Origin of the sequence: Robiginitalea aurantiaca (assembly GCF_030380815.1) — a bacterium.
Taxonomy (GTDB): Bacteria; Bacteroidota; Bacteroidia; order Flavobacteriales; family Flavobacteriaceae; genus Robiginitalea; species Robiginitalea aurantiaca.
In genome coordinates this window covers 1-57,671 of sequence record NZ_JAUDUY010000007.1, presented here as the reverse complement: position 1 = coordinate 57,671, position 57,671 = coordinate 1, and the positions used below count along the sequence as shown (strand labels likewise).

Here is a 57,671-nt window from a genome sequence, read left to right as displayed (position 1 = left end):
CTTTTGCCCCACTGGCTCCCTGTGTCCCCATTACGATAAGGTCGATATCCTTTTTAGCAACCAGTTCCTGTATTTCATCGGTCAGGGTATTAAATGAAGACACCACCTCATACCGATGGTCCGGGTTGGCAAATGTGTTTTTGATATCAGCCACGGTTTTTTCCAGACCCATGAGGGAAATATCCACACCCACATCCGGTATTGCACTAAAACTGGGGCCGCCAATCGCATAATCCATACGGTAAAAAGCGGGCGAATAGGTATGCAGAATGTAAAAAGTACAGGTTTCGTCTTTAAAGAAATTCATGGCATAGGAAATGGCATGCCAGGCATTATCGGAAAAATCAGTAGGTATCAGGATCGTTTTCATCGTACAGCCGGGTATTGATTCGACTTAAAGGTACCCCTGAAGTAAAAGACCTGCTATGACTTCTGTCAGTTGGAGCGGACCCGATATAGCGGGACGGATTGAATGTTTCTTCATACTTTTAATCAGAACGCAACAGAAGCCATTATGATAGCGGGGTATTTAGACCATACACTTCTGGCGCCCGGTGCTACGGAATCCGATATCCGAAAACTTTGCCGGGAAGGCCTGGAATACCATTTCAAATCCATCTGTGTAAGCGGGGCCTGGGTGGAACTTTGTGCGTCACTGCTTGCCGGTAGCGATGTCCTTGTGGCCGCAGTGGTTGGGTTTCCCCACGGCAATTCAGAAACCGCATCCAAATGTTTTGAAGCGGAAACCTATTTTACAAACGGAGCCAGGGAGCTGGATGTGGTAATGAATGTCGGTTGGATGCTGTCCGGTAAAACGACGGAGGTCCGAAGGGAACTCGATCGCATTCGGGAAGCCGCCCCCCGGGCGATTCTTAAGCTGATCCTGGAAACCTGTTACCTTAGTGAGGCCCAAAAACGCCTGGGCTGTCGACTGGCCCTGGAGGCCGGTTGGGATTATGTGAAGACGTCCACGGGTTTTGGGACCGCCGGAGCCACCCTTCAGGATGTACGTCTGATGAAATCCGAAGTGGGAAACGCAATGGGCATCAAGGCCTCCGGGGGAATCAGGGAATACGAAACCGCTGTAAAATATCTTCAATCCGGGGCCACTCGCATTGGCACATCTTCAGGTCCCGAAATTGTAAAGGGAGAAGTCTCCGCCGGTTCCTGAATGTAAAAATTAGTTTTTCTGCAGATTGACACAGGTCATTTCCACTGCCATTTTAAAATAGCACTTTTAGGGGTGAATCCTAAAATGATATTGTTATGGCACTCAATTTCAATCAATACGCAAATGAAGGACGCGCTTTTTTGAAAGCGTACACGAAACACATGGGATTTGGACCCGACCAGGATAAGGCGGGTCGAATTCTTACGGCAACACTTCACTCCCTTAGGGATATTATTCCCTTTGAGGAATCCCTGCAACTGATAGCACAACTACCCATGTTCCTAAAGGCTGTTTACGTCAATGGCTGGACCATGAGACGAAGACCGGACCGAATCAAACATATGGAGGAATTCATACAGATGGTCAGGGAACACGACGGGGTTGCTGCTGTAAATGATTTTGGGTATGAAGACGACCTCGCCGAAAAATACATACAGCTCACCTTTATGTTTTTAAGAAAGAATATCTCCCTGGGGGAACTGGAAGATGTTCGGGATGCCCTCCCCAAGGATTTGAAGCATATGATTTACTCTAACCTGATGTTCTAGATTGGATCACAATTCCGGGATGCGGCAGAAAAGGCTCAAGAGGGATCATAATTGAATAAACCTATCGCCCTGGGCATGACACAGATCATTTTCAAATTGGGCAAAGGACCTTGTTATTAAATTTCTGTATGCATCGGTAACCGCTTGTGGGAACTTGTTCTCAAGCCATTGCGAATTCCGCCGGACCCATACATGGCCTGGCGGATTTCTGATTTTGTAACTGCCTCGGCCTCATCCCTAAAAAGACGGCACGCCTCCAGGTATTGTCGGGAGCCCTTGCTCAATATACAGATGGGATTTTGAGATCCATTCCCGTAGCCTGTCCGATGAGCTCGCGCAGCAAAGTGCCATTTTCAGGGTTCAAGAAATTAATGGCCTGTATGCCACACAATTGCTTAACCAGGGCTATACCCGCCAGCGTATTGGAGGCCACCCCTGTTACCAGGTCCGGGGTCATCCCATAAGCCTTTATCAAACCATAAACAGCATAGGGATCGGAGGCACTCATAACAGCATACTTAAGGTTGGGTTGGAGGGCTTCAATAGCCATTGATCCGTTATAGGGTTCCATGGGGGAAGCCCCGATCTCGACTACAGCAATATCAGCCCTTATGGCAGCCATCCGGTTGAGCAACTGACGTAACTTTTTCCTGTAAAGCGCCTCCCCGCAGATCGAAGAAGGCAGGCCTACGTCCACAAAGTCAAAAACGGCATCAGCCCCCACGTCTTTTACGGCAAGAATATCCCTGTACCTTCCGGCCCCAGCCAGTTTGGCCCCAACAACCGAATACCCTGCCGATTTAAAAAGGTGGGTGACAATCCGGGCGGATGTCGTTTTCCCGGCAGACATGGAAGTACCGTAGAAAAGGATTACCGGGGTCTGAAAAGGCCGCTCCTCCACGGGTGCCACAAAATCCTCCATCCGCAATTTATGACCGTTCCTAAAAACATGCCCCACATAGTTGAGTTCCATCATCTGCGGGAGGTATACGGATTTAGAAGTAAGCTTGCCAAAAAGGCCTGCCCCTGTAAGCACGTGCATCTTTCCATTTTGACCTACGGCTTGCCAACTGCCTGTTGCCTCCAGGGTGGCAAATCGTTCTCCCAGGGCCCCTATGATCGTTTCACCCCCAATGACCCCCCGCATACGGCCGCTCTGCAGCTCAATGAGCAGGGAATGTCCTCCCGGATCTGTGATTTTACATACCACATAATCCCCCATTTCCCAAAACTCCCGCTCAAGGCTACGGACGTCAAAAGGGGTTTCAGCCAGATCGGAAATCCGGGTGAGCGAGGTAAATATTTCAACTTGTTTTTTCATCTATGTATGCCTTACCGGGTCCATCATAAGCAAGAGTGTCAGAAGGGTGGTGCGTTCTACGAGACGGTCCGTCTCTATGAATTCGTGAAGGGCATGGGCCCCGTCCCCCGGAGTCCCCAGACCGTCCAGGGTTGCCGTATACTGACTCGCTGTATTTCCGTCAGATCCTCCCCCTGCACTGGCCTGTTCCAATTCAAGCCCCAGAACCCGTCCTGTTTTTGCCGCCATGGTCCATAGACGCCGATTCCTGGACGTGCTTTCCATAGGAGGCCTTCCAAACCCGCCATCAATTTCCAGCCGGACACCTTTTGCCTTAACCCGAAGGGCCCTGATTGCGGTTTCCACCCGCTTACCTTCGACCGCTGTAAGTACCCGAACATCCAGGACAACACGGCTTTCAGGAGCTATGGTGTTTGGGGAGATACCTCCTTCGATCAGTCCGACGTTTACCGTAGTACCCCTGTCAAAATCGTTCAAAGCATACAACTGCTGCACGAGCAATGCCATTTCTACAATGGCATTGGCACCCTTTTCAGGATCAAGCCCCGCATGGGCGGCCTTGCCATAAACGGTCAGGGTAAACCGACCGAGTCCCTTACGCGTTGTTTTCAACTTTCCCTCCAGCCCCAAAGGGGGCTCCATTACATATGCCCGGTCGGCGATCCGGGCCAGACGACGAATGGCTGGGGTGGATTCCTTGCTGCCGACTTCCTCATCTGAATTGATAAGTACCACCGGAAGCACTTTGGGCGTCAAATCGAGGGCAGCAAGGCAGTGCAGGGCAAAAAAGATCTGTGCAATGCCCGCCTTCATATCATAGACCCCGGGTCCCGCCAATCGGGCGTCCTTCTCCCTGAGCGGCATCATTTCAAGGGTCCTTAAGGGCCATACCGTATCACAATGCCCGAGAAGTAATTGAATGGGCTGGTTTGGGGTCTTTTCCATTGGGCGTGCGTATAAGTATCCGCCTGATTTAGTGCCCGGAACCCTTAAGGTATACATTCCCAGTGCCCGCATTCTGTCTTCCAGCCATTGGAGCAGATCGGAAAGGGCCTCCGGGTCCGATGAGGGAGATTCCATCAGAGCGAGCTCCTTAATGAAATCCCGGATGGTGTCCTGCCTGGTACCCAGCCAGTCCTGCATATCTTTTGCTATGTCGGTGGAGTGTATCATCTATTAAATCCTTTAGGAAAGGGGAAATGATAGGTCTCTGCAACCCGAGAGAACCTTCCTTCGGCCACATAGGCCAGAAGCGGGTGCTCGTGAAGCAACTGCTGTTCGTCCTGTTCGGAAACCCTCAGGTAGTCCGGATGCACATAGGCGTGGAGAATAGTCCCTGTAATCAGGCTGTTTCCGCCAAACCCATCGATTGTACGGAAGTGTTTACACTCCAGCATCAGGTAGGATTGTTCCAGGAAAAGGGCATCTACTTCAGCGGCCCGGCACGTGGGTAGCGCATCGATGATCTGCTCCATTTTGGATATCCCGGACTGTCTTGGAGAAGCTGTAAGGGAAGAGATCAAAACCTGGTCCGCCATCGGAAAACTCATCGTGAACTCACCCCTCACTTCAATATTCTGATAAGTCCCATGCGCAGGGGTACAAACAAACCCGATATAGTTCTCAAATCCCATGGGGGTAATCATGTGCTTTGGAGCCAGGTCATAGCCATCCGCCTCCCGGGTCCCAACCACGGCAAGGGGGGCAATCATAAAGAAGCGACTCCAGATGGGCCGGTCCGTGTCCAGGGGTACCCATTTCTGGGATATCGGAGGGATCATAACGACAGGCTTTGGTTTGAAATCAAAAGCTACAAAACTGCCCCGGCCCGTCCAATGATTTGGATCAGGAGCCCAATCCCCTTGTATGAATCCTACCGCCACGACTGATGCAGGTCATTGTTAGAAAAGGACCTGTTAGATACTTTTATGTCACAGACTGCAGATATACCCTATGAGTATTAACCTAAAATTCTAATCATGAAAAAGTTACTGTTATGTCTGCTGTGTGTCGGGTTGACCAGCCCGATGCTGGCTCAGGTCATCAAGACCGAAGAATTATCCGAAGTGGTCGTCTATGCCACAAACTACAAGTACCTGAATAGTCTGGCATCTGAAGAACCTGCATCTATCCCCGTTAAAATGTTGCAACGGAAGGTAGCCGCCTTTAACCTGGAAAACTCCGATTACTATCAGGATGACTACGATTACTATCAAATAAGTTTTTACATCCCCGACGGAAAGATCCTTGCAGCCTACAATGCCGATGGGAAAATTACACGCACCATCGAAAAATTCAAGAATGTTAAACTCCCTGAAAGTGTCAGCAACGCCTTACTGGATCGTTTCCCAGGATGGATAGTGAGTGAAGATATCTACCTGGTGCGGTACCATGAGACCAAAGGAGTTGACCAAACCTATAAGGTTACCCTGAAAAACGGGGATCAAACCCTTAAAGTAAAACTGGATGACAAGGGCAATTTCCTGTAAGGAGCAGATGCGTTAACGGGTATTTGCATGTCGGTGTCTTTTGCATCTGACTGCCCCTGTCTTCCCAGACCACCCTGAAATGTTTCAGGGTGGTCTTTTCTGTTATTGTTTTTTAGCTGCCTTTCGCTGCTCTTTTTCGAGTTTTTTGAAGTACCCCCGGGTTAACCAATTGTGTTTGAGGGCTTCCATGTTCTGATCGAATTTAACCAGGCCAGAATCCAAATATTTCAAGCCATGCTGGATCTCAGCTGCCATCGCAGTATCTTTTAAGAGCATCCCAAGCGTCCCTTCACCTGCCTCCAAACCACCTGCCAAATCGTTCAAACGCCCTGTCAGTTGGCGTATCTCCTGCCCGGAACTATCCAAATTAGCCGCCACCCGCCGGATTTGATCACGGAATTCAGGATCATCCATCACCAGGGTAAGCGCGCTCTGCTCAAGTCGCCATTGTTCTATCATCTGGTTTAACCTGTCGATAGCCCGTTCGGACTTGGCCGTACTTACCTGAAGATTGTGGAAGCTCTGATGGAGATCCCTGGCCATTGTGCTGTCGTAAAGCAGGCGGGAAAGCACCCCGGAACCATTCCGCATCGCCCGGGTCACTTCCAGCAAGTCTGCCGTGAGCAATGCTGCATTTTCATTGGTGACATTCAGGGTGGAGAGCATGTCCTGGGTAATGATCCGGCTGATTGTGGCAATCTCATCCCCGTCCTGAACCGGAAGCCCCTGGCCGGGCCTGGGAAGGATGTTGATCAGCATACTGCCTACCAGACCATCCGAACCCACTATAGCCACTGCATTGTCTTTAATATGCGCCAGCATATCCTCCTGAATTTGCATGTATACCCGTATACTGGTGTCCTGTTCCATCACGATATCTTTCACAGTACCTACGTTGATCCCCGAATACCGAACATTGTTTCCTTTTTGCAGGCCGTTGACATTGTTGAAGACCGCCGTAATCTGGAAAGTAGGCCTGAAAATGTTCTGGTCGTTTCCGATCATGTACGCCATAACGAGGATCAACAAACTCCCCAGGACTACAAATACACCGAGTTTTACGAATTGTGAAGTTGATTTTGCCATGACTTATTTTTTAAAGAATGCTTCGATTTTCGGGTCCGAACTACCCGACAATTCAAGGTAGGTCCCCTCCGCATAATTTATACCCTCTACCAGCAGGAGGATTCGTTCGGATATGACACGGGCGCAATCCACATCGTGGGTGATGATCAGCGATGAGGTTCCGTATTTCCGCTGTATGCTGCGCATGAGTTCGATGATCTCCTTGGAGGTAATCGGGTCCAGACCACTTGTAGGCTCATCGTAAAAGATCAGTTTCGGTTTTAAGATAAGAGCCCGTGCCAGGGCCACCCGCCTCTTCATGCCCCCGGATAGTTCCACAGGCATCAGGTCAATGGCATGCGCGAGTCCGACGTTTTCGAGCGCCTCGAGTACAAAAGGCAAGGTGTCTTTTCCCAACCCGAGCTTCTGGGCATGCCTTCGCATGGGAAATTCCAAATTCTCGCGTACCGTCATGGAATCGTACAGGGCGCTGCCCTGAAATAAGAATCCGATGTCCGACCTGAGCTCGTCCAGCTCGGATTGGCCCAGGGTCGATATCTCTTTCCCCAATACCTCTACGGATCCTTCGTCCGGTTCCATAAGCCCCACAAGGCATTTGATCATTACAGACTTTCCGGAACCGGATTTGCCCATAACCACCAGGCTTTCCCCTTCGTGAAGCGTAAGACTGAATCCCTTCAGCACATGGTTATCCCCAAAGCGCTTGTGAAGATCCCGGATACGGATCATCTCCTTACGCCCACCTGGGGGTACGACAGGACTGCTATGTTTTATTTTGGGTTCCATGTGCTAGAGTTCATAAAAAATATCCGAGATAAATACGGCCATAAAATCCACAAAAAAAACGAGGAGGGAAGCCATAACCACAGCCGTATTCGCTGCCTTTCCCACCCCGGCGGTGCCCTTTTTACAATAATACCCCTTGTAACATCCCACAAGTCCGATAACAAACCCGAAGAAAAACGATTTTGTGGTCGCAGGGATAAAATCACCGAAAGAGAGGGCATCAAAGACCTTGTTGAAATACAACTGGAAACTCATCCCCCCTTTGAGGAATTCAATAAGGGCGGACCCGTAGAGCGCAATAATATCGCCAAAGATTACCAACAGGGGTAACATTAGGGTTGTAGCCAGAACCCGCGTAACGACCAGGTACTTAAAGGGATTGGTACCTGAAACTTCCATAGCATCGATTTGTTCTGTAACCCGCATCGATCCGAGCTCTGCCCCGATTCCCGAGGCGATGCGACCGGCACAGATAAGGGCCGTTATTACCGGACCGATCTCACGTACTATGGAAATTCCCACCATATTGGGCATCCAGGATTCCGCGCCAAATTCGATTAAGGTCGGCCTGGATTGCAGGGTTAACACCAATCCGATGATAAACCCGGTAACCAGCACTAACATAAGGGACCGGTTACCCATTTGGTAACACTGTCGCAGGAGCTCGCGAAACTCATAGGGAGGTTTGAGCACCTCCTTGAAAAACCGGCCTGCAAAAAATGCAAGTTGCCCGGTTTCGGCCAGGAAGTCCCTGATTCCCTTTACTATGGATTGGATGTAGACCATGCCAATAGTAAAGTTAGGCCATCACCATTTCCTAAAGTATGACTAAGGTCATCTCAACCCGAGGACGGACTACACCCCGGGCGCTATCTACCAGGTGCCATCTAAACTGTAGACCGAGCCGGACTGGAGAACCCACTCCCCTTCGTCCGACCACAGGGTGAGTGTGTCATAGGGCTCTGAGGGAAAGAATATTTCGGTAAAATTCATACGTCCCCCTTCGGCAAACACCTCCACAGAGGCAACATCCAGAAATATCCTGAGATCCCCTCCGGCATCCGCATCCATAGGTAGCGGTGCAGCATGCGGGCCTTTAAAAAACTCCTCCGAAAACCCGGAAGGACCTGAACCGCGCCGGTCTGCCCATACCTGCTGATTATCCCGGTCAAAACCGAGAATCAGCCTGTCACCGGCTCCATTGGAAAGTGTGATCCCGAAAAGGCCGGCCGTGGTTTTCTCCAGGTCTGTTTTTAACAGGATTTCGCATTGAGACGGGCTGAAGGAACCCCTCACCACCTGCTCTCCCAGGATTGTCAGCGATGGGAGTTTTGTTTCCACGGAGCGAAGGCCCTTCACCGCATCAACAGGATTGGAAACAAGGGTATAACCCGACCCATCCGGAGTTAAACTAAGGATGCGTGGGAGGGTCATGGCCGATCGCCAGGTTACCGTGGGCACTTCCTGGGCATACTGCCAATTGGACATCCAGCCAATACCCAGCCGTTGGGTTGGTTCCACCGGCGCATTATCCCAGGTTACAAAAGCGTAGTTATCCGTTCCCCAGTCCAGCCATTTCTGATCGCCGGGATCCCCCATGAATTTACTGCCGTCAAAATCGCCTATAAAATAACTCGTTGCTGTACCACCATTTGGTGCATCTTTTTGAATACTGACAAGCAGCACCCATTTGGTTTGATCTGTTTCAGGAATGTAAAGAGGAAACAGATCCGGGCACTCCCACAGGCGGTCATCCCCGACGATTCCAAATTCAGAGAGATACTGCCAGGATTTAAGGTCCTCAGAGCCGAAAAACTGCACGCGGTCGTAAACCGCCAGGGCCATGATCCATTTCTGAGACGCCTCGTGCCAAATCACCTTAGGATCCCTGAAATCCCGGATACCTGCACTATTGGCCAGCACCGGATTATCTGAATATTTCTTCCACGTCCGGCCCTTATCCAGGCTGTAGGCAATGCTCTGGGTCTGGAAATCATCCCGGCCTTCCTTTTCTCCAACCGGATCGTGATGTGTAAATGCGGCTACTACCGGGGGATTATCAGCTGTCCCGAAGCCAGAGGTATTTTTGAGATCCACTACCGAACCCCCTGAAAAGATGTACCCGAGACTATCCGGATACAGGGCAATGGGCAGATGCTCCCAGCGCACCAGGTCTTTGGATACGGCATGCCCCCAGTGCATGGGTCCCCAAACCGTACTGTCCGGATAATACTGGTAACTCAGGTGATATTCCCCATCCAGATAGAACATCCCGTTCGGATCGTTCATCCAATGGGAAGGGGGCGTAAAATGGAATTGGGGCCTGTGGGGTTCCCGGTTGTCCGTTACCTCTTCTGTATCCGTTGCTTGCTCACGGGTCGGCTGCTCTTGTTTGCAGGATAACATTCCAAAAAGCAACAGGGCACAAATCCAAAGGGGTCGGTTCTTCATGGTCTTAAAGCTATAGGTTTCAAGATAGCAAATTCCGACAGATCCATAAGGTGCCAAACCGGCATAAAAAAAGGGCCGGAATTGCTTCCGGCCCTTGATATAACTAGTTAGTTAACCTACTGTTTAATGATCCGGAATGCAGAGCGCGCGCCCTGGTTCTCGGTCACAATGGTCAGGATCCCTTCTTTCAGGGCACTGATGTCGAGGTAAACCTCATCCTGCCCTTCGGCTGAATATTCCTTTACCATCAATTGCCTGCCCACCTCATCAAAGACTGAAACGCGTACAGCCCCTTCCATGTTCCCCACAAATAGGGTCAGGTAATCTGTGGCCGGGTTCGGGTAAGCCCTTGGAACTCCAGCTTCAAATTCCCGTGTAAAGGAATCGACCTCTACCGTATTACTACTCAGGTTTGTACTGCAAGGATTCGCGTTGGACCCATTAGCGGATTTGGAAGCGCTATTACAACCGGGACTGATAAGTTCCAGTTGAAGATTTCCTCCATCCGTGTAGACCTCGATAATGGTTTCTCCGGGTTCAAAAATCTCTATCATCGTTCCGGCTGCAAGCACAAAGTGCGTATTTCCACTCTTGAACTTGTTCTTAGGACCTTCAGGGATATAAACCGGTACGTCATTTGGATTTGTTATTGTAAACTTCACTAGGGTATTGATAAGTGGATCTCCGGGGAGCTCAACATTATCCACCTTACAAACATCAGATGCAGTGACCCTGTCGTTACAGCCTAATTCAGGATTTACGGTAAGCTTACCAGGAAGAACAGTTCCCAATACATAATTCTCGTATCCACTGGGCAGTGCAGTATCAGCAGCAAGTCGAACTTCGTAAACACCCGCAACTAATGGATTCGTGGTAACGGGTTGCCCATTCTGATAAATGGCGAACGTAAAGCCGGTTGAACCATCCGGAGCGGAATCACCACATGGCAGTGGGCTATTTGTAGCTATAACACCAAAAGTTGAAGGAGTAGGATCTCCATTATTAATGAATGTATCCCCTATTTGTAAATCAAGCGTAGCCGGATCTACGACAAGCGTACCTGCCAGATAAGTCACATCATAATTTGGAGTCCCCACAGGAATCGCTGAAGCCTCTGGCGGATCTGGAAGCAAGCACCCGGTTAAAGGGTCAAATACCAAGTCGCCAAAAATTTCAAAAGGAGTTTCCCCATATGGCAGGTCTGATTCTGTCCAGGACGCATCACTTGTACTCAGGGTGTAGGCGAAATCAAAGGGTCCTGCATCTCCATAGGTGATTCTTGCTCCATCATCTACTTTAAGTGTCAGGGCAAATGGATCTACCCTGAACTTGCCGATCTCATTTGGATTATCGGTAAAAGTGATGTTGTAATTATCGGCTGCCTCTGATGTAAGTGCATCGAAATTCGCCAGGATATCATAACCGGTTGCATTTACCGGGTATTTACCTGTAGGACAGTCCGTACACTCAGCATACAGTGCAATTCCGGCCAACACCTCTTCTTTGGTATCCCCGTTTTGCAATCCGACGGCCTCATACTGGAATTCAGGCTGTACATCCCCTCCATAATCCCCATAGACTGCAGGAGCATCACCTGTTGCCAGGAAGTCTGAAGTCGTAACCGTAACAGACTTGGGGGTTATCGTATATGAGAACAATTCAAGATAAACCCTATAATTCGTATTCATCAGGGCAGGGGCAATGGTAACATGATTGCCCACGTTAAGCCCGGAAAGTACAGTAGCCGCTTTAAACAACAGGGGCTGGGTGTTGTCGGCCTGGATGATCTGAGCATCCGCATTGTTAAGCAGGAACAACGGTTCTTCCACTGCAGTAGGCGGATTTTCAATCGTCTCTCCTTCTGCTGATGGCGGACTGCTATTTGTTAAGCTGAACGCGTTGGTCAGGTTGAAGGCATTTCTCAGGGAGAAGCCATTGGAAAGGCTGAAGCCATTAGTCAATGAAAATGCATTGGTCAGGCTGAAACCATTGGTCAGGCTGAAGCCGTTCAGGAGGTTAAAACCATTGGTCAGGGAGAATGCATTCACCTGCAAACTGTTATTAGACAAACTGAAGCCATTGGAAAGACTGAAGCCATTGGAAAGACTAAAGCCATTTGAATCCACAGGAACCGGTTCATACAAATAAGATGTTCCGATCTCCCTGCCGTTAGAAGACTCATCCTCTACCACCATGGAAAATAAATTTGCATCGATCGGAATCAGTTTGGGCAACCATTCCCCCGTATCAGGATCAGGGCCAACCGTTTCACTGTTCCTGAGGCTAAATCCGTTTCTCAGGGAAAATCCATTGCGCAGTGAGAATCCATTGGCTTCCGCATCCAGGGCGCCAACTTCAGACACCTCAGATACCCAGAAAGATCGATTGGTCAGGGAAAATCCATTGACAAAAGGATCTCCGATACCATCATATGGCGTACCATCTGCGTTCCTGAGGCTAAAGCCATTTCGCAAGCTGAAACCGTTCAGAAGGCTAAACCCGTTCATGAGGTTAAAGGCACTGGTGTGCTGCAAGGCAAAATCCTGCTGTACGGGCAACACCGGATCATCAGTTTCCGCTGCTTCCCCAAAAGTATATCGAAACTCTATAGTCGGTACACCCGATCCATATTCGAGCACATCTATTATTTCGCCAGTGGCATCATCCACAAAGACCGCCTCTATAGTAACAGGCATCGGATCGATAAATAAGGTCCCGCTTTGCAACTCAATATTGAATAATTCGGTAAGTCCGGGATCAATGGCGTCTATCGAAAGGTCCACATTGTAATTCCCTATGTCCGAAGAAGGTGTAGCAGAAGTTGTATAGCTAAAGTCAAAAAGGGTATCATCTGCAAATAAATCCAGGATGGCCGTATCCGTAATTGGGTCTCCAACTTCTTCTCCAATCCCCGGCGCATAGATAGTAAACGTAAAATCCGGGTTTTCCTGGCCGTAGAGGCGGGAATCGGTGTCCGGCTTAATAATCAGGTCCTGGACTTCAACCTCCAGAATACCCTGGGTCTCTGACTCGCCTCCGTCAGTTCCATTGGTTAGTGCCCCAGGGGGATTGACTACATAAAAGGTAGGTGCTCCCACAAAAGGCCCCAGATAAATTTCGATAGTTGTGCTACTGGTTACCTGGTAACTATCCAGGATATCAAGATCACCTTCCGTATCCCGAGTCATAAGTTCTCCCCTGTAATATACCTCGGACTCATCTGTAAAGAATTCGCCCTCCAATGTGACAAACGTCGGTTCTGCGCCCGGAACAAAATCAGGGTCAGCTGCAATAACTTCTGCAAATGTTGGATCGAAGGTGTTGAATTCAGGAATCGGGTTCGCAAAAGTACCAATAGCAGCATCCACCGAAATATAACCCCTTCCATTTTTTAAGTCGTATCCCGAAAAAGTATTCGTCATGGATACCGTGTTGTTGAGCAGTAAGTCCTTGCCATTATAGATAGCTGGATCAATACCCGGTAAAAAATCTCCCGTAGCAGGATCTTTCAAATATTTATCGATTGCCTCATCCACAAGGGCTGCCGCTGCGGCTACATGAGGCGCGGAGGCTGAGGTTCCAAAAAAGTTGGGAAATCCAGATCCGTCCGTATCCCCTAACCCTCCGAGAAGTACTGAGGTATCCACTCCGGTTGGAGCCATAATATCGGGTTTATTGCGGACTGATCCCTCGGTTTCAGTCCCTCCCTGGGAGGATGAATTCTGCGGGATGGGAATTCCTCCTGCAACACCATAATTCGGGGTATTTCCATAAAATACTGCCCCGACAGTGACTGCACTTTCCGCGTTGGCATGGCCTATTACAGTGGATCCATTCAAGGCAGGTGAAGAGGGAAACTCCCCACTATTTCCTGCCCGGAAAACCACAAACTTGAGCTTGGTTCCCGCAGGAACGGGGGTGCTGCCCTCCGCATATTCAATCACGAGGAAAGTATCCGCTCCAGCCGTGTTTACGTTGAAATAAAATATCTCTATAGGGTCTACGCCCGTATTCACAATATTGTCTCCTTTTTGTGGATTGCCCGCAGCATCTGTCAGGTAAATATCCAGGTCGTACAGGGCCCCCCCTCCTTCCCCGAGAGAGTAATAATTGTCATCCCATTGGAGGCCAATGGCATAAAAACCAGTATCCAGGTCTGTCAATGCCATAAGAAAATCATCATCAAAGAGGTGCTTGTTCTCATTGGGGCCCGGTGAGGGTGTAAAAGTTGCTTCGTAAGAAAGGTTCCCGAAATTCCCCGCGGAAACATAGTATTGTTTTCCTGCTGCAACCGCAGCGTCCACAGCCTGGGCGATATACCCATCGCTATAATAGGGTTCTTTGAGGTACGTCAGGTCATCCACGATGATATCAACATCGGGGTCAGCGGCAAAAAGATCAATCTGGGCGGCAAAATTATACTCGCCAAAAAATCCTGATCGGAAGAAAATTTCAGCGTCCGGTGCCACGTCGTGGACGATCTGTGCCATGGCCCTACCTTCATCACTTCCGCCACCAGGGAATTTAAAGTCGTTATTAACCGGAGTTGTAAAACCCAATGAGTTGGCCGCTCCTGGCAAGTCATTATTTACAACATCTGCGCCGGCAGCTCCTCTGTTATCATAACTGTCCGAAATCACCCCAATTCCAATATCCGCTCCGGTAACTTCCCAGCCCAGACGGCCTGCAAGGGACCCCTGGGCGAAATCTCCCTGGTTGATAATCTTGCCAGGGATCGCCACGATCTCACTGACCCTGTTGATGGAGGGTTCCACATCGAAAGCCAGAAGGTCCGAAATTCTTATGATCGCTGTCGCAGTTAGTTGATTCGTATTAGGATCATACACCGTAAACAAGTCCCCTGGAGCAATCGGGTTAGGGAGTCCGTCCAAAAAAGTAAGGAAAGCCCCATTATCCACAATTGTAATATCCACACGGATCTCATCATCCTCAATATTTTCAGTGTCTTTGGTATTTATTCCCAGGAATGGTGGTGCCTCATAGCCCGGCTTATCATAGGAAAGCGCTACTTCCTTTAAGGGCGTGGTTAGATTCTCAAAGGATTTAAGTAAATCACTGGTGTCCGTGATATCGCAATTGTCCACCCTTACCGTATCACCGGCCTGGACGCTAGGAATGATACCTGAAGTGGGGGTAAAGTCATCGGTAACCGTTACGGTATACTCCTCAGTTATATCCGGGCTTACTGAAATGGTTGATGAGGTTTCACCATTGCTCCACTTATACCTGTAAATTCCAGTCCCTCCAGCGGCCACTGCGGTAAGAGTTGCAAGCTGTTCCCTGCCCTGGCAAATCGCGTCCGTTTCGTTTTCCGTGGGATACGTAACGGACACGCTCACCGTAATCTGAGGGTTGATAGTAATGACCACATCATCTGAGGCTGCAACGCATGGGCCTTCAGGGTCATCTGTTGTAAAGGTTAGGGTAACGGTACCCGCTGTAACGTCTCCTTCACTCGGGGTGTAGACCGGTGATACTGCTGAGGCATCGTCAAAAGAGCCCGTACCTGAGGTTGTCCAGCTCCCACCGGAAGCTCCTCCACCGAAAGTACCCGTTACACTGACGGTTTCTCCCTCATTAATAAACTGATCCTCCCCGGCTCCAGCTGTGGCAAGGGGGTTTATTGAGATGATCATGTCATCTGAAGCGGCAATACAAGGACCTTCAGGATCGTTCGTGGTAAAGGTTAGCGTAACGGTACCTGTTGTAACGTCTTCTTCACTCGGGGTGTAGACAGGTGATACTGCTGAGGCGTCGTCAAAAGAGCCCGTACCCGTGGTTGTCCAGCTCCCACTTGAAGCTCCCCCACCGAAGGTACCGGTTACACTAATTGTTTCTCCCGCGCAAATCGTTTGGTCCTCACCAGCAAATGCCGTGGCATCCGGGTTGATAGTCACTATCACGTCGTCTGAAGCCGCAATACAAGGACCGTCAGGATCATTTGTTGTAAAGGTTAGGGTAACCGTCCCGGCTGCAATATCTTCTGGACTCGGAGTATACACCGATGTAACTGACAACGCATTGTCAAAAGAACCTGTACCCGTTGTTGTCCAGCTCCCACTGGAAGCTCCCCCACCGAAAGCACCCGATAAACTGACAGAATCTCCCTCGCAAATCGTTTGGTCCTCCCCTGCAGTTGCCGTAGCATCAGGGTTAACCTGAATATTCAGGCTTACCACCGGACTCGCGCAATTGTTCAATGCATCATAATAGAAGGCGAAGTAGTTCGTGCCTGCCACTGGAATTTGATCTCCGGCAACGTGGTCTCCCAACACTAATGGGTCCGAATTGGTACTCCATGTAAGGGGGGCTCCTGAAGGGGCTGTACTACTTACAAAAGAATCCAGGGAGGGAACGGTGTCGTCCGCGCAAAAAGCGGTGGGCGCATTGGCATCAAGAATTGGCGCCGTTTCCCCGGCTTCACAGGGTGCACAAATTGCCGCAACTTCTTCCGGGGTGCTCTGGGTTCCCGGAAGACCATCTGTACCGGAAGCTGTGAAATACAGGATGCCTGAACTAAATGTCCCGCTATTCTTGGCGTTTCCTCCTAAAACCGTTAGGCCACCTATCCCGCTGGTAGTCCCGTTATTATTGTAATTCCCGGACTCCAGGGTAAAACATCCGTTAGACAACTCGATAACTCCATTATTCACTACATTACCATCCTTGAGGATTTGACTCCTTTCGACAACTATTGTACCATCATTATTAAGGATTCCCGGGCCTATGATCACTACTGCATTGGTAGCCTCAAGACGCCCCCCGTTACGCACATTCAGGTTGCTTTGGTTGTCCAGGGTCACTCCGTTGACGCGGAGTTCACCCCTGTTTCTGAGGACAATGTTTGTCCCAGAGTTATTCACTACATCGTGATTGATCGCAACCGTAGCATTCCTAATTTCATAGCTCGGCACCCGACCCCCCTGCCATGTGGATGGAGCATTCCAGTCACCTGGGGCTACCGTAATGAAATCCTGGGCCGAAAGCGACATGGAAAACAGTAAAAAGAACGAAAATAAAAGGCCAGAAAAAGTATTCCGCCCTGAAACGTGGGGTAAAAGTGTTCTCATAAATTGATTGTTTAGGCCATAGCAAAAGCCCAAACGCTAGAAATCCAATGTAATAAGACTTGGGGAAGTCCTAAAAGGCCAAAGTTATTTTTGTTACTATGCTTTTAGCCTTAAGAAGCACGTGAAAATACAAAATTTTAAAACACCAATGGCGAAAAACGTTGATTTTCAGCATAAAAACGTTTAAAGGAAGCTTTGTGGGAAGTACAACAACAATTCTGCGAATTTCCGATTTTTGAGCCGCACCCCTTTTCGCGATCCGATCAATTCCCCCGGAAGCCTTCGCCACCATTTCGAATATTTATTACCTTTATGCAGAATCAACCCTGTAAAATGAGAAGAATAAAGGACCTTGAGAATTTGACGCCGGAGGAAAAGCTCATTGTATACTGGGAAACCATCGGTTATATCTATGACCTTAACAGGACCTCTGAGGTCAAGGCGGGACTGATCATTTCTTTCTACGGCCTGTTTCTGGGAGCTATATTCCAGATTGCCACAACAGTGGAAACCAGTTTTAAGTTCAGCACTTTTCTTATCGTGGTAATGGTGATTTTCATCATTTTCGTAGCTAGGTCCATCTATTACAGTTTTCAGTGTTTCCTACCCCAGATTGAGACAAAATTTGACAAGAACATGTTCTTCTTCTACGATGTCATCACCCATTACGGGGATATTCGATCTTTTTCAAAAAAATTCAATGAATTATTGGATAATGAGGATGATCTCTATGGACAGTTAGGACAACAGATTTATGTAAACTCACTGATCGCATCCAAGAAATTCGCAGACGTGAACAACTCGGTCAGAAACCTGGTTTACAGCTTTATTCCCATGTCGATAGGCGCCCTGACCATCCTGGCAACCATCTATATCCTCTAGGAAGCTTTTTTTGACTGCTGTAAAGTATTCACCTTGGCCTTAAGGCGATTCAGTGTTTGTCCTTTTCTCTCAGAGCGATTGAGCTTGGCCCAATCTGTATTAAAACGATGGTTTTCAAGAAACCCGACCTGAACATTGAGCCAGTCCGATTCGTTCTGTACGACCCCAAAATAAAGGAATTCCCGATATAGGCCTTCACTTAATTCCGGGTAGTCCTCCCGGCCGAGGTAGTCCAGATCCGCATCCGCCAGGATCTGCTCATAGAGATTCTGAGGTTTTTGAGGCACCTTAGTCGCCCGGATCATTCCATCAATTAGTGAAAGTTCATTCTCGGAATATTCCGTCAGCATTGGGCGTACCTCCAGGATACTGCGTTCCTCATGATCTTTGGGGCCAATTATATACCCGTAATCATGGGCAACCGCCGCAATGCGAATCAAATTGGCAATAGGTTCGGAGATCATATAATGATCGATGTAAAAATTACATCCATTGGCCACATCAATGGTGTGCTCAAGGCAGTGATAAGTCAGGTGCTCGGGAAGTTTTTTGGAAAGATCCTCAAGGATTCTATGGCAAACTTCCGGATACGCTTTGCGGTTATTTAAGTCCATAGGCGTTTTCGGCCTTTGTTATGATTACTCCCATAACTAAAACCGGTTCAGTTGGCTATTATTGTATTTCCCAAGCAGAAAAACCCTCTTTATATATCTTTCGTTTCGGGGGATTTTTGAAATCTTAGGGAAATATATGATTTTTTTTGGGCTGGAACCCTTAAATACCTCTGAAATTCTTAAGCGGTTACCAGTTCATCGAGGACCGCAAAATACATTTTCAGCATCTTACCGTTTTTGGCCTCAATCTCACCCCGATATGAAAACTGGTGTTTGTCTTTCAGCAATTCATATGTTGATTCAGAAACGTTGATGCGGCCGGGAACAGAACTGGACTCCATACGCGCCGCAATATTCACTGTATTTCCCCAGACATCATACGCAAATTTACGGACACCCACCACCCCGGCAACCACGGGACCCGAATTTAGTCCTATCCGGATTTTGAAAGGATAAACGCCCGAAGGTGGATTGAGTTCTGTTTCCTTAACAAAGTCCAGAATTTCTTTTGCAGCCCTGAAGGCATCTTCTGCATGGCTTGAATTGGGTGTTGGAATTCCCCCGGCACACATATAGGCATCTCCGATGGTCTTGATTTTCTCTACGTTATTACGCTCGGTGATCGCATCAAAGTTTTTGAAATAGTAGTCCACGCTTTTTACGAGCATTTCACCTGAAATACGTTCTGCAACCACACTAAAGGCCTTGAAATCGGTAAACAATACTGTAATCTGTTCAAATTCCTTCGCTTTAATAAAGCCATTCTCCTTGAGTTCATCCGCTGTTTCCTTCGGAAGGATATTGAGCAGGATCTGCTCTGATCGGTTTCGCTCAAAAGCGAGTCGCTTGTTGGTGCGCCGGATGTAGAAAAACTGAAACACAAAACCTGCGATAATGGCCAGGAACAGGCCCAAAATGATCTTAAGGAGCATTTTATCACGGGCATCTTTCTCAATTTGAATTTCATTGAGGGCATTTTCCGCTTTCAACAGATCATTTTCCTTTTCCCTCCGTTCCAAATCAAATACCGTGCGAAGTTCAGACATCTCGTTGGCATAATTTTCTCTGCGCAGGGAATCCTGGACAGCAGCGAACTCCTGCTGTGCGCGATAGGCGGACGGATAATCCCTTCTCAGGGCATAGGCTTTGGAAAGACCTTCCAGTGATTCGCTCATTTCACGCAGTAAGCCGGTTTCCCTTGCCACGTCCAGTCCTTTGCTGAAATTTTGAATTGCCAGGGACGAATTCTGCTCCTCCAGATAGGAGTTACCTAAACCGATATAAGCCTTGGCTTCCTCAGATTTTGTCCCTTTTTCGAGTGCAGAAGATAATCCCTGCTGATAATAATCCTGGGAGGATTCAAGTTGACCCATTCTAAGGTATGCCAGTCCTAAAAGATTTAAAGGTGTAGCAGGATCAATACCAACTTCACGGAAACCATCAAGGGCATCCTCCAGATAGGGAATAGAAAGTCTTGCTTTTTCCTGCTCCAGAAGGGTTTCTGATTTCTTATTGTGAATTTCAGCTTGTTTCAGAAAAACTTCTCCGATATTAACATTGGCTACAGCCAGCCCTAGGACGTAGTCTATTTCCTCAAAAAATGGGATAGATTTCCGAAAATTTTCGTTCGCCTGGTCCAAGGTCAGATCATCATTGGAATATACTGTGCCGAGATTTACAAAGGCTGTCCCAATTCGCAGAGGGTCTTGAACGACTTCCGCATTCCTTAGCGACTGCATGAAAAACTGGAGTGCTTTGGGATTATCCCCCATGGTTTGGTGAACAGAACCTATATTGTTTTGAATAGCACTTATGCCAGCGGTATCCAATTCTTTCTTATATACGGCTAGAGAACGATTGAAATAATCAAGGGCATCACCGAAATCATTTTTATCGCCATAAACCAGACCTATATTTTTGAATCCTCTTGCCTTCCCAACTTCAAAGTTGATATCCTCTGAAAGCTCAATGGCTTGTCGTGCAAGTATTATGGAAGAATCCGGATTCGAAAACCGCTGGCCTTCCGACTGGTTTAATAGGGCATTTACCTCCGTTGAGTCCGTTCGGATTTTGTTCTGCATGGGATCTGATCCCCTTTTCTCAATCTGTTCCTGGGCGGAAACAAAAATGGAAAAAAAGACCATTGAGAAAAGGATAGGAACAGTTCTGAAAACCACCCTCCGTGCTATAACCGCTTTAATCATGGTTCTAAAAATAGGAATAATTATGCAGTATGTATTCAGTTTTGATATCAATTATACCCACAAGATGGGCTTAAATCGATCCTAACCGGGTAACGCATTGTTTTAGCGTAAAAAACCAGATAATAAATACTCGAATAAATTGACTTATCTGTCGGGATTAAAAAAACCAAAACCAAGGAACATGCAATACTTACTTGCAAGTCTTAAAAACCCCGTAGCAGCAATAGATGCGATCCCCCATCCAGGCTTAAATATTTTTACTACCTTGAGAAGATCAACCCTTACCATTAATATTCCGAAATCATGAAAAAACTGAGAAAAGAAGATATTAAACAGGAAGTATTCGACCTCTACGATGCCTATGCGCACAACCAACTCAACCGCAGGCAGTTTATCGACAAGCTCTCCACCTATGCCGTGGGCGGGATTACGGTCATGTCCCTGATGAGTTTTATGATGCCGGATTACAAGAACAAGATACAGGTGCGTCAGGACGACCCCCGGGTACAGTCCGCCTATATCAATTATAATTCCGAGAATGGAGGTGGGGAGATGAAAGCGCTCTTTGCCCGACCAACAGGGGTGGAAGGCGACTTGCCAGGTATTGTTGTGGTCCACGAGAACCGGGGCCTGAACCCCTATATCGAAGACGTTTGCCGGCGGGCGGCCCTGGCCGGTTTTGTGGCCCTGGCCCCCGATGCGCTGACCCCCCTTGGGGGCTATCCCGGCAATGACGACGAGGGGCGGACCATGCAGCGTGAACGGGACCGCAATGAAATGCTCGAAGACTTTATCGCTGCCTTCGTCCACCTGAAAAACCAGGGGGGTTGTTCCGGAAAAGTAGGGGTTGTCGGATTTTGTTTTGGGGGGTGGATCTCCAACATGATGGCGGTACGGATCCCTGGACTCGGAGCTGCCGTTCCGTTTTACGGGAGCCAGCCTCCTACAGAACTGGTTCCGCAAATTCAGGCGCCCCTGATGCTGCATTACGCCGGATTGGATGAGCGCGTCAATGCCGGGTGGCCGGAGTACGAGGCTGCCCTGAAGGCCAATGGAAAGGAGTATCAGGCGTTCTTTTATCCCGATAAAAACCATGGTTTTCACAACGATACTACCCCGCGGTACGATAAAGAGGCTGCAGAACTCGCATGGAGCAGGACCACTGATTTCTTTAAGGATAAACTCGCTTAGTCCGTTTCTTTTTCAAGATTTTGGATTTCCGAAATCACTTCTGAATGAAGTGACGTCCATGCAGGCTTTAATTGCGCATAGGATTCATTGAGTAACTCAGCCGTGATGGCCCTGTCAAAAAGGTGGTTTAGAAATACCCTTTTACTGAGTAATTGTTCTTTTTCAAAGGCTGTTCGGGGATCGTCGAGCATCAGGATGTGCTGGTTCAGGTAATCGATCGTTTTCGAAAAGGAATCCTTGACATCAACCTCAACTTCCCGGACCAATTTCAGGTCGGCATCCCAGGTGGCCATGGCCCTGCGGATGGTGTCGTTTCGGATCACTTCCAGATCGCCACTTCCCAACAGATCTTCAATAGTTCCTTGTCGGGTCATGTGCTTGGTGTATCCCAAAAGACCGTCCATCAGGGAATTCAGACTTCCCGAAGGCAACGCTGAGAGCCCCTCGGAACCCAGGGCGAGCAGGGAATCGCTGGACTGGATGATATTGTTCGACTTCTCCAGTACCCGATCCAGTTCCGTCAGGTTCCGCTCCAGATCCTGCTGAAAACTCTGAAGATAGGTAAGCTCCTTAGCCCGGTCTTCCCGATATTCCTTTTGCTCATTCAGGTAGAGGGCAATCAGTATGCCAAGGACGACCAGTACAATTTCTCCGAAAGCATAGAGGAGGTATCTGATGAAGCGTTGGCCTTTCATCTGTTCCATTCGAATTTTCCGAAAGATGCGAAACAATGGATCGAGGTTTGAGCTCTTAAAATACGAAATTTTCCCCTCGTTCCGTAAACTCTTCCTCTGCCCTACTCGGTTTTGCCTTTGGTGTTCCTGGGGAGCACTTCCTCGGGAAAGGGAAATAAAATGGTGGAATTTTTCTCCGCAGCAATATTCGATAGCGTTTGATACAGCCTCAGTTTAATGGCGGAGGGCGACTGGTCGATCATTTTACCCGCGGAGAGCAATGCGGTGGCGGCTTGTTCCTCTGCCTGGGCCAGGATGATCCGAGCCCTCCTGGAGCGCTCTGCCTCTGCCTGGTTGGCCATCATCCGACGCATATTCTCAGGCAACTGAATGTCCTTAATCTTTACATCGATGATATCAATGCCCCAGTCGCTGGTTTCATGCTCCACGATCGATTTGATATTCTTCCCCATTTCTTCCCGCTTGGAAAGGATCGTATCCAACTCCACCTTACCACATACGTCCCTCAGGGCAGCCTGCGAGAGTTGTGTGATCGCAAAATTGTATTCCTCTACTTCAAGGACTGCCTTCTCTGCATTGCTGATCTTAAAGAATACCACGCCATCGATGCTACAGGGCACATTGTCCTCGGTCATCACTTCCTGAGAGATAATGTTGATGGTAATCACCCGGATGTCCACTTTTTGGATCGTTTCCACCACAGGGATGATCCAGCGGAACCCGGGATTGAGGGTCTTCACGTATTTCCCGAAACGAAATTTCAGGGCGCGTTTGTATTCATAGACAATTCGGATACCCGAAAAAAATAGAAGGAGCAGAAGCATTCCGAAAATAAATAGTGGGTTCATAGGATTGAGTTTTAGGATTTAGTTGAAATTCTTAACAATGAGATTCGGGAGTATCCCGGTTATCATGGCCTGCGCGGGCCAAAAAGCCTTTTATTCGCATATGAGACCAAACCGTATGGTCTCATCCATCCATTGAAAAGATACGCTTCCTGATCATAGAAGCACATGACAAAGGTCACTTCTCAGGTGTATTGATGCATGAAGGGTATGGAAGGGACCTGAAATCAGGCTGCAATTGATACAGGTCATTTCAAGATTTGCCGGAACACCCTTCCTTTGAACATCGCTAAGGACATTAGTATGGTTTGGGCTGTCATTATAGTCTCTGTGCTCGGCTTTCTCGCCTACCTGCTCTTTATGCCGCTGGAGTTGTGCCTGGACACATACCGGGACAGATATCATCTCCGCATTGGAGTTTTGGGAAGGGCAGCCGTGGAAAAGGATGCTGTCGAAATCTTTCGCATTCATCTGAAGGTACTGTTTATGGACTTTTACTGGCGACCCTCAGACCTCAGCGCGCTGAAAAGCCGGACAAAAAAAAGAACGTCAAGACCAAAAAAGGGAAAGGGACCGGACCTTCGCAGTGCGAAATGGATTCGATTGGTTCGGACATTCGAAATAAAACAATTTCAGATGGAACTCGATACCGGAGATCCGATTACCAATGCCCGACTCTATCCGGTTTGTAGTATACTGAAGCCCTGGGGTGGAGACATTCAGGTTAATTTCCGCAACCGGAACCATCTATTGCTGAAAATCGTAAACCGACCTATTTATTTTCTTAACGCAATTATTAATCATTAAATCAAACATCATGGACTTACATTTTGAAGAAGTTTTGGAAAAAATCACAGAATTTATGAAGTCAGAGGCCAATACGGAGACCGTAGTGGGCAAACCCTTTGAATTGGGAGAATTTACCTGTGTCCCCGTTATCAAATTGGGCATGGGATTTGGATCAGGAGGTGGAGAAGGTACGGAAGTTAAAAAAGGAAAAGGTCAGGGTGCCGGAGCAGGTGCTGGTATGGGTATTGAGCCCATCGGTTTTCTGGTTACCAAAGGAGACCACATATCATTCCTGCAGGCGGGCAAAACCAGTGGTCTGGCAGCCGCTTTTGAAAAGGTGCCCGATCTGATTGAAAAACTGGCGAAAACTAAAATGACCGAGAGCGTCCCTGTTTAAAAACACTTTGTGGAAGGTCAGAAAGCGCATCCTGTAGATGCGCTTTTGTTTTTTAGTACCTTCCCTGTAGCTCAAACAGACCTGCGCAAACCAAATTTGGAGCTGGGGGGCAATCGGAAATTTGCAGGCCACTGAACCAGGGAAATACCCCAATCAGGTCCGCCTGGTTTTTAGACAGAATGAATACATGTATTCCACTGAAACCACAGGTCCTATGAGAGCATCTTGCGAAATAATTCCATGGAGCAGGTCATAGCTGTTATCTCCAGGCTATTTACCTTTGTAATATTGTAGTACTTTTAGATTCCGGAAGGAGACCATCTGAAACCATCCCGGTAGCGGATTTCCACTCCTGCAGCTGAGTTAAACATTTGAAAAATTATGATTAGCCGACTTTACCGTTACCCCGTATTGGTACTGTTCTTCTTGTGCCTGCCAATAGCCTCCTTTGCATTTCAAACCGACAATGCCATTACTCAGGATTCCACATTAGAGAAGAAGGTCGAAGCCATTTCCGTTGTTCGGATCGTTACTGAAATAGAGGATCTTAAGTCTGTCATCCAGGTGAACTCCAAAAGAATTCAGCCGGGAAAACGTTTAAAACGCATTGATTCCCTGTATCTGCCTGCAAATGATTTTATTAAAGAAAGGGAGGAGTCATCCAGAGAGTTTATTACCCTAAATCCCAATCGGCCTAAAATAGATAACCTGATTAAAAAATGGGAAGAATATATCGTACAACTGTCCGGTTGGGAATCCGAAATCATGACCTATGTTGACCGGAACATGCGGCTTCTGGAAAGTTTTAAATCGGAAACAAAGGTTTGGGAACTCACCTATGAAAAGGCAAAAGAGCAGGGTGTTCCCAGGGAACTCCTCAGCAATATTGAGGGCGTGCTCAAAGAACTCAATGAGATCGTTGAAGAGACAAAAGTTTACAATTACAATTACCTGAGACTCCAGACACGCATTAACAGATTGCTGGAAACCTCCAACGAGGTATTGACGCTTTTGTACGAAAAGAAAGGGTCAGAAACCTACGACCTTTTCTACCAGAGGCACCCTCCCATCTGGACCATCTCTTTTGGTCCGAATTCTGCGGAAGATAAATCGGGGATAGATGATGAGGATTTTTCTGACTATTCTTCCAGGATCTCGGAGATGCTTCAAACCCATAAGGCGAAACTATTCCTGCTCCTATTCCTGTCTGTACTCCTGACAGTTTTTATTTATTATCTGAAAAAACGGGTTTCCGAAGCCATTGGAGAGGAAGAGGCCTCAAAGACGGGCTCGGAGTCTTATCTGATCTACACGATGACGGGGGTAGTCCTGGCTTTCCTGTTATTTTTTATCACAAAACTTCAATTTGTGTCAGGTACCCGGAACCTCGGGGACTTCCTGAATCTGGTTTTACTTACGTTGTCCATCTTCCTAATCCTGCATCGGCTGCCGCGACGCTTTAAACCGCTTCTTTTCTTCGCACTGCTTTTTATGATTTTGGATGCCGTTAAGACGTATGTATGGTTTTATTCGGGTCACTACAGAATCTATATGATTTTTGAGGCGTTATTGATGATTGGTGGGCTGTATTATTTTACACACCCCTACCTTAAAACGCGTCATGAGATGCAGTCCAATATCGGTAAATTCATGATCCGGCTGGTTCCCGTCGTGTATTTGCTTTGTGTAGGATCAGTCATCGCCAATATCCTTGGATATACCAACCTGGCCGATTTAAGCTTAAAGGTCTGCACACAATCGGGCATCATGGTCATAGTTGTATATGCCCTGTTGCTGGTCCTTGAGAGTATTGTAATAAGCTGGCTGAAACAGCGCTTCAAGAGATCTGAGAGTCCAAACCTGATTAAACTTGCCTTCCTTAAACGGAGAACGATGCAATTCCTCCGTGTTGCGGTAACGGTATTGTTTTCAATCTCCTTCCTGAAAATCATCGATCAATGGCGCAACATTTCAGATTTCTTCAGCAGCCTGATGACCGAACCCTATAAAGTTGGGAATCTGACCTTTACCCTGGAGGCTGTTTTAATGTTCCTGTTGGTTTTGATTCTTTCTTATTTTATTTCCAAATTGATCGCCTTCCTGATTGGGGACTCTTACGGAGCCCTGAGCTTTCTCAGGCTGCCCAAAGGCGTCCCTGCAGCTATTTCTCTGGTACTGCGTTACCTGGTAGTCGTATTTGGTATTATCCTCGCATTGTCCTACCTCGAGGTGGATCTCAGCAAATTCAATCTGATGGCAGGAGCCCTCGGACTGGGTATTGGTTTTGGACTTCAGAACGTTATTTCAAATTTTGTATCAGGACTCATCCTCGTGTTCGAAAGACCCATCCTCCCCGGGGATACCATTGAAGTAAACAACCTGTTTGGGAAAGTCCAGAAAATAGGCATCCGATCCTCCAACATTTCCACCTACGACGGAGCCGAGGTTGTGGTGCCCAACAACAACCTGATCTCAAATGACCTGATAAACTGGACGCTCTCCGACAGTATCAAAAGGGTGGAAATACTCATTGGGACCACCTACGATGCAGATCCGAATGAGGTTCTGAGTGTTTTGAGGGATTGCGCCCTAAAATTCGACTATGTGATTACGGAGAAAGAGCCGATGGTCCTTTTTACCGGGTTTGGCGATAGCTCCCTGGATTTCAGGTTATTGTTTTGGGTCCCTTTCGATATGGGACTCAGGGCAAAGAGTGATGTGAACGTCGAAATCTTTAATCAATTCAGTGCCCACGGTATTAAAATACCCTTTCCCCAAAGGGATGTCTTTATCAAAAATTTGCCGGAGAATTCCGATGAGGATACGCTGGGCATTTCGGAGCGTGAAACCGAATAAATTCCAGGTGTGACCTTTATCATTTCCCGACACTTCTGAGGATGCTACATTTACGGTAGATTTCCCAGGGGTCATGAGAAATTTTTTCAAAGAATTCAATATCGCTGACTGGTTTTCGTTCTACCGAATTCTGGCCGCACCTTTTTTGATCCTCTTCCTGGCCCTTGGGATGCGCTATTGGTTTGCCTTCTTTCTTCTGATCAGTTACACTACAGACGCCGTCGACGGATATCTGGCACGGAAGCTTAAGATCAGCAGTTCCAGGGGATCCCAACTCGATTCGCTGGGGGATCAACTCACTCTGATCGTCGGGTTATCAGGACTCCTTCTTTTTGAAACCAATTTTATCCGGGAAAACCTCCTCCTTATTGGCCTGGCCTTTATTCCATACCTTATACAAATGGCCATCGCCTTTCGCAAATACGGAAAGACCACCGCATTCCACACCTATCTCGCCAAGGGTTCGGCAGTGCTTCAGGCTGTATTTATCGTCTGGACACTTTTTTTCGGTCCGATCTACTGGCTCTTCTATCTGATGATTCTGGCGGGCATCCTGGAGACCCTTGAAGAAATCTGCCTCATCTTTATGTACGATACCTGGGTTTCGGATGTTAAGGGCTTTTTTTGGGCCTTAAAAGACCCGAGACGCAAATAGTCTTCACTCCAGTGACTCAGATTTGAGAACATTTGCCGAAATGTCACAAAAAGATCAGGTCGCTTCAAGTACAAAAAACACCAATTCCCTATATTTACTAGTTTCCAAATGTAAATGGGCAGACTTCCCTCTAAACCCCACAGGTAGGGGGTTAAAGGAAGACAGGAATTAGCAACCCACTTGTTATTGCATTTTGAAGTCCATTCTTTAAAAATCAGATAACTCAATTACATGGCCTCTAAACGCAAAATTCTCAAATACACGGGTATCGGGTTGCTGGCACTTATTGTACTCACCCTGATATTCCTGCCGGTCCTGATAAAAAATTATACAATCAGGAATAGCAAGGAACTCCTCGGGCGTCAAATCGATATTGGAAAACTCAAGTTTAACTATTTTACGAGTACGGCCACGGTTTACGACTTCAAAATGTACGAGGCGAATGAGCAGGACGTCTTTACTTCTTTTGATACGCTGATAGTCAATACCGTACCCTATAAATACCTGGGAAACATCAAGGCACTGGATCAGTTTTATTTAGAGGGGCTCACTGTGAACATTGCAAAAGACGGGGATGCGTATAACTTCGACGACCTTATCGCCTTTTATACGGCCGGGGACAGCACTGTGGCAGAATCCGAGGCGGAAGAAGAATTCAAATATATCCTCGAAAACCTGGAGCTGAAAAATGGAAGGGTCAATTTCTACGACGCCGAAGTAGATCAGACCACTGAAATTACGGATTTAGACCTTTTGGTCCCTATCATTATGTGGGACCAGCAAAATGACAGTGAGGCGGGAATCACCTTTAATCTGGGCCCCTATGGAACGGTTACATCCAAAACCGGCGTAAACCCGGGAACGGGTGACTTCCTGAGCAATGTTACAGTTTCCGGTCTCCAGCTGAATGCCTTTAATAAATACGCCGCAGCTTATGCTGAAATCAGCGAACTGGGAGGTACAGTCAATGCGGAACTCGTACTTAAGGGAAATATCGATACTCCTATGGAAACGCTGCTGTCAGGGGAGGTCAATGCGGTACAACCCCTAATGAAGGATAATGGCAATACTACCTTTTTGTCCAGTGAAAGTATCCGTTGTGTCCTGGACGAGATCAACTATTCGGGGAATTCTTACCGCATCGGGGAACTGGCCTTTGAACAGCCTTATCTGAAGTTTGAACTCGATTCCGTTTCCAACAACCTATTTCGCATTTTTAAACTGGATGAAGAAGTATCAGATTTAACCACAGTTGAGCCGTCAGCCACCGCGGATAGTACCGCGCTTTACTACGCAGTCCAGAACCTGAAGGTCAATCAGGGTAAAATGGACTATACAGACAATCTGACCGGCCAGCCCTTTGACTACGGACTCAGCCAGATCGAAATCGATGCAGACAGCATCTATAGCGATAGTGAATGGACAGATATTTTAGCTACCATGCTTTTGAACGAGCGGGGTAAACTCAAGGCGGAGATTGGTTATAACCCCCAGGATCCAACCTATGCGGACATCGATATTGGCATAGAGGAGTTTGTACTTTCCGACCTGAATATCTATTCGAGTTATTACACCGGGCATTCCATCCTAAATGGGGATATGTTTTACTTTTCAGACACAAAAATCACAGGTGGACAATTGGAAAGTGAAAACAATCTTTTGATCAAAAATGTAAGTGTTGAAAACATAAAAGGCGGGCTTTTTGCAATCCCATTAAAGCTTGCGGTATGGCTGTTGAAGGACAAGAACGGGGATATCGAACTCGACGTTCCCGTACGCGGGGATATGAACGATCCGGAAGTGGACACCTGGGCACTTATCGGTGCTACGCTAAAAAAGAAAATCTTCGACACCACGGACAATCCCGTTCTACCGCTGGCACGGTTTATAGATGCAGACCCTGACGACCTTAGAAGCCTTGCATTGCAATACCCCGATACTGCCCTTACCGAAAATCACATGCGACAACTAGACCTCATCCTTGAACTGGAAAGGCAAAAAGAAGGATTGTCTGTTGAAATCAATTTTGTGGGTGAGGATTCCCTTAAAACCATTATGGCAACGTCTGAACTCAGTCAGGGCTTTATGCAGGAAACCAAAAAAGACTCCATAGAAAACCGGGAAGCCTTTGAAAAGTATATTTCTCAACAGGCAGGCTCCGACAGCCTGGGATTGGATGGATCGCTAATGCAGTACGCCGCTGCCAAGGGTCTTGATTCGCTCGCTTCTGGGTATATGAATACCATGATCCGCAAAGTCGATTCCTATTTAAAGGCTCAAGAACCGAGCACAGAAATCGTTGTACAGAAGGCCAAGGTGAGCGACAAGGAAAACGTAGAGGCCGCACCCGAATTCAGGATGAAGTATAGCCTGAAGGAACCTGATGAGCAGGAAGCTCCGTCCGGGGATACGGTGACCTCCAAACCTGAAGAATAGCATATTTATTGCCTGGGTCCAAGGGTTGGAGCCCTCCACTGAAATCTGAATCCCCTTTCAGCCTTTTTTTCGCCTGAAAATAAAATAGAGTACTGCCAGAATCAAAACCCCGCCCAACCCATACCAATAGGCAGGCGTGGTATCCTGAATTCCGTTATCCCCTGATGCCGCAGGATCATTTCCACTTTCGGCTTCCACCCCGGTTGTATGGGTATGGGCGTGCCCCTCCCCCACACCAAAAGTGAGGGTGGCCCAATTGGATTCGTGGGTGAGTCCCGGAACTTCAGAAGCGACCAGGTGGATCGTCCGAAGGTACCAGGTGCCTTTGGCCGGCAGAAAAACCTGAGCGATGCCTTCCTCATTTGTCCTGACCTGTGTACCCCCGGTATGGCTGTGGTCTGCCTCAGAATCGTGGTCGTGGTCATGGTCTTGTCCTTCCTCGTGGGTATGCCCCTGCGCATCTGCGCCATTGCCCTCAAAACCTACGTAGACCAGCTGGTTAGCCAGAGGCTGCCCACCGAGCAGGAGTTTTACCCCGAGGGTATGGCCCGGATGGAGGTCATAGGGATTTTCAAGGGGGACAAATTCGATGGGATACCCAAGGACCGTAGCCCAGTCTTCGGATGTTTTATCACCTACCTGGAAAATGGCTTTAACGTGTTTGGAGTACTTCTCGACAGCCGGCTCATCCATGGCGTTGTTTTCACGTCGCCATTCCAGCATGTCCAGCACTCCGTCGTGCTCCAGGTAGTTGTTGAAATCCCCGGCGCTCATTTCGATATTCCGGGGTGCAGTAGATACCCCGGCAACCCAGGTTCCTGCATCCCCTGTGGTAAAGTTCAGCACTGTGATGCTGTCCCGGTCGCTCCACTGAGATGTTTCCACAGCAACCCGCCTTCCCTGGCCTGCAAGGCTCACATCCAGCATGCGATCCGTGGTAATGACATTTTCACTTTTATTAAAGGTACCGTTGTAGAGGTGCAGTTCCACTGGAGTCGCCGGGGGCAGAAAATAGGAATCCAGCTTCAGGTACATGTCATGGCCTGATAGGAGGACCAGTAATCCGAGTAAGAGCAGTTTTTTTCGCATTTGTGAAAAGGTATTTAAATAGACCTTTAAGTACCTAATTATTCAGCATAATTCCAACACCAATTGGACAGGATGAAAAAATAAAAACGGGGAATCAAAAAGCAATCTTTTCGTTTCCCCGTCAACTGGGTACTTCTAATCCCTAAGGCAGTTCACAGGCCACACCTGGACCCGGCAGAGGGGTTGTTTCAGCAACACCCACTACCCGGATCGCAATCGTTCGCGGACTGTATCTCCGATAGGCTGATGCGTTCCTTTCCAGGGTTACCTCCCGGCCTTTGTGCAAATACAGTTATGCTAAATATTCCGGTACCACCCTTGTTGAAGTCTGCTACCTCATCTTTTGTAAGGTATTTTTCAAGGATATCCCCGGGAATGGCAATGGGCTTCTCTTTTTGTATTTGAATGTCTTCAAAGCCTTGCTCTTCGATCAGATGCAGGTATTCAGATTTCTGAATGGCGCCTGCAACACATCCTGCATACATTTCGGCATCCTCCTTCAGGGCCGGCGGGAGGGTCCCCACCAGTACAATGTCGGAAATACTGAAATGTCCGCCCGGCTTGAGGACTCGAAAAATCTCACCGATCACTTTTTTCTTGTTCGGGACCAAATTCAGGACACAATTGCTAACGATTACATCCGCGACCGCATCGTTAACCGGCATGTTGTCGATATCACCCTCTCTGAACTCTACATTGTTATAACCTAATTTCTCCGCATTGCTTCGGGCTTTTTCAATCATGATCGGTGTAAAATCAATACCGATTACCTTTCCTTCCACCCCGGTTTCATGACGTGCGACAAAACAGTCGTTTCCGGCTCCCGAACCCAGATCGATTACGGTGTCCCCCTTTTGGATTTGGGCAAACTGGGTCGGAAGACCACAGCCAAGTCCTAAATCAGCGTCCTCGACATAGCCATCGGTATCCGTATAATCATCCATCATAATATTATACACCTTGTTGGAAGGGGTCGTCGCCCCACAGCAGGAAGAAGCATTTTCAACCTTGCCTTGCCGGGCGATTTTCGCATATCGCTCACGCACCAAATCTTTTAATTCACTTTCGTTTTTCATCGTTGTTGTTTTTATACTACGCTTGGTTTTATTTACAGATCGAATGGCTGGCATCCAAAGTTGCCTGGTCTATATTCAGGAATGCATTCAAAACTTCTTTCATATCCCGCCAGTTGTCATGGTCAATACAATAACATACCCTGGCCCCATCTACATTTCCCTTTATTAAACCCAGATTCTTCAGCTCCTTGAGATGCTGGGAAATTGTCGGTTGCGCCAAACCGATTTCCTGCACAAGGTCTCCGCATACACAGGCATTCAGTTTAAACAAGTGCTCTAAGATGGCTACGCGCGCCGGATGGCCCAATCCTTTTGCAAAGGATGCGATCTGGTTCTGGTGGTCGGAAAAAATTTCAGTTTTGGTTGTGCCCATCGGATTCTCTCTAATTCTATCGCAATATTACGATTATTATTTAATACGGCATCTGACTTAAGCAAATATTTTTATGCCGTCGCCAAAATTCGTTCGGCATTGAGGAGAAATGGCCAGGTCATTCCAAGGTCATTTTTGATGGGAAATATAGGACCATACTCAGAATGAAATGTGTTATGAAGGAAATATCAATCGTGAAAACGAAGAGTACATTGAATTAATATGCCCAGGGCCGTTGTAATAGAGCAGCTATACCACGGTTTGTTTTCTAAATCACTATCTTGGAGATTAAGTCGTTGAGATTCAACGGATTTTTTATTGCGTATGGAATCAAAACATGAGTACGCCCTCATTACAGGAGCCAGTCTGGGCATTGGCCGTGAAATAGCCAAAGAGTTTGCCCAAAGGAAGATCAATACCCTGCTGGTGGCATTGGACACTCCCGAGTTATACCAAATCCAAAAGGACCTCCGGGAGGATTTCCACATCCGGGCGGAGACCTACCCCGCAGACCTTACGGATCCCGCCTGCGCCATTGCGATTCATCAGTGGTGCAAAGAGAATGACTTTGTTGTGAAATACCTCATAAACAACGCGGGCATAGGTGAAAGTGGCTTTCTGGAAGATATAGCCCTTAAACGGTATTGCCAGATGATCGATTTGAATACCAAGGCCTATATCGCCCTGACCCATCAATTCCTTCCGGACCTCAAAAAGCTGGGGGAGGCCTACATCATGAATACCAGCAGCATGGAAGCTACCCTTCCTTTGCCCTACAAAGCGGTTTACACAGGAACCAAAAACTTTATATATGCGTTCTCCCTTGCCCTGAACCAGGAAGTCCGGAGGTATGGCGTCAGGGTAAGCGTCCTATGCCCGGGGCCCGTACTCACCAATGAAGAGGGCCTGAAACGGATAGAAGCCCAGGGAAAAAAGGCCAGGATGATGATGCTATACCCAGACCAGGTAGCCAGCTACGCCATAAAAAATTTACTCGGCGGCAGGTTGGTCATCAATCCGGGCAGGATGAACCGCTGGATCAACCGACTGCAAAGACTTATCCCAATGCACCTTAAAATGCGGATTCTCGAACAGATGTTCAGGTCCTATACCCGGGTAAGCCCCTCAAAGTAATCCTGTATGCCGCAGAGGGATTCTGAGATATCCCATAGCCTGGCCGCATCTTCCTTTTGATAAGAACCTGGAGAGGAGGGCTTGGGACAGCATTTATCCCAGTATTTCCCGCTTTGACCCTTTACACCTTCTTCCGATGCCAGATATACCGAGGTAGCAGCCCCTGCCGCAGGACTAAGCCCTCCCAGTCTTCGGATTTTCCAGGCCAGGGCGTGAAACGAAATAGTGTGTTTTAGTCCAATATCTGTGTTTACCCGTCCGGGCTGTACACAATTGACACTGATATTTTCCAAACCTTTTTCTTTCAGCCTCCGGTCCAGTTCATAGACGAACATGACATTGGCAAGCTTAGACTGGGCATAAGCCCGAAGTCCGTGATAGTTGTTTTTTAGGGAAACATCCTCGAAATGCAATTTGCCGTGAAAGTGCGAATCCGAACCCACACAAATGATGCGGGCATCCCGGGCTTTGGCCAGGGCCCCCAGTAATTCCCGTGTCAGGAGGAAATAGGCGAGGTGATTCACGGCGAATTGCCGCTCGATCCCGTCTTCGGTCAATTCCAGTTTGGAAAACCAGGTACCCGCATTATTGACCAGGACATCAATGGTACCAAAATCCCGGAGGATCTCATCGGCTGCCCCGCGAATGGATTTCGTGGAACTCAGGTCGGCCAGTACATAGCCTATTTTGCTGTCAGGGGCATGGGCCTTTAGGGAATCCACGGCGGTCTGAGCTTTTTCCAGGTTGCGACTGACGATAATCACGCTGGCACCTGCTTCCGCCAGGGCGCGGGCAGTCTCATAACCAATACCGGCATTACCCCCGGTTACCACGCAATTTTTCCCCTTCATAGCATCCTGTATTTGACACGTAATTTTAAATAACAGCAGGGAAGGTAGGAAAATGAATTCAAAATCGCTTCGACTTTAAGTTACAGCCCCCGGCGACTGAAATCGCTGCCAGATGGACCATGTAATCACTATATGGGCCAGGTAGTAGGTGGGCAAGACCAGGAAATCCCATCGGTCGTTGGCCATGAATTCGGCAATGGCAATGAGCGTATCCGAAAACAGGATCAACACAATCCCAAAGACATACCACCTTTTTGCCCATCCTGACAGACGAATGCCCCAGGCGGTACCCAGGGAAAAACAGGAAACAAAAAGATAGGCCAGGGCCGCCCATAGCAACACCACGTCCGAAATAGCCGGATACAGGGAGGTAAAGAAAAAAATAAGATAGCCCCCGCAAAACAAGGCGGTAACGCCCCAGTGAATTTTACCCTGATACAGGGAGTAGTTCAAATACCCGATATGCGCCAGGAGGAAAAAGAAAATTCCGTAGACAAATCGCATGGTGTCCCCATCCCGGGTGGAGAGGAAAAAATCCCCTACAATAGAGAACACAAAGGCCCCTATGAGCATCCATAGATCGGGGGTTCCAAATCGCTTTTTGGAAGAAAACAAAAGGAGGATCAGCGCTCCGATTCCGGCTGAACCGGATTTAAAAAGAAACTCACCATTGCTAAGGGCCAGGAGTGAGGACACTACCTGAAGTCCGAGCAGGGCATAGATTAGCTCACGAAATTTAGGGTTCATGGCGGGTCGTTTAAAAAGGTTATTTCAACCAAATATAGCCCAAAACCCATGGGGAAGGTACACCTCTGGCACTTCCCGATGTTAGAAGCATTAAACCTGTCTGAAAGACAACAACTTAAATCTTTGTAAGCGTAATGGACGCATTGGTTTCGGCAGCGCAACTTCTACCTCCCTCATCATCCACAAAGTCGATGACCAGGATGGAATCATCATCAGCCTCGTAGCCTCCCGCAGTATTTGAAGGTCCCAGGTTTGTATTGATCGTGCATCCAATGCCCATATCCTGTCCGGACGCAACAAGGACCGTACCGCATACCAGGGTAAAATTAAAGGTGACAGGGCCAAAAGTCCCCAGTTCAGGATAGACGAATTCTGAGGTGAATTTCCGGGCATCACTGCTGGAATCCCCTTGCTCCAGGGTAACCACGGCTTGCCCAAAAACCACCGAACCAAAAATACCCGGGGCAGTCGTCGTCAGCTGATATTCTCCAATAAAGAAGTCGGATGGGACCGGGCAAACCTGAAACAGATTCACAGTAGTCCTGCGGAAAACATCTAAACTGGCATCAGAAGTGCCGGAGATGTCCGTGATTTCTAAGGTAACCGTCCTGGTCTCCCCGATCTCAATTCCATTGTCAATGCCGGTAAAGGAAAGAGTCCCCCGGTAGGAATTTGCCGGTATGGTAACCGAGTTTCCAACACTGTATTGTTCGGGCGTCGCTTCATTCTCAGCTCCCGTGGCAACCACATCGACTGTAATGGTGCGCTCCGTTTCCGAGATTGTATTGACCTGAACCGGAATTTCGATTTCGGCACTGGAGTCAAAAACGACAGGCAATTCAACAATTGAACTGGCAAACCTCACATAGGTCTGTCCATTTATATCGTCAAACTCGGCAACCTCTTCCTCGCATGAAGTCAGGATCAGTACCCCCAGGCTCAAACAAAGAATTTGTAAACACTTCCTCATTTTAATCGTTTTTATATTAATATCCAGGATTTTGTTGTTCACGAAGACCTGGGTTCGCATTAAACTCAACAATAGGGAGTGGTAATGTAAACCTGAAGTCATCTGCTGAAAGCGTACATGCACCATTAAACGCACAATCGATCGGGTCCTTTAAGACTCCCTGATTCGCTCGAACCCCCAAACGCTTGAGATCAAAATATCTGTGCCCCTCAAATGCCAGCTCAACTCTGCGCTCATCCAGAATAGCGGCATAAGCCTGGGTCTGTGAAGAGAAACTTGGAGCTGTAGTCGCTTCCCCGAAGCGGGCATCCCTGATTTCTTTGATTAAGCCAGCAGCAACGTCAAGGTTACCCTGGGCTACAGCAGCTTCGGCACGGATCAGGTACATCTCTGAAGCCCTGAATATTTTCAGGTCGTTCATTAAAGGCTGACCTTCAGAACCGGGGTACTTCTGAATCACAATAATATCCGTGGCCGGGTCTTGATTTTCTTCATAATCCGGATCGATTATACTAGAAGGGGCTACATTGACCTCGTATCGCACGTCATTTGGATCAATGATATTAAACAATGATCGGCCCATCTCGAAATACGGTGATCCGGCAAGCGTGGCATCCACAAATGCAAAACGAGCTCCAGCCCATCCTCCGGCCGCAGGGCTGCCTGTAGCCCCCTGTCCGTCATAGTTGTCATTATTAGTACGCTCCAGCTTAAAGATAACCTCACCATCGGACTCATCGAGGAACATTGCCTCGTATTCTGCCCGGTTAGCCAGCGGATACTTACTGATCAGCTGTTGGCTCAGCGTTGCAGCCAGCGCGTAATTCTCACGGTAGGCTGCAATACGTGCTCTCAGCGCAGTAATGAAATCCTTGTTGATTCGCGTCCTGTTGGAAGTATCATCCGACAACAACCCATTGGCCCGACTAAGGTCTGACTGGATCAGTTCAAAAGTCTCCCCATTCGTATTCCGCAGCAACTGCTGGTCAATGGTCGGAACAAAATCCAGGTTAATTACACTAAGGGCACTGTTATCTGTATAGTCCGTACTAAAGTAGGATAAGAGAATAAAGTGACCCCAGGCTCTTAAGGCATAAGCCTCTCCCAAAACCTTATCGTAAAGCTCCGGATCCTCTGCAATTAAATCTGGATCGAGGTTCTCAGCTGCTTCGATCAACCGTGTGGCTGCATTTAGCTGTTGATATCCATCGGTCCAAAAGGTAAAGGGGGCCGTACTTCCCGCATTCAGCACGAATCCGTAATCTGCCAGTCCCTGACCACCATTATCAAAACCGATGGAGAGTTCATCTGTAAAAATGGACTGAAACGCAATATCGGTTGAAATATCGTAGTTGTCGTAAACTCCGAACAAGCCAGCCTGCAAATCATTCACAGAACTAAAAGCGGCTTCCGCATCAAGACGTCCGGGCTGATCGATTTCAATGGCGTCATTACAGGAAACAAAACCTGCAATAGCCCCGATTGTCAGCATTATATTTTTTAAATTCTTCATCGCTCTGTTATTTAAAACCCTAATTCAAAGCCGATCGAAAGTATTCTGGGGGTTGGATAGAGTAGTGATGTATTATCCTGTGCCTCCGGATCGAATCCGCGCCACTTAGTCCATGTAAAGAGATTTTCTGCATTTCCGAAGACACGGAGCCTGGACAAACCGGTTTTCTCTATAAATCGTTGTGGGAAATTGTATCCGATCTGGGCAAACCGCAGACGCAGGTAGTCCGCTTCTTTCAGGTAGCGATCCGAGGTATAAGCCGACCTGTTGAAGGCGTCATATGACGGAATATCGGTTCGGGGGTTCTCTTCAGACCATGCCCGCAAAAGGTCCCTTGAGCTTCGGAATTGACCGATTACATCAGGATCCTGGAATGAGGCCAGGTCAAAATCTATCCGATCAACACCGGTCACATAATTGAATTGTGTTGTGAGGAAGAACCCTTTGTATTCCAGGTCAAAGCCGAAACTGCCCTGCCATTTGGGGATCAGGTTCTTTCCAATCCAAACGCGGTCCGTATCTGCATCGGGGGCCTCTGTGATATCCCCATCTGCCGTAAGGAATTGAAGATTCCCATTTGAAGGATTGACCCCTGCATAACGTATGAGATAATATTCGTTGAAAATTCCACCCTCTCTATTCCCGGTAAGACCATCCCCATTGCCAGTGAGGCCATCCTCATTTAAGGTAAATCCTGTCTCTGACGGGATATTCTTTATCCGTGTTTCGTTAAAATTCCCAATCAGGTTTAGGGTCAGGTTTAGCCCGTCTTTTTCGGCACTTCGAAGTACCTGCCAGTTCAGGGCTATATCCACCCCCTGATTCGTCAGATCTCCGGCATTCGAATCCAACGAGGTTACCGAATTAATCGCGGAAACCGGTGTGCTTTGGTAAAGGTCGGTGGTCTTTTTATCGTAGAAATCCAGGGATCCCCGGAGGCGTCGATCGAATACTTCAAAATCCAGTCCAACATTAAATTGAGCAACCGTCTCCCACGTCAGAAGGGTGTTGGCAATCTGCGAGAGAAATATGGAGTTCTGGTTTCCATATCCGGGTCCTGTCGCAAAAAAATTCTTGGTCAGGTCCGGGGCTGAAAAATAGCTGTCACCGGAGATTCGCTGATTTCCTGCAGTACCATAGGAAGCCCTTAGTTTCAGGAGGTTAATTGAAGTGTTTTCCATAAAACCCTCATTGTGGATGTTCCAGCGTCCTGCCAGGGAAAAAAAGGTGGCCCATTTGTTGCTTGCCTCAAATCGGTAAGAAGCGTCCCGTCGGATCGTTCCGGTAAACCCAAAACGCCTGTCGTAATCGTAATCTCCCTGGGCGAAGTAAGAAAAAAGCCCTGCGTTGAGAATTTCCGCATTAGCCGTATCTACAAAAAGTAGTGCCTGCGCATCCTGATCGAATCGAACTGGGATAAGACCTGACCCATCCCCGGGATAGAAAGTCTTGGGATCCAAACCATTTGCAAAATACCCAAACTGGCGAAAATGCGCCTTGAAGTATTCCGTGTATAATCCGATATCGACTGAATGCTTGCCCCATGATTCCGCATAGGACAGCGAAGTCACCTGGTTGTAGGAAAACTGTCTCGTTGTCGCTTGTTCCTGAAACCCTGAGGTGGGATTTTCAGCAGCGCCGAACAGAAGCGCGTTGAACGATTCAGGGGACCGGGCCGTTGTCAGGATTTGATTCTGGTAATCCGCGCTCATTATAATTTTCGCCACCAGTTCCGGGGTAATCTTATATGAAGCATTAAAACTTCCAATTAGCTTTACTTCATCAATCCTTCTGGTGAAAGTAAGGAGTTTGTCCAACAGGAAAAGGGGCGTATTGGAAAACACAAGGGGATTCAGGAGGTCAGCCCCGTTGGTATAGTCATCCGGAGTGACATAGGGAACTGAAAGGTACCCCCCGATTATATAATTCTGATTAATACTCTGGTCCCCTACAAAATCTGGTTCATTCGATTCCGAATAGTTGACCGAAAGATTTGTCGCATAATTAAACCGGTCGTTGGCACTGGTCCCCTTCGTGTTGTTTCGGACACTGAATCGTTTCAGGTCAGATGCCTTAAGGACACCTTCCTGCTCGAAATATCCCAGGGATGTAAATTGGGAAAAACGTTCACTTCCACCCTGAAGACTCAGATTGTGATTTTGAGTCAACCCGGTTCGAAAAAAGAAATCTCCCCATTCAAAAGTTGAGGCAGCAGCTATTTCCCCTGGTGTCAGGGTAGCTCCAAGTCCCCGTCCGCGTTCATTTTCAAGGCTAAGTTGTTGTTGGGAATCCATTAAATTGTAATCATTGTCCTGAAGGGAGCTGTAACTGAGGATTCCGGTATAATTGATCTGAAGGGGGGAATTATATCCTCCTTCCTTAGTCTGGATTACCACCACTCCGTTTGCACCTCGGTTTCCGTAAACAGCCGTAGCACCGGCATCCTTTAAGACATCGATAGAAGCAATTTCCTGTGGATTGATACTCCGGAAGCTTGACTCATCCACAGGGGCACCATCAATGATAAATAGTGGAGCGGTATTCCCATTGATTGAGTTGATTCCCCTAAGCCGAACAGTGGGCGCGGCACCCGGTTGGCCGGAGGTAGTATTTATAGCAAGGCCTGCGACCTGGCCGGAAAGCGTCTGAATCACATTCGCATTCGGTCGATTTTCAATAGTCTCAGCATTGATGGTCTGGGAAGCAATACTGGACTTAACCCGGGTTGCCGTCCGGTATCCCTGTAAAACGACTTCCTGCAGTTCCTGAGTTTGCTCCAAAAGCTGAACATCAATTACATTTGACGTTCCGACAGTTCGTTCTTCTGTGGCTTGTCCGATGTAGGAAAACTGGAGAATTTCACCCACATTTACAAGGATGGTATAATTCCCGTCAAAATCTGTCTGGGCCCCTCGAGTGGTTCCCACTACAACTACGGAAACCCCTGGCAGAGGCACTTCATCCTGATCCACCACTTTACCGGAAACGGTTTTTTCCTGAGCAAATGAAAAATTAAAAGAAAGCAACAGGATTAAGGGCATTAAAAGAAAAGTTGATTTTAATCCCATGTACAGCGATTTTTGAGTTTTCTGAATCAAGTTTTCAGTCTCCAGTGCCGAGATTCGAACTTGATAAAGTGAATCTATTTAAATATTCCTGATTAAAGTATGTAATATTTTCAGCTAGAAGAACAATAAACTCATATTTTATTTGATTAATTTCTTTTCTGCTCCCAAGTATTAATATTGATAACGGGATATTTTACTCTGGTAAAGGGAGTACTGCAAGCACCCGATATGCGCCCTGAAGAAACAAAAGGAGGATCTGCGCTCTGATAGTTGCTGAGCCAGTTTTAAAAAGTAACCCACCATTGTTAAGGGCCAGAAAAGATGACACTACCTGAAATGGGAACTGGTTCCGTGGTGTGCCAAGGGACATCTCCTCTCCCACCCTTATATGCCCTGTCCGAATGTCAATAAATTGTGGTCCGGGTCGAGAAGCGAGAATTCCCGTTGTCCCCAGGGCTTGGCTTCCAAAGCCCCATTAGGATGTATCCTGATTTTTGCTTCCAGAAGGGAATTATAGTACGTTTCAATAGCATCCGTTCTGATATAAACCTGTCCGTAATTCTCTTTGGGGTTCAGGCCGGGAAAGGCGAAGAAATGAATTTCAATGCCCTCTTTTTGAACCATCAAATAGTCACCATAGTCCCCGATTTCCTGAAACCCCAGAGCCCCGAGGTAGAAATTACGGGTAGCATCTCTGTTTCGCATGGGTAATTTTGGATGAATGGCAGTGAGCATATCGGTCTTGTTGTTTATTAAGTTCCAAATCGGACTATTGCGGGGGCTACCCGTTTTAAGAGCGCTTGTCTTAACCCTAAGTATTAGCACCTCTGAGGTAACACCTGCCAATCATTTTCATTCCCGATAGTTTGATATTGATTGATTAAATCGTGCAAATACATTCCGACATATTGAACCCCAATAGCGATCCACCCGTAATCCGTCCAACGAATTTCGTCGTTCGTTATCACACTTAAAATCCCTTATCCAATCCATAGGATTCCCACGAACACTTAATGAGTAGTCTCTTTTTCGAAAGTCTAATATTGAATTCTTCCATAGTTGTTCAGCACCTTCAATACCCATAATGTTTGAATACCAGCCCATTCTAATTTTGTTCCTTCACTAATGCCATACCAAGTATCCCATCGTCCATCATCTTTTTGTCTACTAATTAATTCTTTTATGTCGGACTCCATTGTCATTTTTGAAAATAAAGAGAATAGAATACTTTTAGTTGATGGTGCATAATTTAAGCCATGAGGTTTTCCATAAAGTCCCCAACCCTCATCAGTTTTGTCTTCACAAATTATCCCATTATTCGATATCCAATTTTTTAAATTATTTATTGTTTTTTTTGCCTTATCCTGACTCTTTGTATGTTCTAAAAAAGTTAACCATCGAGAAACACATAAATAGCAGAAAACGTGTTTTTCTTTAATTCGCTCAAATTCACTCCAAACAAACTGTTCTGCTTTTTTCATCCAAGGAATATCAATCTCATATTTTTCCAAAATTCCAAGTAAAGGTGCAGTAGTACTTATTGCCGCCCATTCTTTAACTGTTTTAAAATGCTCTTCACAAGGGTATTCACTTTTTGGTCTAAACATCCAGGGAATACCCCCTTTTTCAGTTGTTATGCTCTTAAAATATGGCATAAAGTCTTTTAGAATGATTTCTTTGGTCAAGTAACCAACTTCATCGAGTGTTTCAAGTGCCATAATGCCAAAGAGAGGTTGACTTTCTGGTGATGCAGTATCGGGTTCCATTCCGTGTCCAAAACCTCCGTCAGAATTTCGGTAGGCATAAACTGCGTGAAAAACACCTTCTGAAGTTCCATTTTCAAAATGAAATTCAAACAAACGCCTTTCTATCATTCTCGCATTTGTCAATATGAAGTTTCTTGCTTTTAAGTAGTTATTCTTTGGTAAAATCATTCTTTATTGGCGGATGCTTTGAATTACACACAACGTTCAGCAAATAAGACGTATCCTGCAAGGGTACAGCCTTTATGGTTGGTTGCGTACTGTTTTAATTATGTTTTATCATATTCACGTACTCAATATCCATATTTTGTTTGTAGCGCCCGTTTTCACCTATTAAATACGCTTTGAAAAACTCTGTCAGTAAGGTTCGACTGATCTCAAGGGCTTTTTTAGAATCTATTTCATATCTGAAATTATCAGGGTATAAATAGGGATTATCGGTCATCGAATTATGCCCAAAGCCGACCAACTCGGTCATATAAACTGTATTATTCCGATTGTCAATAAAACTATTGTAGTTGTCAACTGCATATTTTAGGGTCCCAGAACTACACATCATTAATGAAGGGACAACTATTTTGCCTTCGTATCTCACATCACGTGGCGGTATACCCTCCATAGTCGCTAGTGCTTTTACTTTTTCTGATTTGGCAGTCAATTCACCTGCTATCCGTCCTCCTAAAGAATGACCAAAAACACCAATATTTTCTAGGTCTAATTTATTTTCAAATGCATACGCGTTAAATTCAGTAATATTTTTCAAAACAAACATTAGGTCCTGATAGCCTATTTCGGTTGGTTTTTTAAAAAATTCATCAACACGCTCATATGGTCCTGCCATCATTCCGCCTGGTGTTTTAAAATCATCGGATGGATATAATATGAAGCCATCTTGATAAATTATATAACCAATCTCAGGCATATCTACTGAAGCAACCACAAAACCCTGACTTGCCAATTCTTCAGCAATTGTGGAGTAAAGAAATCTTTCTGTTCCTCTTCCGGGCACTATGATGATTAAAGGTGCCCTATGAATTTCTTTGGCCAATGAAGCCCTTAAATAAGAATTGGTCAATGTTTTCTGATACTCGTTGGACAATGCACTGTATGAGGCTTTTACCAAGGTTGAATCAGATTTGGCTGGATACCAAAATTGAGTTACTATTGCTCTTTTCTGAGTAAAGCCAGCTCGTACCTTCATCTCCCTTGACTCATCTATCCATTCGTAAATTGAAGTTCCCACGGTGTATTTCCCTGTAGGTTCAATTAATTGAACTGTATCAGCCTGACAATAGCTTTGAAAGGTCAAAGCCAAAAGAAGCATTGTTGTGAGAATAGTATTTTTCATATGGCTTTCCATAATTGTTCGAAAAGGCCCTGGGTATGCCCTGTTCCGAGCTTTGTTTATGCCAATAGCGGCGTCTGAAAGGCACCGCCTGAGTGAGCAGCCCCTTGGATGCGCCGTAAGCAAAACAAACCTGGGAATGGCAGTTCCCGGTCTTTTAGTTTGCTTCAATTTAGGAAAAAAGTTCGGGTTTGGAGAGGGCTGAGCGCGCGTTGAAGCTCCGGTGGACCTTCACCAGCAAGGAGCCAGGTGGTGCGGTGGCTGGGCCGTGCCGGATTGTTGTTTTTCATTTCGCCTTCGCAAGCTCAAACAAGTTTGGCTTGCAGTTTAAATAAAAGGAAACATTGGATTACGCGCATCGCGCGTGATCCAGAGAAGACCCACTCCTGCAATTAGAGGGCCGAGTGCCCGTTGAAGCTCCGGTGGAGCTTCAACAGCGAGGAGCCAGGTGGTGCGGTGGCTAGGCTGTGCCGGATTGTTGTTTTTCATTTCGCCATCACAATCTCAAACAAGTTTGGCTCGGTCCGAAATGAAAAAACCCGCACAAGTCTGTGCGGGTTTTCTGAGTGATGTGGGCCCTACTGGATTCGAACCAGTGACCCCCTGCTTGTAAGGCAGGTGCTCTGAACCAACTGAGCTAAGAGCCCGTAAAGGGTGTGCAAATATAGAATAGTTTTTAGGTTCCCAAAAGAAATTATTCAAATTTTCAAACGACCTCAGCCACTACAAATGTGCTGCCTCCTACAAAAATAAGGTCTTCAGCTGCAGCAGCCTTTCGGGCTGCATTCAGGGCCTGTCCCACAGAATGATATGCCTCACCCTCCAAACCGTACAAGGAAGCCTCTTTTTGAAGTGTCTGTACATCAAGTCCTCTGGGGATATCCGGGCGGGCAAAGTAATACCTGGCGTGTTGTGGGAACAGTCCCAGTATCTTATCCAAAGCTTTCTCCCGAACAAATCCAAGTACAATATGCAGGTTTCTGAATTCCTGATTGAGCAATTGTGCCATGACCAATTTTAATCCATCCGGGTTGTGGGCGGTATCGCAGAGAATTCTGGGTCGCTCTCCAAGGGTCTGCCATCGGCCAAGAAGTCCAGTATTTCCGGCTACATTCAGGAGTCCTTCCTGAATGTGCGCGGTACTTACAGGAAACGAATCCAAATGTTTTAAGGTTTCCAGTACCCCGGCGATATTCTTTTTTTGATAACTGCCATTCAGATCTGTAGGGTATTGGGCAGCGTCAATCGTTTCGGCAAAAAAAAGCGGCGCCTCCCGTTGGGCGGCCGCCTCTTTGAAAACATGGGCTACCCCGGCCTGTGCTTCACTTACGACTACAGGTACTCCGGGTTTGATGATCCCAGCCTTTTCCCAGGCGATCTCTGGCAGCGTATTTCCAAGGAACTCCATATGATCCATGCCTATATTGGTGATAAGGCTTACTTCGGGGGTAATGATGTTGGTTGAATCCAGGCGTCCACCCAGTCCTACTTCAATTACGGCAATATCCACCTTTTCTGCGCTGAAGTATTCAAAGGCCATTCCGACGGTCAACTCAAAAAAGGAGAGGGAATGGGCTTCCAGATAGGTTTTATGCTGCTCGATAAACCGGATGACAGAAGACTCGGGGATTTCACGACCATCAATACGAATTCGCTCGCGGAAATCTTTTAAATGCGGAGAGGTGTACAAGCCGGTTTTGTATCCGGCCTCCTGTAAAACCGAGGCGAGCATATGGCTGCTCGAGCCTTTGCCATTGGTGCCGGCTACATGTATGCTACGGAAGTCCAGGTGCGGATTTCCTAAATACGATGAAAATTCCTGAATCGTCTCGAGCTTGGCATTCAGGGCGGAAGCACCCCTTTGCTGGTACATCGGCAGGCGGGCAAACATCCAATCCAGGGTTTCCGGATATGTCATCGGGTTATTGACCTAGTTTGAAATTAACGACCACGAAGCCAATTTGCCGTCCCGGGGCTTTAGAATCTGAATTCCATCGGTGGGCCATTGCCGTTTTTCGGGCAGGCTCCAGCAAACAGGGATCCGTATTGGTAGTCCCGCGTGCTCCGGGCGTAGCCTTGATTACCTTACCCGTCCGGTCTACTTCTATTTGCACTACTACGATTCCGGCCTGATTGCAGTCCTGTTTGTATACACTCTTTCCCTGAAGCGAACGTCCGCTCAGCCCATAGCCTCCAGAACCACTACCACTTCCAGGGGCACCGTAATATGAACTCGCATAGGGGTCTCCATCCGGATTCCCCTTATCACCGGCCCTGTTGTCGTCCCCTTCTCCACCTTCGGCTTGTCCCTCGGAATTGTTTAATCCGCCCATCATTGCATCCAACTCCCTTTTCTTGGCTTCCTGGGCCTGGCGGGCGCGTTCCTCTGCTTCTGCCTTTTCACGGGCAATACGCGCTTCTTCCTCCCGGGCTTCCCTTGCCTCTCTTGCCTCCCGGTCTGCTTTTGCCTTGGCTTCACGAGCGACCTGGTCGGCTTTCCGCTGACGCTCCTGCTCCTGTTGTTTTATGCGAATGGATTCTTCCTCCTCCTGGGTAAGTACGGGTTCCTGGGGCTCATCAACTGCTTCTGCCGCCTCTTCGGGCTCGTCAGGCATAGCCTCGGCAGCGGTTTCCTGAATTTCCTCAGGTTGTTCCTCCTCAACTACAGGTTCCGACTGTCGCTGTCTGATCGGTTCTGTGGGTTGCTGATCGCCCATACCGAATTCCATTGTCCCGAAATTCACGGTAATTCCGCTTTCCGGAGGGGGCTCCAGATACGTCAGGCCTATATAAAAAAGCAAAAGGATAAGTACACTTAACAAAAGGGTTGTAAGTGTAAAGGATTTCTTCTTGTGTCTCGTGTCGAGCAACGGCATCACTTAGGACGCACAGCGAGGATTACTTTGTAACTATTGCGGTTAGCGACATCCATAACATTAACGGCTTCCTTAATGGCAACACTCTCCTCAGCCCTCAATATAATGGTTGGCTTCTCCTGACCCTCCAGTGCCTTTTTTAGTTCGATTTCAATATACTCCTTGTTGATCTGCTCATTGTTTACAAAATACTCCAGATCCTTATTGATGGTTACGGAGACATTCTGCGTGTTGGTCGATTTTCCCCTGGCCTTGGGCAGTAATAAATCAAGGGCATTTGGGGTATTGGCCGTAAGCATGAAAAATATAAGCAGCAGGAAGACGATGTCCGTCATTGAGGACATGCTGAACTCAGGGCTAACCTTATTCCTTCCTTTCAGTTTCATACGGTGTTCTTAAACGGGTTCGCTAAGTAAATCGAGAAATTCTGTCGCGTTGGCCTCCATTTTATGTATCACCTTATCTGTGCGGTTAACCAAATGGTTGTACCCCACATAGGCGATAATTCCAACTACAAGACCTGCTACAGTCGTGGTCATAGCGGTATAAATACCTGAAGCCAAAGCTCCCATTTCAGCCTGTCCACCGCTGGTGGCCATCTGGTGAAAGGCGAGAATCATTCCGATTACGGTTCCCAAAAATCCAATCATAGGAGCCGCTCCGGCCACAGTAGCCAGAACAGTCACATTCTTCTCCAACTTGTAGACTTCAAGGGTACCTGCATTTTCGATAGCCGTATTGATATCATCCAGGGGTTTCCCTATTCTGGAGATCCCTTTTTCTACCAACCGCGCCACAGGACTATCCGTCTGAGCGCATAGGATTTTGGCAGACTCAATCTTCCCACCTGTGATGTGGTCCCGAATCTGATTCATAAAATTCTTATCGATCTTTGAGGCTGCCTTGATCGCCAGAAGGCGTTCAAAATAGATATACATGGCCACGGCCAGCATGACAAAGAGTACCGAGATGATTACAATACTTCCGGTCCCTCCGTTGAAAATCAGATCGATTACCGAAAGTGTTTTCTCTTCAGATGCGAATTCGCCCAGCTGGGTTTCATCTACAACATCCTGAAACAATAGCATAGATAGATGTTCTTAATGTTGCTGTTAATAACGGTGATTCCCGGTTTTAATTATGTGTGCAGAACAAAATCTCTTAAAAGGACAAAAACAAGGGCTCCGGCCAGAAATCCGGCTAAGGCGAGCCATGCGATTTTGCGGAAATACCAGAAGAAATCGATCTTCTCCATACCCATGGCAACAACCCCTGCGGCCGAGCCAATAATGAGCATACTGCCCCCTGTTCCGGCGGAATAAGCAATAAAGTGCCAGAGCGGGCTATCCATGCCCTGGGAAAACATTCCCATACTCGCCGCTACCAGAGGCACATTATCAATGACGGCCGATCCGATTCCAAGAAGCATTACAACGTAATCCGTATTGGGGATCGCCTGATTCATGGACTCAGCATAGTGGAACAGATATCCAAGGGATTCCAGGGCAGCAACCGCCAGGAGGATCCCCAGGAAAAAAAGGATGCTGGGAAGTTCAATTTTAGAAAGGGAGGAGTGCACCGGCCCGTGTTGGGAGTGTTCTTCACTTTCCAGTGCCGTGTCTCTATCCAGAGAAGAAATACTGAATTTGGCGTTACTGTAGATTTCAGCAAACGTAGCCACAATTGCCAGGGATAACATCATGCCCACATAAGGGGGAAGATGCGTAATGGTTTTAAAGAACGGAACAAAAACGATGGCTCCCAATCCCAGATACAACATGGTAGGACCAAATTTAGAGGTCCGGTCAGTATCCTGTTCTAGATCCGCATCAATCTCGCCCTGGAAGATTTTAAACCTGCTTGCGATAGCCGTTGGCACTACCGTACACATAATTGAAGGCAAAAGGACGTGAATGACCAGCTGGGAAGCACTTACCTTGTTGGCGATCCAGAGCATGGTTGTCGTAACATCTCCGATGGGCGACCAGGCCCCCCCTGCATTGGCATTGATAATTATTAAACCTGCAAACCACAACCGTGTTTCCCGGTCTTTGATCACCTTCTGAAGGATTGTAATCAGTACGATCGTCGCCGTCAGGTTATCAATAATCGCAGAAAGAATAAAAGCCAGTATGGAGAACAACCAGAGCAGTTTGCGTTTACTCCGGGTACGGATGTATCCCTTGATGGTCGCAAACCCGTTGAAATAATCGATGATCTCCACAATGGTCATCGCCCCTAGCAGGAATACCAGGATCTCAGCGGTCTTCCCAAGGTGATGCAATAACATTTCATCCAGGTGGGAGGGTTCCAGTTCCTTTAACTCCGTATTAACCTCAAAAACAGGCAAATGCGCAAGAGCAATAATCGCCCAAAGAATTGCCATCATGGCAAGTGCAGGGATGAGTTTATCGATTTTCAGATTGTGTTCAAGGGTTATCGCAAGGTACCCTACGACGAAAACAATAATTACGATGGTTTCCATAAAAAGGTCATTTATTTATTACACGAGCTGCTTAAGCGCAAGTTCAAAGGCCGTGCGGCTCAGGTTTCGTTTTGATGGATTTTCCTTAAATATATTCAAAATTGCCTTTCGGATGACTTCTGAAGTGTCATTAAATATGGCAGTGTCCTCCATAGTTACCCTTCCCTCCATGAAATAAGCAAAAACCCTGGCCATTCCACAGTTCGAAATAAAGTCGGGGATCAGGCTAACCCGCTGGTCTGTGTATTCCATTATGGGGCCAAAGAATATTTCTTTATCTGCAAACGGGACATTCGCCCCGCATGAGATGACCTCTAGCCCTGTATCTATAAGTGTCGTTATCTGTTCCCGGGTAATCAGTCGGGAGGCTGCACAGGGTGCAAATATTTCAGCAGGGGTGTTCCAAATTTCCGCATTGATTTTATCAAAGGGGATCATTTCCTCAGTGATCAGGGCATTTCCTTTCTTCTTCCTGAAAAAGGTTTGGATTTCTTCAAAGGAAAATCCTTCCTCTTTTACAATACCTCCGTGCCTGTCGATTATTCCAACAATGAGGGCACCCATCTTAGAGAGGTAAAATGCCGCAGCAGCGCCCACATTACCAAAACCTTGCACTATTGCCCGCTTTCCCTTAACGCTACTCCCGCCTATTTCGTAAAAATGGCGAACCGCTTCAGCTACGCCAAAACCCGTAATCATGTCAGCTACGGTATATTTCCTTGAAGGATCGGGGGAATATTCATCGCTTTCGAGCACCTTGATGACACCCATGCGCAACTGTCCGATCCGATTGATCTTATCGGCTTCCGTAGGTTTGAAATGCCCATTGAAAACCCCTTCCTGTGGGTGCCAGACCCCGGCATCCTCGGTAATTGGAATTACCTCGTGGATTTCATCCACGTTCAAATCGCCTCCGGTTCCGTAATAATTCTTCAACAGGGGGGAAACAGCGGCATACCATCGCTCCAACACGCCTTTCTTACGGGGGTCTTCGGGATTAAAGTTGATTCCGGATTTGGCTCCCCCGATCGGCGGACCGGAAACTGTAAATTTCACTTCCATTGTCTTGGCCAGTGAGAGCACTTCATTCATGTCGAGACCCTCTCGCATACGCGTTCCTCCGCCCGCAGCGCCTCCGCGAAGGGAATTAATCACCGTCCAGCCTTCAGCCTCTGTTTCCGGATCGTTCCAGTGGAATACAATTTCAGGTGCTTTATTCTCAAAGCGCTCAAGGAGTTCTTTCATTACCATATACGAACACGTTTTAGCCGGTTTACTCTGCGTATCGGGGCCCGGTCCGGCCCGAAAAGATCAAGGGTTATCTCCTAACTCCTCGGCTCAGTCAAACAAATATAGAAATAAAGAGGAGCTTTAAAAGGATTTCATCGGCCTTCTCGCACCGCTGCTCGAAAGGCGGGAAGGAGGAGTGCAGGTAAGTGCTCATAGTGTTGATAAAAATAGATTCTGGCCGTATATTTGTACCCCTTAATGAAAAGCCCGACCCCCTATGGATTTTACTTTGACCGAAGAGCAGCAAATGATTCAACAAGCCGCAAGGGATTTTGCCCAAACCGAATTGTTGCCTGGTGTTATTGAGAGAGATGAGAAGCAGGAATTCCCCAGGACCCAGATCCAAAAAATGGGAGAACTAGGCTTTATGGGGATGATGGTAGATCCCACCTACGGAGGCAGCGGGATGGATACCCTTTCCTATGTCCTGGTAATGGAAGAACTCTCCAAGGTGGATGCATCTTCTTCTGTTGTGGTCTCGGTAAACAACTCCCTGGTGTGCTGGGGACTGGAAACCTATGGTTCGGAGGAGCAGAAACAAAAATACCTGAAACGCCTTTCCACGGGAGAAATCATAGGTGCCTTCTGCCTGTCCGAGCCCGAGGCGGGAAGCGACGCTACTTCCCAGAAAACTACGGCTATTGACAAAGGGGACCACTATCTGCTAAACGGAACCAAGAACTGGATTACCAATGGTTCATCCGCAGAGGTCTATCTGGTAATCGCGCAGACCGATGTCGAAAAAGGACATAAAGGGATTAATGCCCTGATTGTCGAAAAAGGTATGGAAGGTTTTGAAATAGGACCCAAGGAACAAAAAATGGGGATTCGCGGGAGCGATACCCACTCCCTGATGTTCACCGACGTCAGGGTGCCCAAGGAAAATCGGATCGGAGCTGATGGTTTTGGTTTTAAGTTTGCCATGAAGACCCTGGCTGGAGGCCGTATAGGTATTGCAGCCCAGGCACTTGGTATTGCAGCGGGGGCATACGAACTCGCTTTAAAATATTCTAAGGAACGTAAGGCGTTTGGGAAGGAAATTGCGAATCACCAGGCTATCGCCTTTAAACTTGCGGATATGCATACCCAGATTGAAGCGGCCCGTTTTATGGTTTATAAGGCCGCTGTTGATAAAGATCAGGGTAACGACTATGTACTTTCAGGGGCCATGGCCAAGCTTTACGCTTCTCAGGTGGCCATGGAGACAGCCGTGGAAGCGGTGCAAATTCATGGGGGCAACGGTTATGTTAAAGAATATCATGTGGAACGCATGATGCGCGATGCCAAGATTACCCAGATCTACGAGGGCACCTCGGAGATCCAGAAGATCGTGATCTCTCGGAGTATTTTGCAAAAATAGCGCCTGTCGAGCCGATCAAAGGCACGCGTAAAGACACCCAGTCAAAATCAGAATTTTTTTGTAAGTTAGTGTAAATCAGATACTCTAACTTATGTACACCTACAGTAAATCCACCCTGTTTCTCAGGGTTTCCGGTTTAGTCTTGCTGCTTGGGGTCGGCTCCTGTAAATCGGACCCCAAAGAAAAACCCGAACCTGATCCATTAGCAGAGCAAGCGCCTGTTTCCATTCAGGTAACCACCAAATCCATGGAATTCTATGCCCCTGACACCATTAATTCAGGCTGGAACACATTCGTATATGAGAACCAGTCTACAGAACCCCATTTTATTTTACTCGACAAGTATCCGGAAGGAATTACCATAGAGAATACCATAGCAGAAGTAGCCCCGGCTTTTGAGGAGGGTATGTCTCTGATTATGGAAGGCAAAATGGAAGAATCTATGGAGGCCTTTGGCAAGCTGCCGGAATGGTTTTCAAAGGTCATCTTCTCAGGTGGGACCGGGTTGATTTCAGCGGGTAAAACCGCCGTTACTACCATTAAACTCGAACCGGGATACTACGTAATGGAATGCTATGTCCGGATGCCGGACGGGAGGTTCCATACCTCTATGGGAATGGCAAAGGAACTCATCGTAAGATCCACAGATAGTGGCATGTCTCCCCCCGGGGCCGATATGGACATCAGTATCTCGAGTCAGGGCGGAATCAATTGGAATGGCCAGCCCAAAGCTGGCAAAACGACCTTCCGGGTAACTTACACGGATCAAGTGGTGCATGAAAATTTTGTAGGGCACGACGTGAACCTGGTAGCCATGGAGCCTGAGGCTGATGTTAAAGCACTGGAGGACTGGATCAATTGGGCAACCCCCACAGGGTTAATGAGTTCCACAGCCCCTGATGGTTTCACTTTTCTCGGGGGCACTAATGATTCGCCACAAGGCAGCACCCAATATTTTGAAGCGGACCTGAAACCGGGATCTTATGTGCTCATTTCGGAGGTACCCAATACCAGTGAAAAGGGGATGCTGAAGGTTCTTACGGTTGGGAATTAGTGCGTTTGATGAAATTTTTCAAACGTAGTGGCAGTGCATTTCTCCTTCAGGTTTATGCTCCACTTCAACAGGCATGCACAGAAACAGCCTGTTAATCCTAGTTGCCGGGGAATTTACTGGGTACGGTGCCACTGACCACACGCATGTTTTGTTTTTTGTTGTTGATTTGTTGCATAATAGAACGAAATCTGGGATCCGTTTTAATCGGATCCGTCATAGAACTGAATAAGGCCCAGCCTATCCATTGATCATGTAAGAGAAAAGCCTCTTCAACCTTCTCTATAGCCGCCTCGTATTCCTCCAGACCACATAGGAGAATGGCAATTTGAGAGGGTGGCACATAGGATCGTGATAACATATTATCCAAAACACGTTGCGCCCTTTCTTTCTGGCCCAACCTGGCAAAAACATAGCCAGGTATAAATCCTGTTTCCAGTCCAAGTTCCCTCTTTACCAGTAAATCATAAGCTTCCTGGTACATGCCCTTTTCTGACAATAGAACCGCTTTAATCCATAATGTTTCCAAGTGATCCGGATTTAAGGCCAGTTTGTTGTCGATTACCTGCTGGGCTCGATTGAGTTTCCCCTGAAAAATATAATTCATGGCCAGGTATATTTCATTAAAGTTATCCAGGGGATCCAGATTACCGGCTTTCTTCTGCAATTCCAGGGCTTTTTCAAAATCTCCCAGCATTTCTAAAGCAAAAGCATACCACTGGTACGTTAGCGCATAATTGGGGCTTTTTTCCAGGGCTATCTCAAAGTAGGGCACCGCTCCGTTAAAGTCGTATTCAAAACTATGGATGATCCCCATAATGCAACTTACCTGGCCACTTCCCGGGTTCAATTTCTCTGCCTTCAGTGCATACTCCTTTATTTCCCCTGAAGCTTCGGCAGATGAAATATAACCCCGGTTTACATCAAAAATAAGAGCTTCGGCCATACCGATATAAGGATCTGCATAAGTGGAATCCTTTTCAATAGCTGCCTTAAAATAGCGGGTAATTTCCTCCCGCTTCTGCCCGGTATGATCGCGCATGGCACTTTTGCCAAGGGCGTTGAATTTGAAGGCTTCTACATTCACATCTTTCGTCTCAGCTCTGATGGTTTTAACGGCCTTACTTTCGGGAATTTCCAGAGCCCCATAGATATTTGCCCCAATATTCCCGGAGATATCACTGATATGGGACAGTTTGCCAGTTATAGAAGCATAGTTAAGGATTTCATTGTCCCTGGCTCCAATAACCTCCATCTTCACATCTATATCCTGATTAGTAATGGCATAGTTCCCGACTAATACTACATCTGCGTTGAGTTCCTTTGAAATTTGCTCAATGGATTTATCTGTATCCCTATACTGAAACGAGGATTTGGAAGAGATTACCGATAACCTTTTTGAATTGGCCAGTTCGCTTATAACATCTTCGGCAAGCCCTTCTTTAAGGTAATCAAATTCTGTATTGTCAGACCGGTCTTCAAAGGGTAAAACAGCAATGCGGAAATGTTCAAGCTTATCGGGGCTGTTCCATTTGGAGCCCGCCCAAAAACTTCCTGCGAGCAATACCAATAATGCCATTATACCTGACCCCACGATGACTGCGTTGAGCCGGCGATTATCAAATTGCCTGTTTTCCGGGGAGACGGATTCGTTGGTGGTTTTCTGAAGCCCCTCAGGTGTCAGGTCATAAATCCATGAAAATCCGGTCCAGAATATAAAGCCAATGCCAAGGAGATAAATCAGTCCTTTAAGTAGAAATTCAGGTGCGCCGAAAGTCGGGAGGAGCGTAGAGGCTGCTTCAATTATCACCCACGAGACAGCAAGGTATGCCACAATTGCCCTGAAAACGTTCCGCCTGACCAGTTCCTTATATAGTTTTTTAAAATCCATGTGGACCTACATTAGAAATCCATTACCACTACTAGCCTATCTGTCAAAAATTAATGCGTAAATGGATGCATAATAAGTAATGAAAATCCGGGTTCAATGACAATGATTTTAGTCATACTTATTCCAATACGTGTTGCCACACTTCATTGAATTTACAGGGAATCCATGTCGTTTGTTTCATTTTTTCGTCTGGATTCTCATGGCAACTGAAGGCATTTTTCAGATAACTTAAATCTGGCATAAATGATATAAATCATTGGACGGAAAAAACCTTCCATCTACCTTATAACATGACTTGGCTAGCTAAGATTTGGGTATGCAAACCGATACCCTCGGTACTTCTTTGGCAGAATGGTTCAGGTCTTTAAAGGGCTGTCATGACTCATTCATCTACTCCCGGGATAGAATTGGCCAATGGATCTCGCATCGCCGTGATCGGAGGTGGCCCTGCAGGAAGTTTTTTCAGTTACTATGCTCTGGAATACGCTCGAATATTTGGCCTGAGCCTTGACCTCGATATTTTTGAAGCAAAAGATTTTACCCGGGCAGGCGCTTCAGGCTGCAATCAGTGTGGGGGGATTATTTCCGAATCCCTTGTGCAGGACCTTGCGACAGATGGTATGATTATCCCCTCAGATATTATCCAACGTAAAATCAATTCCTATACAATGCACACTGAGCAGGGTACCCGTGTTATCCATATTCCAAGTAATGAACACCGCATTGCATCTGTTTTCAGGGGATGCGGGCCGAGGGGGTGCCTTGATAAAAACGTGAAGGGGTTTGATAATTATTTACTGGGGCTTTGCCATAAAAAAGGGGCCCGAATCATACATAAAAAAATATCCACAGTTGAGCGTATAGACGATGGGATTCTGGTAGGGCATTCAAAGACCGATGTAAACAGATATGACCTTGTAGTCGGGGCAGTCGGACTTAATAAGAGATCCCTGAATCTGTTTAAAAATATTTGTCCTGCCTATTTAAAACCCAGGGTGACCAGAACGTATATCAGCGAGTTTATGATGAAACCCGCCGACATTAAAGAATGCTTCGGAAGTTCCATGCATGTTTTTCTCCTGAACCTTCCCCAGATTACTTTCGGTGCCCTGATTCCCAAAGAGAATTATGTGACCCTGGTACTCCTGGGTAAGGACATAAACAAAGAAGTGGTTCAAAGGTTTATAACTTCAAATCATGTCAGGGCCTGTTTTCCCAGGGATTTCCCTGTAGAAAGAACCATGCCCTGCCAATGCTATCCTTTTATTAATGTCAGCGGTGGCCATCATGCATATGCTGACCGTATGGTCATGGTCGGTGATTCAGCCTCCTCAAAATTGTATAAAAACGGGATCGGGGCAGCTTTCATAACCGGAAAAGCCGCAGCAAGCACAGCGATCTTCCAGGGCATCAGTGAGCGTCATTTTAAAAACTATTATGCCCCGATATGCAGGGATATGGACAGGGATAACAAAGCAGGGGAATTGATCTTCCATTTCACGAAACTGATACAGAAATCTCCACTTTTCAAAAGAGGTATCCTGAATCTGATTGCCAGAGAACAAGCAGATCGTCATTCCGCTTTCAGGATGAGTTCGGCACTTTGGGACACCTTTACAGGCAGCGCAGGGTATCGGAATATTCTCAGGCGCTTTTTGCATCCTGCCCTCCTGGGTGGACTTCTCAGCAGTTCGGTAATCTCAAACCTACCCTCATTTAATAGTCACGACTATGAAAAATAAAAAGCTAGGTAAACTCTATAAAGACGGAGAAACCATCATAAAACAGGGCACCCCGGGAAATTGCCTGTATGTGATACAGGGTGGCAGGGCGGAAGTCATTTATGAAACGACGAAGGGAGAAGTTAAAATTGCAGAATTAAAAGAATCCGACTTCTTTGGAGAAATGGGTCTTTTTCAACAAGATGTCCGATCCTGTACAGTCAGAGCTGTCGGAGAAACCAATATACTCACCGTTGACAAGAAAAGTCTGTTGAAGTCAATACACCGGGACTCCTCTCTGGCATATCGGTTGTTGGAAAAAATGTCCTATCGATTACGGGAGGCCAACAAAAAAATAAGCATTCTTCATGATTTACTGGATATGGTATCGATCCGCTGAGAGCCAGGATGTGACAGACTATTCAAAGTATAGTTTCAGATGATGCTCCCCTGCCTTTGTTGTTGCGTTTATCCCATAAAAAAAGCCCTTCACATTTCTGTAAAGGGCTTTCGAAGAAGGCGGCGACCTACTCTCCCACCAATCGGCAGTACCATCGGCGC

Annotated in this window: 46 protein-coding genes and 1 tRNA gene (1 of these 47 running past the window's edge); 15 read left to right on the top strand and 32 right to left on the bottom strand. The window is 47.1% G+C overall.

All coding sequences use genetic code 11. From position 1 onward, the window contains the following. Nucleotides 1–370, bottom strand: the 5' end (the start) of a protein-coding gene (locus QU605_RS12380; RefSeq protein ID WP_289725637.1) for a universal stress protein. The gene continues 479 nt to the left of window position 1, outside the view; only the first 370 of its 849 coding nucleotides appear in the window; its start codon is at nucleotides 368–370; its stop codon lies beyond the left edge, outside the window. 102 nt (nucleotides 371–472) lie between these two features. Between QU605_RS12380 and deoC the strand changes: the two genes are divergently transcribed. Continuing rightward, a complete protein-coding gene (gene deoC / locus QU605_RS12375) occupies nucleotides 473–1,171 on the top strand; it encodes a deoxyribose-phosphate aldolase (RefSeq protein WP_289725636.1) in 699 nt (232 codons plus the stop codon). A gap of 95 nt (nucleotides 1,172–1,266) precedes the next feature. Continuing rightward, entirely contained in the window at nucleotides 1,267–1,719 is a 453-nt protein-coding gene (locus tag QU605_RS12370; protein WP_289725635.1) for a DUF2267 domain-containing protein, read from the top strand. Between the two features lie 280 nt (nucleotides 1,720–1,999). On the opposite strand, the gene QU605_RS12365 is transcribed toward QU605_RS12370, so the two are convergent. From QU605_RS12365 to QU605_RS12355, 3 genes are read right to left on the bottom strand one after another with little or no spacing between them, the layout of a single operon-like run. After that, the gene (locus QU605_RS12365; protein ID WP_289725634.1) at nucleotides 2,000–3,040 is read right to left on the bottom strand and encodes a hypothetical protein; all 1,041 of its coding nucleotides are present in this window, start codon (nucleotides 3,038–3,040) and stop codon (nucleotides 2,000–2,002) included. Beyond that, a complete protein-coding gene (locus QU605_RS12360) occupies nucleotides 3,041–4,213 on the bottom strand; it encodes a M20 family metallopeptidase (protein WP_289725633.1) in 1,173 nt (390 codons plus the stop codon). It lies immediately after the preceding gene. Further along, a complete protein-coding gene (locus QU605_RS12355; RefSeq protein ID WP_289725632.1) occupies nucleotides 4,210–4,821 on the bottom strand; it encodes a flavin reductase in 612 nt (203 codons plus the stop codon). Before QU605_RS12355 ends, QU605_RS12360 begins: the two co-directional genes overlap by 4 nt. A gap of 198 nt (nucleotides 4,822–5,019) precedes the next feature. Here QU605_RS12355 and QU605_RS12350 point away from each other — a divergent pair, with 198 nt between their 5' ends. Continuing rightward, nucleotides 5,020–5,529: a nicotinate-nucleotide adenylyltransferase gene (locus tag QU605_RS12350; protein ID WP_289725631.1), complete on the top strand. Its 510-nt coding sequence runs from the start codon at nucleotides 5,020–5,022 to the stop codon at nucleotides 5,527–5,529. Nucleotides 5,530–5,631: 102 nt separating this feature from the next. Here the strand turns inward: QU605_RS12350 and QU605_RS12345 are convergent, their stop codons facing one another. The 5 genes from QU605_RS12345 to QU605_RS12325 form a co-directional block, all read right to left on the bottom strand. Beyond that, entirely contained in the window at nucleotides 5,632–6,615 is a 984-nt protein-coding gene (locus QU605_RS12345) for an MlaD family protein (protein WP_289725630.1), read from the bottom strand. Nucleotides 6,616–6,618: 3 nt separating this feature from the next. Continuing rightward, a complete protein-coding gene (locus QU605_RS12340; protein WP_434967930.1) occupies nucleotides 6,619–7,344 on the bottom strand; it encodes an ABC transporter ATP-binding protein in 726 nt (241 codons plus the stop codon). Nucleotides 7,345–7,404: 60 nt separating this feature from the next. Beyond that, entirely contained in the window at nucleotides 7,405–8,187 is a 783-nt protein-coding gene (locus tag QU605_RS12335) for an MlaE family ABC transporter permease (protein ID WP_289725628.1), read from the bottom strand. An 87-nt stretch (nucleotides 8,188–8,274) separates the two neighbouring features. Beyond that, complete coding sequence (locus QU605_RS12330) at nucleotides 8,275–9,852, bottom strand: glycoside hydrolase family 32 protein (RefSeq protein WP_289725627.1); 1,578 nt, start codon at nucleotides 9,850–9,852, stop codon at nucleotides 8,275–8,277. Between the two features lie 116 nt (nucleotides 9,853–9,968). Next, on the bottom strand, nucleotides 9,969–16,943 hold the full coding sequence (locus QU605_RS12325) for a S8 family serine peptidase (RefSeq protein WP_289725626.1): 6,975 nt from the start codon (nucleotides 16,941–16,943) through the stop codon (nucleotides 9,969–9,971). A gap of 333 nt (nucleotides 16,944–17,276) precedes the next feature. Here QU605_RS12325 and QU605_RS12320 point away from each other — a divergent pair, with 333 nt between their 5' ends. Continuing rightward, the gene (locus QU605_RS12320; protein WP_289725625.1) at nucleotides 17,277–17,825 is read left to right on the top strand and encodes a Pycsar system effector family protein; all 549 of its coding nucleotides are present in this window, start codon (nucleotides 17,277–17,279) and stop codon (nucleotides 17,823–17,825) included. Here the strand turns inward: QU605_RS12320 and QU605_RS12315 are convergent. After that, a complete protein-coding gene (locus QU605_RS12315; RefSeq protein ID WP_289725624.1) occupies nucleotides 17,822–18,439 on the bottom strand; it encodes an HD domain-containing protein in 618 nt (205 codons plus the stop codon). The genes QU605_RS12320 and QU605_RS12315 overlap by 4 nt on opposite strands. A gap of 179 nt (nucleotides 18,440–18,618) precedes the next feature. After that, the gene (locus tag QU605_RS12310) at nucleotides 18,619–20,643 is read right to left on the bottom strand and encodes an adenylate/guanylate cyclase domain-containing protein (protein ID WP_289725623.1); all 2,025 of its coding nucleotides are present in this window, start codon (nucleotides 20,641–20,643) and stop codon (nucleotides 18,619–18,621) included. Between the two features lie 303 nt (nucleotides 20,644–20,946). Between QU605_RS12310 and QU605_RS12305 the strand changes: the two genes are divergently transcribed. After that, the gene (locus QU605_RS12305; RefSeq protein ID WP_289725622.1) at nucleotides 20,947–21,834 is read left to right on the top strand and encodes a dienelactone hydrolase family protein; all 888 of its coding nucleotides are present in this window, start codon (nucleotides 20,947–20,949) and stop codon (nucleotides 21,832–21,834) included. On the opposite strand, the gene QU605_RS12300 is transcribed toward QU605_RS12305, so the two are convergent. Further along, nucleotides 21,831–22,565 (bottom strand): DUF6090 family protein, encoded by a 735-nt coding sequence (locus QU605_RS12300; RefSeq protein WP_289725621.1) that lies wholly within the window; start codon nucleotides 22,563–22,565, stop codon nucleotides 21,831–21,833. The genes QU605_RS12305 and QU605_RS12300 overlap by 4 nt on opposite strands. A 65-nt stretch (nucleotides 22,566–22,630) precedes the next feature. Then, the gene (locus QU605_RS12295) at nucleotides 22,631–23,377 is read right to left on the bottom strand and encodes a slipin family protein (protein ID WP_289725620.1); all 747 of its coding nucleotides are present in this window, start codon (nucleotides 23,375–23,377) and stop codon (nucleotides 22,631–22,633) included. Between the two features lie 276 nt (nucleotides 23,378–23,653). On the opposite strand from QU605_RS12295, the gene QU605_RS12290 reads away from it, so the two are divergent. From QU605_RS12290 to QU605_RS12270, 5 genes are all read left to right on the top strand, one after another. Then, nucleotides 23,654–24,181 (top strand): hypothetical protein, encoded by a 528-nt coding sequence (locus tag QU605_RS12290; RefSeq protein WP_289725619.1) that lies wholly within the window; start codon nucleotides 23,654–23,656, stop codon nucleotides 24,179–24,181. Nucleotides 24,182–24,191: 10 nt separating this feature from the next. Beyond that, nucleotides 24,192–24,560 (top strand): GerW family sporulation protein, encoded by a 369-nt coding sequence (locus QU605_RS12285; RefSeq protein WP_289725618.1) that lies wholly within the window; start codon nucleotides 24,192–24,194, stop codon nucleotides 24,558–24,560. A gap of 381 nt (nucleotides 24,561–24,941) precedes the next feature. Next, nucleotides 24,942–27,416, top strand: coding sequence for a mechanosensitive ion channel family protein (locus QU605_RS12280; protein ID WP_289725617.1), 2,475 nt, complete (start codon nucleotides 24,942–24,944; stop codon nucleotides 27,414–27,416). 73 nt (nucleotides 27,417–27,489) lie between these two features. Beyond that, entirely contained in the window at nucleotides 27,490–28,071 is a 582-nt protein-coding gene (locus tag QU605_RS12275) for a CDP-alcohol phosphatidyltransferase family protein (RefSeq protein ID WP_289725616.1), read from the top strand. Between the two features lie 231 nt (nucleotides 28,072–28,302). Further along, entirely contained in the window at nucleotides 28,303–30,507 is a 2,205-nt protein-coding gene (locus tag QU605_RS12270) for a DUF748 domain-containing protein (RefSeq protein ID WP_289725615.1), read from the top strand. Between the two features lie 57 nt (nucleotides 30,508–30,564). On the opposite strand, the gene QU605_RS12265 is transcribed toward QU605_RS12270, so the two are convergent. From QU605_RS12265 to QU605_RS12255, 3 genes are all read right to left on the bottom strand, one after another. Then, nucleotides 30,565–31,596 (bottom strand): DUF4198 domain-containing protein, encoded by a 1,032-nt coding sequence (locus QU605_RS12265; protein ID WP_289725614.1) that lies wholly within the window; start codon nucleotides 31,594–31,596, stop codon nucleotides 30,565–30,567. A 188-nt stretch (nucleotides 31,597–31,784) separates the two neighbouring features. Next, nucleotides 31,785–32,672 carry an arsenite methyltransferase gene (locus tag QU605_RS12260; protein ID WP_289725613.1) on the bottom strand — a complete coding sequence of 296 codons (888 nt, stop codon included), beginning with the start codon at nucleotides 32,670–32,672 and terminating at the stop codon, nucleotides 31,785–31,787. A 28-nt stretch (nucleotides 32,673–32,700) separates the two neighbouring features. After that, the gene (locus tag QU605_RS12255; RefSeq protein WP_289725612.1) at nucleotides 32,701–33,045 is read right to left on the bottom strand and encodes an ArsR/SmtB family transcription factor; all 345 of its coding nucleotides are present in this window, start codon (nucleotides 33,043–33,045) and stop codon (nucleotides 32,701–32,703) included. Nucleotides 33,046–33,369: 324 nt separating this feature from the next. On the opposite strand from QU605_RS12255, the gene QU605_RS12250 reads away from it, so the two are divergent. Further along, nucleotides 33,370–34,179: an SDR family NAD(P)-dependent oxidoreductase gene (locus QU605_RS12250; protein WP_289725611.1), complete on the top strand. Its 810-nt coding sequence runs from the start codon at nucleotides 33,370–33,372 to the stop codon at nucleotides 34,177–34,179. Here the strand turns inward: QU605_RS12250 and QU605_RS12245 are convergent. From QU605_RS12245 to QU605_RS12175, 15 genes are all read right to left on the bottom strand, one after another. Next, a complete protein-coding gene (locus QU605_RS12245) occupies nucleotides 34,152–35,030 on the bottom strand; it encodes an SDR family oxidoreductase (RefSeq protein WP_289725610.1) in 879 nt (292 codons plus the stop codon). The genes QU605_RS12250 and QU605_RS12245 overlap by 28 nt on opposite strands. Nucleotides 35,031–35,105: 75 nt before the next feature. Then, nucleotides 35,106–35,777, bottom strand: a complete 672-nt coding sequence (locus QU605_RS12240) for a lysoplasmalogenase (RefSeq protein ID WP_289725609.1) — start codon at nucleotides 35,775–35,777, stop codon at nucleotides 35,106–35,108. 115 nt (nucleotides 35,778–35,892) lie between these two features. Continuing rightward, complete coding sequence (locus tag QU605_RS12235) at nucleotides 35,893–36,747, bottom strand: hypothetical protein (RefSeq protein WP_289725608.1); 855 nt, start codon at nucleotides 36,745–36,747, stop codon at nucleotides 35,893–35,895. Nucleotides 36,748–36,763: 16 nt separating this feature from the next. Further along, complete coding sequence (locus tag QU605_RS12230; RefSeq protein WP_289725607.1) at nucleotides 36,764–38,260, bottom strand: RagB/SusD family nutrient uptake outer membrane protein; 1,497 nt, start codon at nucleotides 38,258–38,260, stop codon at nucleotides 36,764–36,766. 11 nt (nucleotides 38,261–38,271) lie between these two features. After that, nucleotides 38,272–41,328 carry a SusC/RagA family TonB-linked outer membrane protein gene (locus tag QU605_RS12225; RefSeq protein WP_289725606.1) on the bottom strand — a complete coding sequence of 1,019 codons (3,057 nt, stop codon included), beginning with the start codon at nucleotides 41,326–41,328 and terminating at the stop codon, nucleotides 38,272–38,274. Between the two features lie 384 nt (nucleotides 41,329–41,712). Next, nucleotides 41,713–42,063: a bleomycin resistance protein gene (locus tag QU605_RS12220; RefSeq protein ID WP_289725605.1), complete on the bottom strand. Its 351-nt coding sequence runs from the start codon at nucleotides 42,061–42,063 to the stop codon at nucleotides 41,713–41,715. 302 nt (nucleotides 42,064–42,365) lie between these two features. Continuing rightward, nucleotides 42,366–43,262, bottom strand: a complete 897-nt coding sequence (locus QU605_RS12215; protein ID WP_289725604.1) for a hypothetical protein — start codon at nucleotides 43,260–43,262, stop codon at nucleotides 42,366–42,368. 94 nt (nucleotides 43,263–43,356) lie between these two features. Beyond that, entirely contained in the window at nucleotides 43,357–44,439 is a 1,083-nt protein-coding gene (locus QU605_RS12210; protein WP_289725603.1) for an alpha/beta hydrolase family protein, read from the bottom strand. Between the two features lie 569 nt (nucleotides 44,440–45,008). Further along, a tRNA-Val gene (locus QU605_RS12205) sits at nucleotides 45,009–45,083 on the bottom strand. A gap of 59 nt (nucleotides 45,084–45,142) precedes the next feature. Next, the gene (locus QU605_RS12200; protein ID WP_289725602.1) at nucleotides 45,143–46,354 is read right to left on the bottom strand and encodes a bifunctional folylpolyglutamate synthase/dihydrofolate synthase; all 1,212 of its coding nucleotides are present in this window, start codon (nucleotides 46,352–46,354) and stop codon (nucleotides 45,143–45,145) included. 4 nt (nucleotides 46,355–46,358) lie between these two features. Next, on the bottom strand, nucleotides 46,359–47,312 hold the full coding sequence (locus QU605_RS12195; RefSeq protein WP_289725601.1) for an energy transducer TonB: 954 nt from the start codon (nucleotides 47,310–47,312) through the stop codon (nucleotides 46,359–46,361). After that, the gene (locus QU605_RS12190) at nucleotides 47,312–47,698 is read right to left on the bottom strand and encodes an ExbD/TolR family protein (RefSeq protein WP_289725600.1); all 387 of its coding nucleotides are present in this window, start codon (nucleotides 47,696–47,698) and stop codon (nucleotides 47,312–47,314) included. The genes QU605_RS12195 and QU605_RS12190 overlap by 1 nt, the downstream gene beginning before the upstream one ends. A gap of 9 nt (nucleotides 47,699–47,707) precedes the next feature. Then, on the bottom strand, nucleotides 47,708–48,400 hold the full coding sequence (locus tag QU605_RS12185) for a MotA/TolQ/ExbB proton channel family protein (RefSeq protein ID WP_289725599.1): 693 nt from the start codon (nucleotides 48,398–48,400) through the stop codon (nucleotides 47,708–47,710). A 50-nt stretch (nucleotides 48,401–48,450) separates the two neighbouring features. Further along, nucleotides 48,451–49,797: a sodium:proton antiporter NhaD gene (nhaD, locus tag QU605_RS12180; RefSeq protein WP_289725598.1), complete on the bottom strand. Its 1,347-nt coding sequence runs from the start codon at nucleotides 49,795–49,797 to the stop codon at nucleotides 48,451–48,453. An 18-nt stretch (nucleotides 49,798–49,815) separates the two neighbouring features. After that, nucleotides 49,816–51,042, bottom strand: a complete 1,227-nt coding sequence (locus QU605_RS12175; protein WP_289725686.1) for a Glu/Leu/Phe/Val dehydrogenase dimerization domain-containing protein — start codon at nucleotides 51,040–51,042, stop codon at nucleotides 49,816–49,818. Nucleotides 51,043–51,304: 262 nt separating this feature from the next. Here QU605_RS12175 and QU605_RS12170 point away from each other — a divergent pair, with 262 nt between their 5' ends. Together QU605_RS12170 and QU605_RS12165 are read left to right on the top strand one after the other, a co-directional pair. Beyond that, complete coding sequence (locus QU605_RS12170; protein ID WP_289725597.1) at nucleotides 51,305–52,447, top strand: acyl-CoA dehydrogenase family protein; 1,143 nt, start codon at nucleotides 51,305–51,307, stop codon at nucleotides 52,445–52,447. Nucleotides 52,448–52,538: 91 nt separating this feature from the next. Next, a complete protein-coding gene (locus QU605_RS12165; protein ID WP_289725596.1) occupies nucleotides 52,539–53,501 on the top strand; it encodes a hypothetical protein in 963 nt (320 codons plus the stop codon). Nucleotides 53,502–53,598: 97 nt separating this feature from the next. Here QU605_RS12165 and QU605_RS12160 read toward each other — a convergent pair whose 3' ends face one another. Further along, nucleotides 53,599–55,389, bottom strand: a complete 1,791-nt coding sequence (locus QU605_RS12160; RefSeq protein ID WP_289725595.1) for a tetratricopeptide repeat protein — start codon at nucleotides 55,387–55,389, stop codon at nucleotides 53,599–53,601. A gap of 377 nt (nucleotides 55,390–55,766) precedes the next feature. Here QU605_RS12160 and QU605_RS12155 point away from each other — a divergent pair, with 377 nt between their 5' ends. Together QU605_RS12155 and QU605_RS12150 are read left to right on the top strand one after the other, a co-directional pair. After that, nucleotides 55,767–57,131, top strand: a complete 1,365-nt coding sequence (locus QU605_RS12155; RefSeq protein ID WP_289725594.1) for an NAD(P)/FAD-dependent oxidoreductase — start codon at nucleotides 55,767–55,769, stop codon at nucleotides 57,129–57,131. Then, a complete protein-coding gene (locus tag QU605_RS12150; RefSeq protein ID WP_289725593.1) occupies nucleotides 57,121–57,510 on the top strand; it encodes a cyclic nucleotide-binding domain-containing protein in 390 nt (129 codons plus the stop codon). The genes QU605_RS12155 and QU605_RS12150 overlap by 11 nt, the downstream gene beginning before the upstream one ends. The last annotated feature ends 161 nt before the right edge of the window (nucleotides 57,511–57,671 follow it).

Excerpts from the sequence above, each read along its gene's own strand:
- deoC (WP_289725636.1), top strand. The coding sequence starts at position 473 with ATGTTTCTTCATACTTTTAATCAGAACGCAACAGAAGCCATTATGATA.
- QU605_RS12370 (WP_289725635.1), top strand. The coding sequence starts at position 1,267 with ATGGCACTCAATTTCAATCAATACGCAAATGAAGGACGCGCTTTTTTG.
- QU605_RS12365 (WP_289725634.1), bottom strand. The coding sequence starts at position 3,040 with ATGAAAAAACAAGTTGAAATATTTACCTCGCTCACCCGGATTTCCGAT.
- QU605_RS12360 (WP_289725633.1), bottom strand. The coding sequence starts at position 4,213 with ATGATACACTCCACCGACATAGCAAAAGATATGCAGGACTGGCTGGGT.
- QU605_RS12355 (WP_289725632.1), bottom strand. The coding sequence starts at position 4,821 with ATGATCCCTCCGATATCCCAGAAATGGGTACCCCTGGACACGGACCGG.
- QU605_RS12350 (WP_289725631.1), top strand. The coding sequence starts at position 5,020 with ATGAAAAAGTTACTGTTATGTCTGCTGTGTGTCGGGTTGACCAGCCCG.
- QU605_RS12345 (WP_289725630.1), bottom strand. The coding sequence starts at position 6,615 with ATGGCAAAATCAACTTCACAATTCGTAAAACTCGGTGTATTTGTAGTC.
- QU605_RS12340 (WP_434967930.1), bottom strand. The coding sequence starts at position 7,344 with ATGATCCGTATCCGGGATCTTCACAAGCGCTTTGGGGATAACCATGTG.
- QU605_RS12335 (WP_289725628.1), bottom strand. The coding sequence starts at position 8,187 with ATGGTCTACATCCAATCCATAGTAAAGGGAATCAGGGACTTCCTGGCC.
- QU605_RS12330 (WP_289725627.1), bottom strand. The coding sequence starts at position 9,852 with ATGAAGAACCGACCCCTTTGGATTTGTGCCCTGTTGCTTTTTGGAATG.
- QU605_RS12325 (WP_289725626.1), bottom strand. The coding sequence starts at position 16,943 with ATGAGAACACTTTTACCCCACGTTTCAGGGCGGAATACTTTTTCTGGC.
- QU605_RS12320 (WP_289725625.1), top strand. The coding sequence starts at position 17,277 with ATGAGAAGAATAAAGGACCTTGAGAATTTGACGCCGGAGGAAAAGCTC.
- QU605_RS12315 (WP_289725624.1), bottom strand. The coding sequence starts at position 18,439 with ATGGACTTAAATAACCGCAAAGCGTATCCGGAAGTTTGCCATAGAATC.
- QU605_RS12310 (WP_289725623.1), bottom strand. The coding sequence starts at position 20,643 with ATGATTAAAGCGGTTATAGCACGGAGGGTGGTTTTCAGAACTGTTCCT.
- QU605_RS12305 (WP_289725622.1), top strand. The coding sequence starts at position 20,947 with ATGAAAAAACTGAGAAAAGAAGATATTAAACAGGAAGTATTCGACCTC.
- QU605_RS12295 (WP_289725620.1), bottom strand. The coding sequence starts at position 23,377 with ATGAACCCACTATTTATTTTCGGAATGCTTCTGCTCCTTCTATTTTTT.
- QU605_RS12285 (WP_289725618.1), top strand. The coding sequence starts at position 24,192 with ATGGACTTACATTTTGAAGAAGTTTTGGAAAAAATCACAGAATTTATG.
- QU605_RS12280 (WP_289725617.1), top strand. The coding sequence starts at position 24,942 with ATGATTAGCCGACTTTACCGTTACCCCGTATTGGTACTGTTCTTCTTG.
- QU605_RS12275 (WP_289725616.1), top strand. The coding sequence starts at position 27,490 with ATGAGAAATTTTTTCAAAGAATTCAATATCGCTGACTGGTTTTCGTTC.
- QU605_RS12270 (WP_289725615.1), top strand. The coding sequence starts at position 28,303 with ATGGCCTCTAAACGCAAAATTCTCAAATACACGGGTATCGGGTTGCTG.
- QU605_RS12265 (WP_289725614.1), bottom strand. The coding sequence starts at position 31,596 with ATGCGAAAAAAACTGCTCTTACTCGGATTACTGGTCCTCCTATCAGGC.
- QU605_RS12260 (WP_289725613.1), bottom strand. The coding sequence starts at position 32,672 with ATGAAAAACGAAAGTGAATTAAAAGATTTGGTGCGTGAGCGATATGCG.
- QU605_RS12255 (WP_289725612.1), bottom strand. The coding sequence starts at position 33,045 with ATGGGCACAACCAAAACTGAAATTTTTTCCGACCACCAGAACCAGATC.
- QU605_RS12250 (WP_289725611.1), top strand. The coding sequence starts at position 33,370 with ATGGAATCAAAACATGAGTACGCCCTCATTACAGGAGCCAGTCTGGGC.
- QU605_RS12245 (WP_289725610.1), bottom strand. The coding sequence starts at position 35,030 with ATGAAGGGGAAAAATTGCGTGGTAACCGGGGGTAATGCCGGTATTGGT.
- QU605_RS12240 (WP_289725609.1), bottom strand. The coding sequence starts at position 35,777 with ATGAACCCTAAATTTCGTGAGCTAATCTATGCCCTGCTCGGACTTCAG.
- QU605_RS12235 (WP_289725608.1), bottom strand. The coding sequence starts at position 36,747 with ATGAGGAAGTGTTTACAAATTCTTTGTTTGAGCCTGGGGGTACTGATC.
- QU605_RS12230 (WP_289725607.1), bottom strand. The coding sequence starts at position 38,260 with ATGAAGAATTTAAAAAATATAATGCTGACAATCGGGGCTATTGCAGGT.
- QU605_RS12225 (WP_289725606.1), bottom strand. The coding sequence starts at position 41,328 with ATGGGATTAAAATCAACTTTTCTTTTAATGCCCTTAATCCTGTTGCTT.
- QU605_RS12220 (WP_289725605.1), bottom strand. The coding sequence starts at position 42,063 with ATGCTCACTGCCATTCATCCAAAATTACCCATGCGAAACAGAGATGCT.
- QU605_RS12215 (WP_289725604.1), bottom strand. The coding sequence starts at position 43,262 with ATGATTTTACCAAAGAATAACTACTTAAAAGCAAGAAACTTCATATTG.
- QU605_RS12210 (WP_289725603.1), bottom strand. The coding sequence starts at position 44,439 with ATGAAAAATACTATTCTCACAACAATGCTTCTTTTGGCTTTGACCTTT.
- QU605_RS12200 (WP_289725602.1), bottom strand. The coding sequence starts at position 46,354 with ATGACATATCCGGAAACCCTGGATTGGATGTTTGCCCGCCTGCCGATG.
- QU605_RS12195 (WP_289725601.1), bottom strand. The coding sequence starts at position 47,312 with ATGCCGTTGCTCGACACGAGACACAAGAAGAAATCCTTTACACTTACA.
- QU605_RS12190 (WP_289725600.1), bottom strand. The coding sequence starts at position 47,698 with ATGAAACTGAAAGGAAGGAATAAGGTTAGCCCTGAGTTCAGCATGTCC.
- QU605_RS12185 (WP_289725599.1), bottom strand. The coding sequence starts at position 48,400 with ATGCTATTGTTTCAGGATGTTGTAGATGAAACCCAGCTGGGCGAATTC.
- nhaD (WP_289725598.1), bottom strand. The coding sequence starts at position 49,797 with ATGGAAACCATCGTAATTATTGTTTTCGTCGTAGGGTACCTTGCGATA.
- QU605_RS12175 (WP_289725686.1), bottom strand. The coding sequence starts at position 51,042 with ATGAAAGAACTCCTTGAGCGCTTTGAGAATAAAGCACCTGAAATTGTA.
- QU605_RS12170 (WP_289725597.1), top strand. The coding sequence starts at position 51,305 with ATGGATTTTACTTTGACCGAAGAGCAGCAAATGATTCAACAAGCCGCA.
- QU605_RS12165 (WP_289725596.1), top strand. The coding sequence starts at position 52,539 with ATGTACACCTACAGTAAATCCACCCTGTTTCTCAGGGTTTCCGGTTTA.
- QU605_RS12160 (WP_289725595.1), bottom strand. The coding sequence starts at position 55,389 with ATGGATTTTAAAAAACTATATAAGGAACTGGTCAGGCGGAACGTTTTC.
- QU605_RS12155 (WP_289725594.1), top strand. The coding sequence starts at position 55,767 with ATGACTCATTCATCTACTCCCGGGATAGAATTGGCCAATGGATCTCGC.
- QU605_RS12150 (WP_289725593.1), top strand. The coding sequence starts at position 57,121 with ATGAAAAATAAAAAGCTAGGTAAACTCTATAAAGACGGAGAAACCATC.